This window comes from Actinopolyspora biskrensis (assembly GCF_013408175.1).
GTDB classification, from domain to species: domain Bacteria; phylum Actinomycetota; class Actinomycetes; order Mycobacteriales; family Pseudonocardiaceae; genus Actinopolyspora; species Actinopolyspora biskrensis.
In genome coordinates, this window is sequence record NZ_JACBYW010000003.1 from 115,343 (window position 1) to 173,013 (window position 57,671).

Consider the following 57,671-nt stretch of genomic DNA (forward strand, 5'->3'; position numbering starts at 1 on the left):
CGGGCACCGAGATACCGCCCCAGTCGCCCGTGGAACTTCCCGTCTGCCAGTCGTCCCCCAGCTCGCGGTGGTGCTCCACGTACCGGAACCGCCACTCACCGTCCAGGGACTTCGTCCACCGCGTGGGGCGGTCCGCTTTCGCCGCGGTGTCCTCCCGAGCGCTGCGCAGCGCCTGCTGCGCGTTGTCGTACGGCCGCAGATAGGCGTGATGCGGCTGTTGGTTCTCCCCGACCCGGGCCGGGTCCTCCAAATAGGACTCGACCGTCGCCGGCTCGACGGGTCCGTTCGGTGGCTGCTCCGCCTGTGCCGCGGCGGGCAGCAGCGGAAGGAGTATCGCCACCGCCGCCGCTGGGACCAGCCAGCCGGAAGGACGTAATCGACGCGTCCTGTCCATGTGTCCTCCTGCCCGAAAACACAGTGTGATCTTGTTTTTTCTTGTTTGGAACTGTGTTTTCGAGCAGGATCGTGTAGGGGAACACCCTTTCGATCAAGAGCTACTGTTCGGTAACCTCCAAACAGGGTAGTTCGCCCGAAGTGGACGAACCACGCGCGGATCGGGCGAGCGCTCGGTCGGTCCGGTCGTCGAGCGAACGGCGCAGCCGCTCGTCACCACCCGAACCACCGGCGCCGCCGACCTTCTCAGCCCTCGGCAGTGTGCTCGGCGAAAGTGGGAACGACCTCCCGCAGCGCGTAGCGCATCCCGGGGACCGAACCACTGGAGAAGGCCTTGACCAGCTGCGGATCGTCGATCACCACGAGATTTCCGGCCTCGGCGGCCCGGGTCCGCTGCAACAGCGGGTCCGCGCGCAACCGGCCCGAGTCCCCGTTCACGGCGAACACGACGGTGAGATCGGCGCTGAGCACGTCCAACCGCTCCCGCGAGATGTCCACGTAGAAACCGCCCGAACCGAGCTCGTCTATCTCCGGCTTGTTCCGCATCCCCAGCTCGCGCATGAACCGCACCCGCGAGTCCTCGCCGAGGTAGGCGCCGTACCCGTTCCCGTAGTGGCCCCCGACTCCAACGGTCTTGCCCTTCAGCACCGGGTGGTCGGAGACCGCCCGTTCGAGCTCCCGCTCCGTGTCGGCCAGCAGCCGCTCCCCGCGCTGCTGCTCACCGACAGCGGTGGAGACCATCCGCAACTGCTCCCGCCAGCCGGTGCCGTACGCGACGGTGTCCTTCGGAGGACCGACGGTGGGGGCGATCCCGGACAGCGTGCTGTGGGTCTTCGCGGAACCGGCCGAACGCGTGTTCAGGATCAGATCCGGTTCGAGAGCGGCCACGGCCTCGTAGTTGATCTCGTTCGTACCGACCAGCTCCGGAGATTCGGCGTACTCATCGGACGACCACGGACCCACGCCGTTGCCCCCGAAGTCCAACCAGTCGCTGGCACCCACCGGCTGAACCCCGAGCTCCAGGGCCGCTTCGGCGTCGGACCAGCCGAGCGCCACGACGCGCTCCGGCCGTTCGGGTATGCGCACCTCGCCGAACTCGGTGGAGATGGTGACCGGGAACGCCCCCGAGTCCTCCGCAGCGCCGCCGGAGTCCGGCTCCGATCGGCCGCAGCCGACCAGCACCAGCCCCAGCAGCGCGGCGCCGAGCAACGCGCCGACCCGCCGTGCGTGTTCGTGCATCCTTGCCCTCCCCTGCTGGACCGCCGCGTCCCGTCTCCGCGGGGCACGCCCGGCCACGACGAACTAAGCTAAGCCTAGCCTAACCTAGTCGGCTGTTCCGGGAAGGGCGGCGGGGGCGGACACCGGCGGCACAGCGATTCCGCGAGAAGTCGACACGCACTCGCACCGGCGTCGCGCCCCCTCCGGGAGGCCGGGATCAGACCTCCAGCAGCTCCCACAACTCGTTCGGGAGCTCCTCACCGGCCGCGAACGGCCTGCGCGCGAGCAGTGCCTCGACGGCCGCACCGTCGAGCCCGCCGTCGGCGGTGAGCACCGCCCGCGCGTGTTCCGGAGGCAACCGGTCGAACCAACGTGCCGCCAGATCGCGCATCCCGCTTCCGGCGGCCCGCCCGTACAACCGCAAACGGGCCATACCGCCGTCGGGGAAGACGTCCAACCGCACGTGGGTGACCTCGCTGCGCACCGGAAGTCTGAACCGGTGCCTGGTGTCCGGCTGCAACCGGGTACGTGGCAGCAGCTCGGTCCAGGAACCGGGATCGTCCGGATCGGCCACGCGCGCGTCGCACCCGGACAGCGCGGCCCACCCCGGCGCGTTGCCCTTGAAGTGGCTGGTGTCCAGCTCGGCCCGGTCGACGGTTCCGACGGCGGCGAGGCGCACCGCGACCCAGTCGTTCCCGTCGTCCCTGCGGCGGGAGGTCTCCCACCCCTCGCCCATCACCCGGGCGAGACCGGGAGCGAACAGGTTCGCCGGGGAGGAGAAGAACATGTTGCTGCACCCGGTCACCGTGCCGCCGTTCTCCAGCGCGGCCAGGTCGAACCGGTCCGACGTCCACCTCGGATCGGCGATCGGTTCGCCGTGCACCCGCAGCCGCGCCACACCGCCGTCCGGGTGCATGCACAACCGCACGTGGGTGTAGCGGTGCTCGGGATCGACGTCGAAGACGTTCCTGGTGTGCCCCTCGACCGGGGTGGGTGGCAGGATCTCCTCCCAGCCCGCCTCGTCGAACTCCGCCGGATCGGGGTGACCGTCCGCGGCACGCGCCTGCACCGAGACCTTCGGCGGGTAGTTGCCCTTGAAGAACGAGGTGTCCACCACGAGCCTGCGGATCAGACCGGCCAGCCCCAGCCGGACGACCGCGTGGTCGAATCCCGCCTCCCTGCGCCTGCGGGTCTCCCAGCCGTCGTAGACCTGTCCCTTGTGCCCGAAGCTGTAGGGCTGGAAGACGGGTTCCTCCGGCTTCACGAGGTTCTCCCGCTCGGCGAACAACTCGTCGTTGGCGTGTCCCACCGATCCGCCGAAAGCGCGGGAGGCCAGATCGGGCAGCGCCGAACGGTACGGGTCGTCGACCGCCGCGGAGTCCTGGTGCTGAGTCATACTTCTCCTCGGTTGAGCAACTTGCCCGTTGGGGCGGCCCCGGCTTCCGGGCCGGCGATCGGCGTGCCGCGCAACCAGGTGGATCGCACCACACCGGCCAGCGCACGACCGTGGTAGGCGGTGACCGCGTTGCGGTGGTGCAGCTCGTTCGCGTCGACCACGTAGGCCGAGTCCGGCGCGAACACGCACAGGTCCGCGTCCGCGCCGACGGAGATGGCCCCCTTGTTCCGCAACCCGGACACCCGGGCAGGCCCCGCCGACATCCACGAGACGACCTCGGCCAGCCCGAAACCGCGCGTCCGGGCCTGGGTCCAGACCGCCGAGAGCCCCAGCTGCAGGCTGGAGACCCCGCCCCACGCGACGCCGAAGTCCCCGATGTCGAGCTGTTTGAGCTCCGGGGTGCACGGCGAGTGGTCGCTGACCACGCAGTCGATCGTCCCCTCGGCCAACCCGCGCCAGAGCAGCTCGCGGTTGCCCGCCTCCCGCACCGGCGGACAGCACTTGAACTGGGTCGCCCCGTCCGGGATCTCCTCGGAGACGAAGGACAGGTAGTGCGGGCAGGTCTCCACCGTCACCCGCACCCCGTCGGCCCGCGCCGAGGCGATCATCGGCAACGCGTCGGAGGAGGACAGGTGCAGGATGTGCACCCTGGCTCCCGTGCGCCTGGCCGCTTCCAGCACCTGCGCGATCGCCGTGTTCTCCGCGCCGCGCGGGCGGGATGCCAGGAAGTCGCGGTAGTTCTCGCCGTGCGCGCTGGGCGCGTGCTCGATCGCGGCCGAGTCCTCGGCGTGCACGATCATCAGCGCGTCCAGCTCGGCCACCGTCCGCAACGCCCGTTCCAGCTCGGCCGTGTCCAGCGGCGGGAACTCGTCCACTCCCGAGTGCAGCAGGAAGCACTTGAAGCCGTAGACTCCGCTCTCGTGCAGCCCGCGCAGCTCGTCGAGGTTGCCGTGCACGGCTCCGCCCCAGAATCCGACGTCCACGTGCACGTTGCCGCTCGCGACGCCGCGCTTGGTCTCCAGGGCCCCGGGATCGATCGTGGGCGGCAGGCAGTTCAGCGGCATGTCCACGATCGTGGTGATGCCGCCCTCGGCCGCTGCGCGGGTCGCGGTGGGGAAGCCCTCCCACTCGGAACGTCCGGGGTCGTTGACGTGCACGTGGCTGTCGACCATGCCCGGAAGCAGCACTTCGTCCTCGGCGAGCTCGACCGTGCGGTCGCCCCGCATTGGGGTGTCGAGGGCCTCCACGGCCGCTATGCGACCGTCCCGGACCCCCACGCTGCCGGAACCCTCCCCGTTAGGGCCGATCAACCTCCGCGCGCGGAACACGACATCGAATTCCGGAGCGGAGGCGTTGGCGGATTCGACCACCGCGGCTACCTCCCAACTCGATTTTCAACAAAATGTTGAACCCAGGGGCGGTGTCCGGTCAACCCCCCGCAGTTCACGCGGACCAGCGGGACCAGTGGTGCTCTGCCAGGTGTGCTCGTCCGGTTGTCCGGGGCACCCTTCGGCGCGGCAGCGCCGAAACGACCACCTGAGCGAACCGGGACAACAAAGTCCTACTAGAGCCAGTCCTCGGCCATGTGCTCGCCCAGCCCGCGCAGCAGCGCGGCGGCCCCGCACATCGAGCGCCGGACGTCCGGCTGCACGTGGGACAGCGCGTACACCGCCGAGAACCCGCCCGCGCCCAACTGGCGCGCCGACAGCGAGCACTTGCCCGTCACCGCCACGGCGGGCACCCCGGCCCCGGCCGCGCGCGAGGCCACAGCCGCCGGCACCTTGCCCCGCAGCGTCTGCTCGTCCAACGCCCCCTCACCGGTGACCACCAGCGCGGCCCCGTCGAGGTGCCGGTCGAACCCGGTCAGCTCCAGCACCACGTCGCTGCCGGACCGGAAGCTCGCCGACAGCACCGCCATCGCCCCGAATCCGACGCCGCCCGCCGCTCCCGCGCCGGGGCTGTCCGCGAGCGACTTCCCCGTGGCGCGGTCGATCACCGTCGCGAAGCGTTCCAGTGCCGCGTCGAGCGCACGCACCTCCTCGGGCCCCGCCCCCTTCTGCGGACCGTAGACCTGCGCGGCCCCGCCGTCCCCGCACAACGGGTTGTCCACATCGGAGGCGAGGACGAGGTCTACGTCGGACAGCCTGGGGTCCAGTCCGCTCAGGTCCACTTCGGCCAGGCGGCCGAGCGGCCCCCCGCCCATGGCCAGCGGCTTCCCCGCGTCGTCGAGGAAGCGCGCCCCCAGCGCGGCGAGCATGCCCGCTCCCCCGTCGGTGCAAGCGCTACCGCCGACCCCGAGCACGATCGTGCGCACCCCGCGGTCCAGCGCGGCACCGATCAGCTCCCCGGTGCCGAAGCTCGAAGCGGCCAGCGGATCGAACTCGCCGGGAGTGAGCAGCGCGAGCCCGGAAGCAGCGGCCAGCTCCACCACGGCGGTGTCCTCGTTCACCGCCGCCTCGGCGCGCACACGACTACCGGTCGGCCCGGTCACCCGCACCGGCAATCCCTCGAACATCCCGGTGGCCAGCGCGGCCCGCACCGTGCCGTCCCCGCCGTCGGCGACGGGCACGCACCGCACCTCCGCGTCCGGCACCCTGCCGCGCACCCCCGAAGCGACCGCCTCGGCCACTTCGGGGGCCGTGAGCGAGCCCTTGAACTTGTCCGGCGCGACGAGAACATGACCAGTCACAACACGCTCCGCATCTTCGGCTGGTGAGACAGCGGGTCGGGTGCCCCCCGCCATTAAGCCCGGCACCGCGGCAGGGGGCACCCGCGGGTTGCGCGCCACTGGGGGCGGGCAACCCGGTCGGCGCGTCCCGCGGCAGCGCACGCGGGACGCGGGATGTCACCGGCGATCAGTCGAGGGGTTCCGGCTCCTTCAGGGCGTCGATACGCACCCCGTTGGCGGTGTTGGCCTCCCGTTCGATCATCACCTCGACCAGCACCGGCCTGCTCGTGGCCACGGCCTCCTTGCGGGCCCACTCGATGGTCTCGCCCAGCTCGCCCGGTTCGTACACACGCCGGCCGGAGCACCCGTAGGCCTCCATCACCTTCACGTTGTCCGTGCCGTGCTCGTCGTAGTGCAGGTCGACCTCGGTGTTCATCCCGTAGCCCTGCTCGGCCATCCTGATCAGGCCGAGGTACTCGTTGTTCAGCATGATGATCACGAAGCCGACGTCGTACTGCGCGGCCACGGCCAGCTCCTCGACGAGGAACTGGAAGGAGTAGTCCCCGACCACGGAAACGACCTCGGCCTCCGGACGAGCCGACTTCACCCCGATCGCCGCGGGGACCTCCCAGCCGAGCGGCCCGGCCTGGCCACAGACCTGGTAGTGCCGCGGCCTGTAGGTGCGCTGGAACTGCCCGGACCAGATCTGGTACAGCCCGATGGCGGTGGTGAAGTAGGTGTCCGGCCCGAAGATCTCGTTGATCTCCTTGAACACCCTGGGTGCCTTGATCGGGACGCTGTCGTAGTCGTCCGGCCTGGTGTGGGTCTTCTTCAGCTCGTTGACCCGATCCACCCACGAGTGGTGCCGCGGTTCCGCGCCACGCCGCCTGGCCGCGTCCAGCATGGCGTCCAGGAAGGGGCCGGTGTCGGAGACGATCCCCAGATCGGGCTCGAACACCTTGCCCAGCTGGGTCGGCTCGATGTCGACGTGGATGAACTCGCGTTCACCCCGGTACACATCCAGCGCACCGGTGTGCCGGTCCCCGAAGCGAGCGCCCAGCGCCAGCACGAGATCGGACTCCATGAAGGACTGGTTGCCGTAGCGCTGGCTGGTCTGGATCCCGGTCATGCCCGCCCACAGCTCGTGGTCCTCGGGGAAGGTGCCCTTGCCCATCAGAGTGACCTGGACCGGGATGCCGAGCAGCTCGGCCAGTTCCCGCAGCTCCTCGTGCGCCCGGCCGAACACCACACCCCCGCCGGCCAGGATCAGCGGGCGTTCCGCCGCGCGCAGCATGTCCAGCGCGCGCTCCACACGCGGCTGGTGCGGCTCGACGCGCTGCACCGGCAGCGGCGCGTCTATGCTCGGGTCCCATTCGATCTCCTGCTGCTGGACGTCCAGCGGGAGGTCCACCAGCACCGGCCCCTGCCGTCCCGAACGGGCGACGCGGAAGGCCTCACGGAGGATCCACGGAGCCTGAGCGGCCTCCTTGACCTGCACCGACCACTTGGTCACCGGCCGTGCGACATCGACGATGTCCACGGCCTGGAAGGCCTCCTGGTGCAGCTTGCCGGACACGGCCTGGCCGGTGATGCACAGCATCGGCACCGAATCGGCCTGTGCGGTGTAGAGCCCGGTGATCATGTTCGTTCCGGCCGGGCCCGATGTTCCTATGGCCACACCGACCTTGCCGTTGGTGCGCGCCCAGCCGTCGGCCATGTGGGTCGCGCCCTCCTCGTGGCGCACGGTCAGGTGCTCGATGTCGCGGTGTTCCAGGGCGGCGTACAGCGGCAGGATCGCCGCTCCGGGGCAGCCGAACGCGATGTCCACCCCCTCGGACTCGAGGACATCGACGACGGCCTGCATGACGGGAACCTTGGGCATGTTGGATACGACCTCTTTCGAAGCGGAGCTCCTCCGCGAGGGCGCGCTGTTGCTTCCGCGTGCTCCCGGGTGCGAAGCTCCCGCGGTGACGCTCGGTGCGGGTTGTTTCTCGACAACGCCGGTGCGGTCGGTGACCGCACCGCTCGCCGCGGGCCGCGGCCGGTGGCTGCCTGCCCGGGTGTTCCGGCGGACGGGTGGCCCTGATGCTTGGCGGCGCTGAGCCACCCGCTCCCTGCCGGACTCCCCTCGGGGATCACGTTTCGGTGCCTGTCCCGAGGGATCTGCCGTGTCCTCGGCTCATTCCGTTCCGTTGAGCTTGGCTATCTGCTTGAACAGCCCGGAGTGGTCCAGCGAACCGTCGCCCTGCGCGACGGCGGCCTCCATGAGTTGCGCGACGAGCCCGCTCAGCGGAGCGGAGACCCCGGATTCGCGCGCGGCGCTCTGCACGATCCCGAGATCCTTGTGGTGCAGCTCGATGCGGAACCCCGGTTTGAAGGTGCGTTCGCGCATCCCCTTGTTCTTGGCGTCGAGCACCTTGCTGCCCGCGAGACCACCGCCGAGGACCTGGAAGGCGGACTCGGTGTCCACCCCGTGCTTCTCCAGGAAGACCAGCGCCTCGGCCACCAGGGCGATGTTGCCCGCGACGATCAGCTGGTTGGCCGCCTTGACGGTCTGCCCTGATCCGGCGGGGCCGACGTGCACCACGGTCTTGCCGACGACGTCGAACACCTCTCCGGCCGCGGCGAAGGCCGCGGAATCACCACCGACCATGATGGACAGCGCACCGTCGATGGCGCCCTGCTCACCACCGCTGACCGGGGCGTCGAGCGCGCGCACTCCCTGCCGCTCCGCCTGCTCGGCCACCGCGCGGGAGACCTCGGGGCGGATGGTGCTGCAGTCGATCAGCAGCGCGCCCTCCCGCGCGTTGGCCAGCACCCCGTCCTCGCCGAGCACGGCGCTCTCGACGTCGGGGGAGTCGGGCAGCATCGTCACGATCACGTCGGCGGCGGAGACCGCTTCCGCGATGCTGCCCGCCGCCTTGCCGCCCTCGGCGGCCAACTTCTCGGCCTTGGCACTGCTGCGGTTGTAACCGGTCACCTCGTAACCGGCCTCCACCAGGTTGGCCGCCATCGGGCCGCCCATGATTCCGAGTCCGACGAATCCGACCTTGGTCATCGAAGTTCCCCTCTTCTCGTCGAGGTTTTCCGTTCGCGTTGTCGTGGGTGTTCACCGGGCGGGCCCTCCTGGCCCACCAGGCGAACCGAGCCGAGAAGCCCGGCAGGAACTTCCGGCAGAAGGGCTCCGTCCTCCTAAGCGCTTCAGCCTGAGCAGGACGAGGAGATCCGGTGCGTGAGTCGGATGCATTGCCAGGCCGGGCCGCTCGCCGCGTAGGTGGCTACTCAAGAGCGGCCCGACGCAGCAAGGCGCCGACTCACGTGCCGGCTAACCGACCACCTGAGCAATCCGAGCCGCCGCCCCTTCTCACATCCAGGTGAAGCTGTCGTTGGTGGCCTTGCTCGGCTTGTACTCCAGGGCCACGTGTCCGCGGTAACCGGCTTTCTCCAGTTTCGCGAAGTACCCCGCGAAGTCCACTTCACCGGTTCCCGGCTCGTTCCTGCCCGGAGCGTCCGCGATCTGCACGTGCCCGATCCTGTCCGCGTACCTGTCGATGGCGGCGCTCGGATCGTCACCGTTGGCGATCAGGTGGTAGAGGTCGAACAGCAACCGCAGGTTCTCCACACCGCCGGCCTCGCGCACCCTGTCGATGACGGTCACCGCGTCGGCGGCGGTCTTGAGCGGGTAGCTGGGTGTTCCGCTGACCGGTTCGATCAGCACGGTGCCGTCGATCCTGGCGGCCGCCCGCGCCGCGGCGGTGAGGTTCTCCACGGCGGTCACGTCCTGGTCGGCGGGCAGCATCCCCTCGATGCGGTTGCCGTAGAGGGCGTTGAACGCCGTGCAGCCCAGCCGGGCGCCGATCCCCACGGCCACGTCCACGTTGTCCCGGAACTCCGTGGAGCGCTTCGGGTGCGACAGCACACCGCGGTCTCCGGCGGGCATGTCACCGGCGAAGAAGTTCAACCCCACCAGCGAGACCCCGGCATCGTCGACCGCGCGGACGAATTTGTCCACTTCGCCGTCACCGGGCACAGCCTCGCCGAAGGGCCACCAGAACTCGATCGCGTCGAACCCGGCCGCCTTCGCCGCGGCCGGACGTGAGAACACGTCCAGTTCGGTGAACAGGATCGAGGTGTTGACGGCGTACGGGAACCGATGCATCCGTGCCCCCTAATGTTTTCGCGAAGCGAAATTTTTATTTCGTACAGTGATAGATTAATGAGTATCCGCCACAGGGTCAACACCGGCACGACAGCCACGGGCTACCGTGGCGCCCGAGCACGAGAAATCGAACCGGAAGCGACAGGTGTCCGATGAACCTCAGGGCCGAGTTCACGACGGAACCGTTCGAGGGCGAGGGTGAACCACCCACCCACGCCGCAGTCGCGCGAGACGTGCTGCGCGAATCCGGCCTGGAGCCCGAGTTCGGACCACTGGGCACCGCGATCAGCGGCGAACGCGAAGTGGTGCTGACCGCGCTGTCGAACGTGCTCGAACGGACGCTCGAAGCGGGCGCGGACCGGATCACCATGCAGGTCAGCGTCGACGACACTCCCGAGGACAGTTGAGGTTATCCGCGTGCACCCGCTGACTTCAGCGATTCAGCCCCTGCTCAGCCGCATCGGCGCCACAACAGTCCCCCTGGAGGAGCGCGAGCCCGGTGACGTCCTGCTCTACTGGGAGGGCAGCCCCGCCGTCGCCGTGCGGCTTCCCGGGGAGGAACTCACCAGCGCCCTGGACAGGGTGATCGCCCAGGTGGAGTCCGAGCTCGGCGCGAAGCTGTCCGACCTCTCCCGCGCCGACAAGCAGCGCGCGGTGCGCCTGCTGGAGGAACGCGGCGCCTTCACGCTGCGCAAGTCCGCCGAGTCGGTGGCCAGGGCCCTGGGCGTCAGTCGCTTCACCGTCTACAACTACCTCAACCGCGAGCGCTCCTGACCGGAGGCCGCCGCGCCCCCACGGCTTCCGGCCGGCACTCCCCGCCCCGCGCGTCCGGGTGCGAGCGAAAACGATCCGGAGCACACTGCGGCCGTTGTGCGAGTGCACAGCCGCCGACCCGCAAATTTCAACAAACTGTTGACACCCCTGCGGGGCCGGACTTAGCTTTTCCCATCAACCGCTCCGAGGGAACATTCAGGTGAACCCGAGGAGAACGACCACGCGAACCGTGGGGTTTTGCCAATGTCAGCACCATCTTCCACCGGGACCGGTCCGGGGCTGGCCAAGCTGAACAGTCTTCCTCGTCCGGAGCTGATCAAACAGCTGCTGGCCTGTCTCGACGTCCAGCGTTGGGCCAACGAGATCGCCGACCGGCGCCCCTACCGATCGGACGACGAGCTCTACGAAGTCGCCGACCGCGCCGCGACCGAACTCACCGAGGACGAGATCCACTCGGCGTTGGCCGCCCACCCGCGCATCGGACAGCGCTCCACCGGCAAGGACACCTCGGCGTCCTGGTCCCGCAGGGAACAGGCCGGGGTCGACGCCGACGACACGAAACTGGCCGTGGAGCTCGCCGAGGCCAACGAGGAGTACGAACGCCGCTTCGGGCACGTGTACCTGGTGTGCGCCAGCGGTCGCAGCGGGCCGGAACTGCTGGAGATCCTGCGCTCCCGGCTGGACAACGACCCGACCACCGAGATGCGCGTCGTCGCCGACGAACTGCGCAAGATCGCACGACTACGGCTGGCGAGGGTGATCGAAGCGTGAGCGGAACGAACACGAGCGCCGTCACGACGCACGTCCTCGACTCCTCCAGGGGGCTTCCCGCGGCGGGGATCACCGTCGTCCTGGAACAGGCCTCCGACGGGGGGTGGAGCCGGATCGGCGAGTCCGTGACCAACGACGACGGCCGGGTCAGGCAGCTCGGACCGAGCCGCCTGGACGAGGGGACCTACCGGCTGACCTTCGAGACCGGGGACTACTTCCAACGGCTGAGCGTCGACTCCTTCTACCCGCAGGTGCAGATCACCTTCCGCCTCGCGGATTCGGAGCAGCACTACCACGTGCCGCTGCTGCTGAGCCCGTTCGCATATTCCACATACCGAGGGAGCTGATCAGCTCATGGGCATCGTCATGGGCCCGAACCAGTACGGAAAGTCCGAGTGCCGAATCGTCACCGTCGACAGGGGCAGCAGCAGGCACAGCATCAAGGACCTCAACGTAAGCACCTCGCTGCGCGGCGACTTCGACGACACCCACCACACCGGCGACAACGCCAAGGTGCTTCCGACCGACACCCAGAAGAACACCGTCTACGGGCTCGCGAAGGAACAGCCGGTCGGCGAGATCGAGGACTTCGCCATGCGCCTCGGTCGTCACTTCGTCGACACGCAGCAGCCGGTGACCGGAGCACGCGTGCTCATCGACGAGTACGCCTGGGAGCGCATCCCGGTCGGTGGTGCCGGGCACGACCACTCCTTCGCCCGTTCCAGCGACGAGAAGCGCACCACCGCGGTGACCATCGAGGGATCGGAGACCCACGTCGTCTCCGGCCTCAAGGACCTCGTCGTGCTCAAGTCCACGGGGTCGGAGTTCTGGGGATACCCCAAGGACCGGTTCACCACCCTCGCCGAGACCGACGACCGGATCCTGGCCACGGCCGTGACCGCGCGCTGGCGTTACCTCAGCACCGACGTCGACTGGGCGAAGAGTTTCGAGGCGATCCGTGAGATCATGCTCGAAACGTTCGCCACCACGCACAGCTACGCGCTGCAGCAGAGCCTGTACGAGATGGGCAAGGCCGTGCTGGAAAAGCGTCCCGAGGTCGCGGAAGTACGCATGTCCCTGCCGAACAAGCACCACTTCCTGGTGGATCTCGAACGGTTCGGGATGGAGAACGAGAACGAGGTCTTCTTCGCGGCCGATCGTCCCTACGGCCTCATCGAAGGCACTGTGACCCGCGACGACGTCGACCCGGCCCCCACGGCCTGGTACAGCCTCCCCGAGTTCTGATCCTCCCCGGGGCCGCCGGCACGAGACCCGGCGGCCCCGTTGTTTCCCACCGTTCCCGGCAGTTCTTTTCGGAAACAAAATCTTCGCTCGGCAGCAATACCTGATCCGAGGTCCGGCAGCAGAATTGATTTAGCTACCTCTCATATCTTCTCCGCGCTCAGGAGTCCCCTATGCCCCTGTTCATCAGTAGGCGCAATCGCGGAACGCGAAACGGAAGAACCGATTCCCCCCACCCGGTGGACGAGGTACTACCGCCGGGCAAGCTGTTCGCCTACGGTGTGCAGCACATCGCCGCGATGTACGCGGGCGTGGTAGCACCCCCACTCATCATCGGACAAGCGCTCGGGCTCAGTCCGCTCAACATGACGCTGCTGATCGGCGCCAGCCTGTTGACCGCCGGGCTGGCGACACTGTTGCAGTCGATCGGTGTATGGCGCATCGGCGCCAGGATGCCCTTCGTCAACGGCGTCACCTTCGCGTCCGTGGCTCCGATCCTGGCCATCGTCACACAGCACGACAAACAACAAGCACTGTCCATTGTGTACGGTTCGGTGCTGATAGCCGGTATTCTGGCCTTTCTGGCAGCTCCCTACTTCTCCCGGATCGTGCGGTTCTTCCCGCCGCTGGTCAACGGAACCGTGATCACGCTGATCGGGTTGTCGCTGTTCCCGGTGGCAGCCGACTGGATAGCCGGTCAGGATCCGGAAGCGGCCAACTACGCCTCCCCGCTGCGCATCGGACTCGGCGCGGGGACCTTTCTGCTGGTGCTGGTGCTGAACCGGGTGCTGACAGGCTTCCTGAACCGGATAGCGATACTGATCGGCCTGGTCGTGGGCACACTCGTCGCCTGGCCGCTGGGAATGGTGAACACCAGCACGTTCGAACGCGCCCCGGTCTTCGACGTGCCGATGCCGTTCGAGATGGCCTCTCCGGTCTTCAGCCTCACGGCCACGATCTCCATCTGCATCGTGATGCTCGTGGCCATGATGGAGAGCACCGCCGACATGATCGCGCTGGGCGAGATCGTCGACCGCCCGGTCGGGGAGAAGACCATCGCGGCCGGGTTGCGCGCCGACGGAGCGGGCAGCGCGCTCAGCGCGGTGTTCGGTGGTTTCACCTGCAGCGCGTTCGCGCAGAACGTCGGACTGGTCGCGCTGACCAGGGTCAAGAGCCGTTTCGTCGTGGCCGCGGCAGGCGGAGTGCTGATCCTGATGGGGCTCTTCCCGATCGTGGGGGGAGTGGTCTCGCTGGTGCCCAAGCCCGTGCTGGGCGGTGCCGCGCTGGTGCTGTTCGGCTCGGTGGCGGCCAGCGGCGTGCGCACCCTGGGCAAGGCGAACCTGGGTGATCCGCTGAACGCGCTGGTGGTCGCGGGCGCGTTCGGCGTGGGGATGATCCCGATCATCTCCCCGGAGTTCTACGAGCACTTCCCCGCCGCGCTGCGCACCGTGCTGGACTCCGGCATCAGCACCGGTTGCCTGATCGCGGTGTCCTTGAACCTGCTGTTCAACGGAACCCGGCCGACGGGAGGGGAGCAGGACCAACCTCCCGAGGACGACGCCCCGCCCGCCGCTCGCGAAGCGGTGGACACGGACGACTCCCGGGCGGAGTCCGTGCCCACCCCCCGCCCCAACGACGTGCGCAGCGAAGCCGAACCGACCGGCTACTGAAGTTTCCCGCTCGGTTCGCGTGACGGTGCGGGTTCCCCGAGCCGGGCAGCGGCACCGCGCAGCGAAACCGAGCCGGCAGGAAGGTCTGCACAGCACTCGCGGAGCACTTCCCGCACGGGCCCGGTCGATGACGACCGGGCCCGCTTTCGCGGGCACTCGCCCCTTCGGCCCATTCCGCGAAGTCCGGGCGACCGAGAGCGCTCGACCGAACGTCCGAGAAATCGGACTATTTTCGGACACTCACTTGTCCGTTCCGCTCGATTCCGGGAAAAATCCTCTTCGTCGGCCGTCGAACCGAAAATCGTCCACTTTCGAACATCCACTGGACCGCGCGACTCTCCCGGAAAACCGCTCTCGGCGAGGTAGCCGGTGCCAGTTCGCGGAGTGACACATGTCGGATTCGTCCCGTGAATCAGCGCCACGTTCAACGACCGGCCCGAACAGACGGAGCCTGCTCGGAGCAGCCCTGGGCGGGTGCGCCGGACTGCTGGTCCTCGACCTGAGAACGGCGGCCGCGGCCGCGATGCCGCGGAGCTCGACGATCGCGGACACCGGGGCGTGGGGGGCCAGGGCTCCGAAGGCGACGATCGACGTGCTCGGACACGCCCCGTCCAAGATCGTCGTCCACCACACCGCCACCCCCAACAGCACCGACTACTCCCGGGCGCACGCCTTCGCGCTGGCGCGGTCCGTTCAGGACCACCACATGGACAACAACGGCTGGATCGACACCGGCCAGCACTTCACGATCAGCCGCGGCGGGTACGCGACGGAGGGCAGGCACCGCAGCCTGGCGGCGGTGCGGGACGGCTCGCGGCACGTGGTCGGGGCGCACACCGCCGGGCAGAACCGGCTGGCCGTCGGCATCGAGAACGAGGGCACCTACAACAGCGTCGACCCGAGGGACACGCAGTACACGAGGCTGGTCGAGCTGTGCGCGCGGCTGTGCCGCCGGTACGGCATCGAGCCCCACGAGATCTACGGTCACCGGGACTTCAACGCCACCGACTGCCCCGGCGACCGGCTCCACGCCCTGTTGGGGCAGCTGCGCTCGGACGTGGCGGCCGAGGTCGGCGGGGACCCGACCGGCGTGAGCTGGCCGCTGCTGCGGCCCGATGACGAGGGCGAAGGGGTACGAATCCTGCAGTACCTGCTCAACGAGCACGGCGCGTCCCTGACCGCCGACGGGATCTACGGCCTCGCCACCGAGAGCGCGGTGGGCGACTTCCAGCGCTCCACCGGCGCCATCGTGGACGGTCTGGCGGGCAACCAGACCTGGAACCAGGCCGTCCGCGAGCGCGGCAGCGGCGACCGCGGTCCGGCCGTGCGAGCGGTGCAGCACCGACTCGGCACCACTGTGGACGGGATCTTCGGGCCGAACACCGAAACGGTGGTGCGCTCGTTCCAGTCCGCCAGCGGAATCTCCTCCGACGGAGTCGTGCGGGTCCGCACCTGGCAGGCACTCGTCGGTTGAGCCGCGCCCCCACCACCGCGGTGGGCGCGCTGGCCGGTTTCACCCGAGTAAGGAGGTATTCATGAGAGCGAGACGAAGAGGACGCGGGGCGGTGGGTCTGCTCGGCGCGTTCGCCCTGAGCCTCGGCCTGGTGAGCGGTGCGAGCGTGCTCGCCCCGGCACCCGCCGCCGCGGACTCCTGCTACACCTGGGGACAGACTCTGTCCCAGGGCGACAGCGGTAGCGACGTGCGCGAGCTGCAGGTCCGCGTGGCCGGCTGGGCCGCCTCCGGCGACCCGGTGAACATCGACGGTGCCTACGGTCCGGAAACCGCGAACGCGGTGGAGCGGTTCCAGCGTGGCTACGGCCTGTCGGTGGACGGCGTGGCGGGCCCGGAGACCTACGGTCAGATCTACGACCTGCAGGACGCCGACTGCACCCCGGCGCACTTCGCGTTCTCCGAGTTCACCTCCAACGACGGCAGCGGATTCTCCGGAGGGAACACCAGCACCTCCAACGTGCGCACCAACGTGCTGCGCAACATGTGGAAGCTGGAAGCACTGCGGCACAAGCTGGGCGACCGGCCGCTCTACGTCAGCTCCGGCTTCCGCAGCGTCTCGCACAACGACGACGTGGGCGGCGCGCCGAACAGCAAGCACACCTACGGCACCGGGGTCGACCTGACCGGTGCTCCCTCGCTGTGCGACCTGGCCCGCGAGGCCAGGAGCTCCGGCTTCAACGGCATCATCGGCCCCGGGGCGTCCGGGCACAACGACCACACGCACCTGGACACCCGCTCGGGCCGGTACTGGAACGCGCCGAACTGCTTCTGAGACGCAAGGTTTCCATCGCGGCCTGCGTAGGTGGTTACGTGGCGGAACCTCTCGCGGGCCCTCGCTGTGGGAGGTCCGACACCGGGTAGCCGCGAAAGCACTTCGAGACGGCCGTGTCGCCCGCTGCGGCACGGTCGTCGCTTCGTCGAGCAACCGATAGTGTTCGCTCCGTGAGGAGCACCGCACGGCACGGCTCGCACCTGCCGCACCACCTGGCTCTCGTGTGGGCCTTTCTGTTCGCCGCGCTGAGCGTGTTCTGGGCCTTCGGCGGGGAGACCGGCATCCACCCGCTGGAAACCCCCGATCCGACGCCGCTGTTCACACTGGTCAACCTCGTGGCGGCCGCGCTCAAGGCCGGCCTCGGTGTCGTCGCCTGGCTGGCCACCCGCGAGTGGCGGCGGCGCGCGGTGCGCGGCCTGCTGACGCTGGCGCTCTGGGGTTCCGGGGTGGTGTGCGCGCTGTACGGCGTGTTCGGCCTGGTGGGAAACGGCCTGGTGCTGGCCGGGGTCGTACCGGTCGCGGGTGGGATCAGCCGCTGGTACTGGTACTACGTGCTGCTCTGGGACCCCTACTGGGTGCTGGGCGGCGTGCTGCTGCTCGCTGCGGCGCTCCGTTCCGGCCGGCCGAGCGAGACGGGGGATCCGCGCCCCGGGGGGCGGATGTTCTGAAAGCGCACCCGAGTGCCCGTCGTCCGGGGGCGGAGGGACTCGACTCTCCGTAGAATCCGCGTTCGACCAGCAGCACCGACGATCCGGAGCTCACGCCCGTGCCAACGGAGTCGATCACGGAGCTCACCACCGAACTGCGGACTCTCGATCCCGATGCCGACGACGCCGACCTGGAAGTGCTCCGCGAGGTGGTCGGGCGGGCCAGGGTCGTCTTCCTCGGCGAGAGCGCGCACTTCACCGCCGAGTTCAACCGGATCCGGGACCGGGTGCTGCGGTTCCTGGTGCGGCGGATGGGGTTCTCGGCGCTGGTGCTCGAGTCCGGACTGCCCGAGGGGCTCGCGGTGGGCCGGTGGGTCCGGGGCCGGGCCGGGTGAGCTCGCCGACGTCGCCCGCGACGGCCTCACCTACGAGTTCGGCCGCTGCGTCGAGGTGCACGAGCAGCTGGACTGGATGCGCCGGTGGAACGCCGAGCACGAGCGGCAGGTGGGCTTCTACGGCATGGACGTTCCCGGGTGGTGCGTCTCACCGGGCCCCGGGGTCGCGGCTTGCCTGGAGCGGCTGCCCGCCGAGCCCGGCGACCGCGAACTGCTGCCGGCGGCCGACCTGGGGAGCAGGATCACTCTTCCTCCCGACCCGGCCGCCGCCCCGAGCGTGCCCGCGGGACTGGCGGAGTCGATCACCGAGCTGGTCGGTCGCGCCGATGCCGCGGGAGACACCGTGGCCGGGCAGTGCGCCCGTGGCGCGTCGCGTGTCGTGGGGTTCCTGGAGCACGGGCTCTATCCCGGTGCGGGCCGCAACCTGCGCAACGAGGTGATGGCCGAGAACCTGGAGCTGGTCCTCGAACGCGAGCAGCGCGTCCTGGTGGCGGGGCACAACGTCCACCTGCAACGCGCGCCCTCCTTCGACGGCACCACCACGGTCGGCGGCCTGCTGGCTCCCGCGCTGGGCGAGGACCTGGTCGTCATCGGCGGTACGCACGCCTCCGGGCGCATACCGGACCTCGATCCGGACGCGCCCCCCGGAGGGCGTTACTTCGCGGCGGGAGAGGAACCCCCGCCTCCGACGGAGCACACCCTGGAGGCCGCGCTCGACGCGGCCGGGCACCGGGCTCACCTGGTCGACCTGCGCCGCCTGCCGGAGGAGGCCCTCGCGGGCTCCACCGCCCTCCGGGCGCAGACCCCGCACCACACCGTGCTGCTGGACACCGCACCGCGCGAGGCCTTCGACGCCGTGTGCCACGTGCACGCCGTCCACCCCGCACGGGGGGCCGCGGACGTCCCCTGACATCGCGCCTTCGCCGGTTCCGGACCCGTGCTCGGGGTTCACCGGAGGCGGTGGAGCCCGTCGAGGACGCGGCGCATGAGCACCAGCTCCGGATGCTCGGACTCGCGGTCGGCACCGCTGCCGACGTTCGCCGCGGGAGCCGGTGCTGCCGGTTCCGGCGGTGCGGACGGTGTGCCGGGGCGTGGTGGACCGAGCCCGAACAGGTGCGGACGCCGGTCGGGGTCGTGCGGCGGCCAGCGGATGGACTCGGTGGTGGGCTGTTCGGGGCGGAAGAGCGATTCCGGTTGGAGCGCTGCCAGGCGTCGGGCCGCGCCTCCGCTGCCGCCCGCGTGGCGGGGTCGGTAGCTGACGCGGTTGCCCCAGACGCCGAGCACGACCGCCGTGCCCGCCAACAGCACCACCGTGCTCAGCAGCATCGCGGGGTGCGTGCTCATCCCGGCTCACCCCGCTCGCGCGGTTCGTCCAGGTCCACCGCGGTGGGTGGATGGCCGCCGAAGGCGAGCGTCGCCGCGTAGTCGCGGAGCTCCCGGGCCAGGCGCTCCAGCACCCCGGCGGTCTCGGCGCACCTCTTGGCCGTGGCCCTGCCCGCCGAGATGTCGTAGGAGGCCTGCTCCAGCTCCCACTGCTCGTGTGCCAGCACGATCGCCAGCCTTCCCGCGTGAGTGGTCACGACACCTCACCCCCGCCCCGCAGCGCCGCGTCCAGCACGTCGCGCAGCTCACGCGCCTGCTCCACCGTCCACAGCGTCCGGTGGTAGATCGTCGGCGTCCGGATCCGGATCCGCTCACCCACCCGGGAGACCCGCAGTGCCGACGGACCGGACTCGTCCCGGCAGGGCACCCGCACCCCCGGACCCGACAGGTCGCTGGATCTCGACGACATGTCACTACCTCCTCGTAATGCTGTATCCCTGTATCGCAATCCAGAGTGCTGGATTGGATTACATCCGTGCAATCGCACGTTCGAGTGGTGATCTTTACGGTCGACACCAGCTACGATTGGTTTATGAACCGATCCAAACCGAGCAGCCCGAAAGCGCGCTCTCTGGCCGCTGAACTGCGTAAAGTTCGTCAGGATGCCGATGTCGGCGTCCGCGAACTGGCTCGCAGGATCGGAACATCACACGGCTGGGTAACTAGAACCGAATCCGGTAGTCGTTCGATCAGTGTCGAGGACGTGACCAGCATCCTGGCAGCGTTGGAGATCTCCAGCGGCGAACGCGAACGTCTCGTCGACATGGCGCGTGAGGCGGACCAGCCGGACTGGCTGCGTCCCGGCATCCCCGGAGTCCGGGAAGAGCTGGTGACGCTGATCGAATACGAACGCACGGCTACCCACATGATTCAGGGCGCTCCCCTGCTGCTGCCGGGCATCCTTCAAACAGCCGACTACGCACGGGCGATCATGGCCGGGCTGCCGGTGGGCGAACGTGAGGCCAAGGTCGGAATGCGCGCCGCTCGGCGCGATGTGCTCACCAAAGTGCAAGCACCGATCTTCGAGGCGTTCATCCTGGAACACGTCCTGCGTGACTCGGTGTGCGATCCAACGGCCCATGCCGACCAGCTGCGCCACCTGCTCAAAATGTCCGAGCTGCCGAACGTCTCGATCCGGGTGCTGTCCAGGGACTCGGGCTGGACACCCCTGCACAGCGGTCATTTCATCCGCTTCGAATTCGGCGACGCAGCACCGATCGTGCACCTGGAAACGCTCGGTTCCGGGGTCTTCCTCTCGTCTCCCGGAGCTATCTCCAGCTACACGGAAGCCGTAGGTAGCCTCCGGCAGGCAGCGATGACCGAGCAGGAAACGACCGAGTTCATCGCTTCCCAGATGGAGCGACTGGAGGAGACCACATGACGGCACCTGTCGAAGGATGGCGCAAAGCGAGCTACTCGTCCCGCGAAACGGATTGCGTCGAGATAGGCCGCATCGACGACGGCGCCGCCGTCCGGGACACCAAGAACCGCGCGGCGGGCTACCTCACCACCACCGGCCGGCAGTGGTCGGCGTTCATCGACGCCGTCAAGGCCGAACGCTTCGGCTGAACCTGGCCGGACCACGGCGAACACGAAGAAGGCGCCTCCGGAGAACCACGACAAACTCCGGAGGCGCCGTCCATTTCCGCTGAATCACCGCCCACGCACGGAGCACGGCGATCCGGGAAAACTACACCCGCCCGAGCCGCCGCAGCTCGGACTCGGAAACACCGGTCATCCGGGCGACCTCGTCCGCGTCGGTGGCTCCGTTGTCCAGCGCCCGCACGAACGAGGCGGCCAGCGCCCGCGCGGTGGCGGGCTCGTCCAGCACCGCTCCCTCGGTGGCCGAGACGTAGGCGGCCAGCCGGGCGGCCTCGGACTCGGCCGACTCCCGGAACTCGGCGAACACCGCCGCGTAGCGCGTCACCAGCTGCGCGGGGTGCAGGTCCCAGCCCTGGTAGAAGCCGTGCTCCAGCGAGCGCCGAACCAGCCCGTAGTGGGTCCGCCAGCCGTGCCGCACCTGCTCGGCATCACCCACCGGCAGCACGTTGGTGGACCCGTCGGACAGGAAGATCCCGGTGCCCGCGGCCGAAACCTGCATCACGTGCCTGGCGAAGTCGCAGGCCCGGTGCGCCAGGTGCTGGTGGGCCGCCGTGAGCCCGCAGCCTGCCGTGTAGTCGTAGGTTCCGAAGTGCAGCCCGCTGATCCTGTCGTCGCCCGCACCGATGAACCTCGGCAGCGCCAACCTGCCCTCAGTGTCCACTATGGACTGAGTCGTCTCCACCTGGATCTCGAAGCGCAGCGCGCCCGCGGCGAGCCCGAGGGTGTGCTCCAGCATCTCGAGGATCCCGACGAACGTCTCGACCTGGCGCACGTCGACGACCTTCGGGAAGGTCAGCAGGAACCCCTCCGGCAACCCGCCGTGCCGGGCGAGCAGCTCGGTGAGGAAGACGTCCAGCGTGCGCACCGAGCGGGCGCGCAGCTCGGGGTCGTCGAAGGACTTCACGCGCAGCCCGAAGTTGCCGGGGGCCGTGCCCTGACGCAGCCACTCGGCCACCACCCCGGCGGTGCGCTCGGCGTCGGCGTCCTCCGCCTCGTCACCGGGCGCGCCGTAGCCGTCCTCGAAGTCGATCCGCAGGTCCTCCACCGGCGAGTCGTGGAGCTTGGCCCGCACCCGCGGCAGTATCTCGGCGGCACGCCGCTCGGAGACGTCGACGATCCCGGCGAACTCCGCCGCGCTGGGAGCGTGCTCGTCGAGCGCGGCCAGGGCCCCGTCTCCCCAGTTCCGCAGGGTGTCGGCGTCGACCCTGCCCGCGGGGACGTAGCAGGTGTGCACCGGCTGGCGCGCCGCGGTGGTTCTCCGGAACCTGGCCGCGATCCGCTCGTCCACATCGGTCAGCGGCGCCAGCCGTACGTCCACATCCGCCCGGTTCAACGAGGTCCTGGGCACTTGTCCTCCTTGCAGTATTTCTCGGCTCAGAGAGCCTCGGTTTTCCGTTCGGCGACAGCTCCGGAAGGGCTGAACCCGTGAGCGGCGAAGAACGGAACCTCGGAACGCCCCCGCGGTGGCCGCCCGGAGCACCCGGGGCGGCCACCGTCGTGGTCGTTCAGTCGATCTGCTCGTAGGCGGGCAGCGTCAGGAAGTCGACGAACTCGTCGGCCACCGCCACCCGCTCGAACAGCTCCACCGCCCGATCGAGGTTCTCGGTGGGGAAGCCCTCCTCGGCGCGGAGCTGCTTCTCCGTGTCGGCGAGCACCTGACGCACCAGGTCCTTGGTGACCTGCTGACCGTCGTTGAGCACGATGCCGTTGTGCAGCCACTGCCAGATCTGCGAACGCGAGATCTCGGCGGTGGCGGCGTCCTCCATCATGTTGTGGATGCCCGCGGCTCCGTTCCCGCCGAGCCAGGACACGATGTAGCGCACCCCGACGTCCACGGCCGAGCGCAGCCCCTCGAGGGTCTTGTCACCGGGGGTCTCGGCGGTGTTGAGCAGGTCGTCCGCGGACACGGAGACGTCAGCGCGCTTGCGGTCGAGCTGGTTGGGCTTGTCCCCCAGCACCGCGTCGAACTCCTCCTTGCACACCGACACGGTGTCCGGATGAGCCACCCAGGAACCGTCGAAGCCGTCGTTGGCCTCGCGGCGCTTGTCGTCGTGGATCTTGGTCAGCGCCCGCTCTGTGACCTCGGGGTCGCGCCGGTTCGGGATGAACGCGGCCATGCCGCCGATCGCGAAGGCGCCGCGCTTGTGGCAGGTGCGCACCAGCAGCTCGGTGTAGGCCCGCATGAACGAGGCGGTCATGGTCACGCTGTTGCGGTCGGGCAGCACGAACTCCGACCCCGCGGAGCGGAAGGTCTTGATCACGCTGAACAGGTAGTCCCAGCGCCCCGCGTTGAGCCCGGCACTGTGCTCCCGCAGCTCGTAGAGGATCTCCTCCATCTCGAACGCGGCCGGGATGGTCTCGATGAGCACGGTGGCGCGCACCGAGCCCTGCGGAACACCGAGCTCCTGCTGGGCCTGCACGAACACGTCGTTCCAGAGCCTCGCCTCGAGGTGGCTCTCCATCTTGGGCAGGTAGAAGTACGGCCCGGTGCCGCGGCGCAGCCCCTCCTGCGCGTTGTGGAAGAAGTACAGGCCGAAGTCGACCAGCGCACCGACAACGGGCTCGCCGTCGACGAGGATGTGGCGCTCGTCGAAGTGCCATCCGCGGGGGCGCACCAGCGGAACCGCGTGCTCGACGTCGTCGCGCAGCTTGTACTGCTTGCCGTTCGAGTTCAGCTCGACCTGCTTGCGGATCGCGTCGTACAGGTTGACCTGGCCGGAGACGACGTTGTCCCAGTGCGGGGTGTTGGCGTCCTCCAGGTCGGCCAGCCAGACCTTGGCTCCGGAGTTCAGCGCGTTGACGGCCATCTTGCGGTCGGTCGGACCGGTGATCTCCACGCGGCGGTCCCGCAGCGCGGGCGGCGCCTCGGCGACCTGCCAGTCGGACTCGCGGATGTGGCGGGTCTCCTCGAGGAAGTCGAGCCTGCCGGTGCGGGCGGCCTCGTCACGACGCTGTTGGCGGCGGGCGAGCAGCTCGTCGCGCCGGGCGCCGAAGGACCGCTGCAACCGCGCGACGAAGTCGAGCGCTTCCGGGGTGAGGATCTCGTCGCCGCGCTCCACTGGACCGCCGAGGACCTCAACGCCCTGTGCCGGGGTCGTTCGGGACATGAGTCCACCTCTTTCTGGTGCCGGGTTACAGACGGTGGCTGGTGACACAGCTTGCCGCGCCGACGGCTCCCTCGCACCCCTCGGAACGAGTTCGCTACTGGCTCGCGGTACACCCGTTATGTTTTTTGCATCGTGGAGGTTAGTTTCCACATGTCGTCATAGACAAGATGAGCTGGACCACCCGAAGCACGAAGGAACGTGCGAAACACCGGCCACCGAGGGCTCAGCGGAGCGTCCGCCGAACGGCGGACGGCTACACTGGTTCATCGCCGTACGGTGGGCGGAACCGGCCCACCGACGAGGCCGAGCACCACACGGGAAGAGGAAGACTGGGATGGCGGCTGGACAGGACGCGAACGGCACCGGCACCGATCGCGCCAAACCCACTCAGGGCGGCGTTCAGTCGGTCGAACGCACCTTCGAACTGCTGGAACTCATGGCCGACGCGGGGGGCGAGGTGACCCTCAGCGACCTCGCCGAGGCCTCCGCGCTGCCGTTGCCCACCATTCACCGGATCATGCGCACGCTGGTCCGCGCCGGATACGCGCGCCAGCAGCCCTCCCGCAGGTACGCCCTGGGGCCGAGCCTGATCCGGCTCGGCGAAACGGCCAGCCGCACGCTCGGCTCCTGGGCCCGTCCCTATCTGTCCGAACTGACCGAGGCCACCGGCGAGACGTCCAACATGGCGGTGCTCGACGGGGCCCAGATCGTCTACGTCTCCCAGGTGCCCTCGGGACACTCCATGCGGATGTTCACCGAAGTGGGCAGGCGCGTGGACGCGCACGCCACGGCGGTCGGCAAGGCCGTGATGGCGACCATGCCGGAGGACAGCGCGGTCCAGGTGCTCAACCGCACCGGGATGCACCCGCAGACCGAACGCACCATCACCGACGTCGGGACGATGCGCGAGGAACTCGAACGCATCCGCGAACTCGGCTACGCCCTCGACGACGGCGAGCAGGAGGTCGGGGTGCGCTGCTACGCGGTGGCGATCCCCGACGCGCCCGCTGCCTCGGCGATCTCCATCAGCGGCCCCGAGGCGCGGATGAAGCGGATCGCGGCGGAGGACGTGGTCCCGCTGATGCGCAGGCTGGCCACCGAACTCGGCAACGAGCTCAGCGCGGCGGGGGAGCCGACCTGAGGCCGCGCCTCGGCGCACGCGCGAGCGCACGAGGCTCCGGACAGGCGGCTCAGTCCCGGAGGAACACCCGCGGCAGTTGCCGCTCGGCGTCCAGGAGCTCGGCGCCGAACCGCTGCCCGTCCGCGGCGAAGTCGGGAACGGCGGCGACCTCGCCCGCCTCGTCCGCCGCGGGAAGCGACTTCGCGCCTCCCCCGCGCGATCTCACCGAAGTAGACGTAGGCGGCGTTGGCTTGGCTGTCCAGGCAAGCACGTGGGTGATCCATTCGCGGCTCCTGCCGAGAGCCGCCCCACCCACGTCGACATCCCGTCCGAACGAGCACAGCGCCCCGAGGTCCAACGGACGCCGGGGCGCTGTCGTGCCGGTGCTCCCCACCCGTCATCGGGTGGCGGACGGTACGGCGGTCTCAGGCCTGGCTGACCGGGGTGACCTTCAGCTCGGCACCGTGCACCGGCTCGTCGGGCCAGGCCACCTCGACGTGGTTCCGCTGGACACCGGTGGGCGTGCGGAACGAGACCGAGCCGACCGCGTTGTGCTGGCCGGTCGCGGGCTGGACGAAGTAGGACACTCCCGAGTGATCGGCGTCGATGGTGACCGCCTCGGCCACGGTGTGCTCCGCGGTGGCGAAAATCCCCGTCGCGATCTCACCGTTGGGCTGGTAGAACCTCACGTTGGTGGGGAATCCCTGCATCAGGCAGTGGGTGTCGGCGTCGGCGGCGGTGTAGTGCACCGCGAATGCCTGCTGCCCCGCCCCGCCGTGCGGATCCTTGGTGATGTCGATGGACAGGTCCCCGGCGGTACACGAGGAAACCGGCGCGGCGGCCCGCGAGGAATCCTGCTGGCCCTGCGTCGCGGCCGTGGCACCGAAGGCCGTGCTCACCATAGCCCCTGTTGCCAGCAGGGTAGCGGCGATGCTGGTGGTAATCGTCGAACGTTTCACGGGAAAACTCCCTGTCGCACATCATTGGAACGATCTGTTCGATCGAATTTCACCCCGGAGGACGGGAATTCAAGAAACGTGGTTCATCGTCGGTGAAACAAGTCACACAAAAACAACCCGAACAATAAATCAATTTTGATGACGACGACAGGGGAACCGGGACCCGATTCGTCCCTTTCTGGGAGGACCATTTTTCGGCGCCCCCTGTCGCGCTCCCCCACCAGGGGAACCGCCTCACTCGAAGGCGGGCGGCAGCCGATCCCGCCAACGCCGCCCCTGCGGCAGCAGGGACAGCTCCCGCGTGTCATCCCCCCGGCGGCTCATCCGGACCAGCAGGTGGTCCTCGGCCAGCCGCTCGGCGAAACCACCGCCCCACTCCACCACGACGGCCGCTTCGGTCAGCTCCGTGTCCAGATCCAGATCGTCGAGCTCGGCCAGGGAAGTGAGCCGATAAGCGTCCACGTGAACCAGGGTGGTTCCCCGCCAGTCCGCGGGGTGGTGCTCCCGGGCCAGCACGAAGGTGGGCGAGGTGATCCGCCCCTCCACCCCCATGCCGGTGGCGATCCCACGGACGAGCACCGTCTTGCCCGCCCCGAGCGGGCCGTCCAGCAGCACGAGGTCCCCCGGCACGAGCAACGCCCCGAGCGCGGCACCGAAACGCCCGGTGTCCTCCTCGGTCGCCAGTTCGAACGTCCAGGTCGCAGAATCGGAAGTCAACTGCCGCTCACCTTCTCCGCGGAATCCGCGGCCCGCGTTCTCCGCACCGCGCGCCGCACCAGATCTCCCAAGCGGGCGGTGACCAGCTCCGCCCGTTCGAGAATCACCATATGCCCCGCCCCCTCGACCCGGACCAGCTCGGCCTCGGGCAGCTCGGCGGCTATCGCCTCCGAGTGCGCGAAAGGGATGAGCCGGTCGGAATCGCCGCCGAGCACCAGAACCTCGCAGGACCGCAGCCCGGCCAGCGCGGCCCTGCGGTCGTGCGAACCGAGCGTGTCCAGGAAGTCCGTCACGGTCTCCACCGTGGTCCCCGCGATCATCGAGTCCGTCAGCTCGACCAGCTCCGCGCTCACCTCCCGGTCCCCGAACGCCAGGCCGCGGACCACGCTCCGCGGCATCTGCGCCCCGGTCCGGCGGGCGCGCTCCACGAGACCGGGCTGCCAACCGGCCAGCAACCCCAGGGTCCTGGTGATCGGGTTGTGCTTGGACAGCCACGGCCTGGGCAGCCCGCTCGCCCCCACCTCACCGGCCGAGGTCCCCAGCAACGCCACACCACGGACCCGCTCCCGGAACAGCTCGGGGCGTTGCTCCGCCAGAGCCATGATCGCCATGCCCCCCATGGAATGGCCGACCAGCACGACGGGATCGTCGCTGGTCGTGGCGCGCAACACCGCGTCCAGATCCCTGCCCAGCTGTTCGATGGTGCTGTTGGCCCGTGCGGAACGTCCGGAACGGCCGTGGCTGCGCTGGTCGTAGAGCACGAGCCGCACCCTGGGATCGGTCGATCCGGGCAGCCCCGCACGCTGAAAACGCCAGCAGCGCGAGTCCAGGCTGTACCCGTGCACCAGGACCACGGTCAGCTCGGCCCGTCCTCCGTCCGCGGGCTCCACCTCCCGCACGGACAGCGGAACCCCGTCGTCGGCGGCGACGGTGGACCTGCGGGCGGAATCCGACTCGCCCGGCGTCATCGCACCGGGGACGCTCCCGCCCGGTACCGCTTCCCGCGCGCCCCGGGAGACGAGGCTCACCGCGGTGCCGGTCACCGCGGCGCCGAGCACCCCGGCGGACCAGGCCAACGCCCGCCGAGTCCTCATACCGGATCCTCCGCGACCAGAGTCCTGCTCACCCGGGGGCGGTACATGCCGGTGACTATCTCGTAGTGGATCGTGCCCACCTCACGAGCCCACTCGGCGGCCGTGGGCTCCCCGCTGTCCCCCGGACCGAACAGCACGACCTCGTCGCCCTCCTCGACCTCGTCGTCGTCGCAGCAGACCACGAGCTGGTCCATGCACACCTTGCCGACCACGGGGCGACGCTTCCCCCGCAGCCAGACGGACATGCGCCCGGACAACGAGCGCGGAACCCCGTCGGCGTAGCCCACCGGAACCAGGGCGAGGTTCGTCTCCGCGGGGGCCACCCACATGTGGCCGTAGGAGACCGCTTCCCCCGCCTGGATCCGCTTGGTCAGCACCACAGTGGAACGGAAGGTCATGGCCGGGCGCAGGTCGTGGCTCCCCGCCTGGGGAACGGGATCCAGCCCGTACAGCGCGATACCGGGACGGACCATGTCGAAGTGCAGGTCGGGCCGGGTGAGCAGCGCGGCCGAGTTGGCCAGGTGGCGCAGCGGGCGCAGCCCCGCGTCCACCGCGTGCTGGTGGGCGAGCCGGAACCGCCGGGCCTGCATGTCGATGGACGGATGCCCCGGTTCGTCGGCACAGGCCAGGTGCGACCAGACCGCGAAGACCTCGACCGTCCCGTCGGCTTCCGCCTTCGCCGCCTCCTCGACCAGCTGTCCCCAGTCCTCGGGGAGCGCACCGTTGCGGTGCAGACCGGTGTCCACCTTGAGGTGGATCCGGGCGGGCCTGCCGACCGCGCCGACGGCCTCCACGACCCCGCTCAGCTCCCGCGAGCTGGACACGGAGAGGTCCACGCCCGCGGCCACGGCGGCGGCGATGTCGTCCTCCCGGCGGTAGAGCCAGCACAGCACGGGAGCTTCGACACCGCCCGCGCGCAGCTGCAGCGCCTCGGCTATCGAGGCCACGCCCAACCACTCGGCCCCGGAGCGCAGCGCCGCCGAGGCGACGGCCGGAGCCCCGTGTCCGTAGCCGTCGGACTTGAGGACCGCCATCGTCCGCGCACCGGAACGGCGGGCGCGGTCGGACAGCGTCCCCACGTTGTGCCGGATCGCGGACAGATCGATGCACAAATCGGCACGGTGCGCGGCCTGGTCGTTCATCGCGGCTCATGGTCGCACAGCACCGGTGCGCTGTCGGTTTCTACCTCACCGAAGCGGTCGCGGCGGCACGGACCTCGCGGATCGCCGCCGGCACCGCGGCCAGCAGTGCCGAGGCACCGATCGGTGCCCCCACCGTCCGCTCCGCGCGGCCTTCCTCGTCGCCCCCCACGCGGGGAGCTCGCCCGCCGTGCTCGGCGGATCCGGTGGCGGCGATCTCGGCGGCCCTGGCGTGCACCAGCACGGCACAGCCACAGGCCCGCAACGGCTCCACACCGGCAGCGAGCAGCTTGCCGAGCATCCCGGTGAGCACGTCCCCCGAACCGGCCGTCGCGGGCCAGGCGTGTCCGGAAGGATGCACCAGAACCCGCCCGTCGGGTGCCGCCACGACCGTGGAGTTGCCCTTCAACAGCAGCAGCACGCCGTAGCGCCGGGCGGTCTCGCGCGCGGCCGCCACCCTGTCCTCCGGCCGCTCGCCTGCCAGCCTGGCGAACTCCCCGTCGTGCGGGGTGAGCACCAGGGGGGTTTCCGGGTCCCGCGCGTCCCACAGGGCCGCGTCACGAGCGAGCAGGGTGATCGCGTCCGCGTCGGCGACCACCGGCCTCGCCTCCTCCAGAACCCTGGCCAGCACCTCGCGGCCGTTGCTTCCCGTACCGATCCCCGGCCCGACGGCCCAGGCCTGCACTCGCCCCGTGTCACCGACCGAGCCGGTGGCCACGATCTCGGGCCAGCTCTCCCGCACCGCGTCGGCGGCGGGCCCCGCGTAGCGGACCATGCCGGAAGCCGTCCGCACGGCCCCTCCCGCGGTGAGCATCGCCGCCCCGGGGAAGCTGGCCGAACCGGCGGCCACACCGAGCACGCCCTGGCTGTACTTGTCGTCCTCCGGGGAGGGCACGGGCCACGCGGCACCGGCGTCCTCGGGGTCGAGCACCGTGAAGTCGGGCTCGTCCAGGTAAGGGATCAGCCCGATGTCGACGAGCCGCACCCGGCCGGAGCGCGCCGCCCCCTCCTCGAGCACGTGGCACGGTTTGAGCCCCCCGAAGGTGACCGTCACCTCGGCGGAGACCGCGGGCCCCTCGACCAGCCCCGTGGCCGGATCGACCCCGCTGGGCAGATCCACGGCAACCACCGGGGCCCCGACGTGCCCCACCGCTTCCGCCGCGAGCGGACGCAGCCCCCCGCGCGCGGAAAGGCCCACTACGCCGTCGACGACCACGTCACCGCGGCGCAGCGCCCCGACCGCTTCCGAAGTCAGGCCGGAGCTCCCCTCCGCCGCCAGGGCACGCCCACCTGCCGCCCGCAACGCGCGCAGTCCTTCGCCGTGCGTCCTGTCGGGGGCGAGCAGCACGGCGGTGACCCCGACCCCGCGACCACGCAGCAGCGCCCCGGCCCAGAGCGCGTCACCACCGTTGTTGCCCGCCCCGACGAGCAACGTCACGTGTCGGCCCGCGACACCGCCCGCGCGTTCGCCGAGCAGGCGCCGCACGTGCAGTGCCACCCCGTTCGCGGCGCGCCGCATGACCACCGGTTCCGCCACGGCTTCGAACAACCGCTCCTCCGCGGCCCTGATCCGGTCCGGTGTCCACACTCCGCGCATGGGCTGCTCCTTCCGAGATGACTTCGGGCGAGTTGGCCGCTTGGACGGGCCATCGGACAAGTTGACGGAGTCGCTCTCAGCCACCTGAGCAGTCGGCACCGCCGCGGGTTCCGCTCATCAGAACCCGCTGAGCAAATCGAGTCTCCGGAAGCCCTCCACTCCAACGCAAGCGCTCTGAGCCTACGCAGTCGGCACCGCCGGGGGTTCTCAGTCCCGGGTCTCGCGAGGAAGGCCCGACGTCGTGTAGAGCGCTACCCGATGTCGGGCCTCCCCGCAGCGAGACCCCGACTGAGGTTCCCCCACGGAACCACCCGAGCAAGCCGAACCGCCGACTCTCCAAAAACGGGTCACTCCACGGTCACCGATTTGGCGAGGTTGCGGGGCTTGTCCACGTCGTAACCGCGGTTGCGCGCCACCTCGGCCGCCAGCACCTGCAGCGGAACCGCCGAAACCAGCGGTTGCAGCAGCGTGGGCACGGCGGGCACCTCGATGATCTCGTCGGCGAACGGGCGCACCACGTCGTCGCCCTCCTCGGCGATGACGATGGTGTGCGCGCCACGCGCCTGGATCTCGCGGATGTTGGAGACGAGCTTGGCGTGCAGCTGTGAATTCCCCTTGTTCGAGGGCATGTTCACCACCACGGGGAGACCGTCCTCGATCAGCGCGATCGGTCCGTGCTTGAGCTCGCCCGCCGCGAACCCCTCCGCGTGCATGTAGGCGAGTTCCTTGAGCTTGAGCGCGCCCTCCAGAGCCACCGGGTAGCCCACGTGCCTGCCGAGGAACAGCACCGCCTTCGCCTCGGAGAACCGCTCGGCCAGCTCGCGCGTCTGCTCCACGGTCGACAGGGCGGAACGCACCGCCTCCGGCATGGCCGCCAACTCCTCGAACTCGCGCTCGAGCTCCTCGGGGTACTTGGTGCCCCGGGCCTGGGCCAGCGCCAACCCCACCAGGTAGTTGGCCGCGATCTGGGCGAGGAACGTCTTGGTCGCCGCCACACCGATCTCCGGGCCCGCGTGGGTGTAGAGCACGGCGTCCGACTCGCGCGGAATCTGCGAACCGTTGGTGTTGCTGATGGCGAGCACCCTGGCGTGCTGGGTGCGCGCGTGACGAACCGCCTCGAGGGTGTCGGCCGTCTCCCCCGACTGGGAGATCGCCACGACCAGCGTGTCCCGCCCGAGCACCGGGTCGCGGTAGCGGAACTCGCTGGCCAGTTCGACCTCGACGGGTATCCGGCACCAGTGCTCGATCGCGTACTTGGCGAGCAGCCCCGCGTGGTAGGCGGTTCCGCAGGCCACGACGAACACCTTTCCGATGTCCCTGAGGTCCTGTTCGCTGAGCCGCTGCTCGTCGAGGACCACCCCGTCGGAGAAGTGGCCGCGCAGCGTGTTGGCCAGCGCCTCCGGCTGCTCCTCGATCTCCTTGAGCATGAAGTAGTCGTGGCCGCCCTTCTCCGCCGCGGACAGGTCCCAGTCCACGGTGAAGGGCTTGGTCTCCACTTCCGCGCCGGCGAAGTCGGTGACCCGGTAGCCGTCCCTCGTTATGGCGACCACCTGGTCCTGACCGAGCTCGACCGCGTCCCTGGTGTGCTCGATGAAGGCGGCCACGTCCGAAGCCACGAAGGTCTCACCGTCACCGACCCCCACCACCAGCGGGGAGGAGCGCCGGGCCGCGGCGATCCGCTCGGGTTCGGCGGCGTGCGTGACCACCAGGGTGAACGCACCGGTCAGGCGGTCGGCGATCTTTCCGAGGGTCGCAGGGAGGTCACCGGCGGTCTCTCCCTCCTCGTAGGCTCGCGCGATCAGGTGAGCGACGATCTCACTGTCCGTGTCGCTGCTCAGCTCGAGCCCATCGGCCTCGAGCTCGGTGCGCAACGCCGCGAAGTTCTCGATGATCCCGTTGTGCACCACCGCGACCCGACCCGAACCGTCGCGGTGCGGGTGGGCGTTGCGATCGGTCGGTGCCCCGTGCGTGGCCCAACGCGTGTGCCCCATACCACCGGTGCCCGCGAAGTGTTCGCGCTCGGAGGCGGCGAGCCGTTCTTCCAGGTTCGACAGCGCTCCCGCGGAACGCTCGACCGCCAACGAGCCCGAGCCGTTCAGCAGGGCGATGCCCGCGGAGTCGTAGCCGCGGTACTCCAGTCGCCGCAACCCTTGAATCACCACGTCAAGAGCAGGGCGATGTCCTAGGTAACCCACAATGCCGCACACTCGACTCAGCATAGCCACGAGATGTGGTCTGAACCTGATACGCATCCACCACCCGGGTGACGGACCCCCCGTCCGACCGGTCGCTGGCACGGTGCGCGAGAAACATCCGCTACCGTTGCGAGCCATGGCCCACAACGCCAAGAAGGTGCTGCACGAGCTCGCCCAGCGCGGACCGCACGACGTACTGCACGGGGACCTCGCTCTGGTCGGACTGCCCGGCGTCGTGTGCGCGCCGCGCAGCGGGCGCGGGCTGGCGGCCATCGCGTTCGGGCACGGCTGGCTGCAGCCGCCCCGGCGTTACGTCCGGCTGCTGCGACACCTGGCCTCCTGGGGGTTCGTGGTGGCGGCGCCGGCCACCCACGCGGGACCGTTCGCCTCACACCGGATGTTCGCCGCCGACCTGCGTACCGCGCTCGACGTCTGCGTCGGAGTACGGCTCGGCGAGGGGGAGATCAGCGTCGACGAGCGCAAGCTCGGAGTCGCCGGACACGCGATGGGCGCGGGCTGCGCGGTGCTGGCCGCCGCCGAGGACCCCCGCATCCGCGCGGTGGCCGGTATGGCCCCGGCGGAGACCATGCCCTCCGCGATCGGAGCGGCGCGGCAGGTCTCGGTGCCCGGACTGCAGCTGGCCGCCGCGGGCGACCTGCTCTCCCCGGCTCGGGCCAACGCTGAGCCGATCTCCTCCGCCTGGGGCGGACCGGTGCAGCTGCGGACCCTGCGCAAGGCCGGGCATCTCGGCTTCACGGAAGGCAGGCACTGGAGCGAACTGCTGCTGCACGGCAAGTCGCACCACGGCACGCAACGGCTGTCCCGCGCGCTGCTGACGGCGTTCTTCCTGCGCACACTCGTGGGGGACAAGCGGGGGCAGCCGCTGCTCTCCTCCGATGCCGGGGGAGCGAGCATCGACGAGGAGCACAGCACGGGCGCGCTGGCCGCGGCCTGAAACCGGTGAGCGCGATTCACACGGGGCGCCGGAGCCGCCGGGTTCCCGGTGGGCGGGGAACGGGCCCGCGGACCGGGAACCGACACCTCCCCTGAATCACTGAAGCCAGCTGCGCTGGGAGAAGTCCTCCTCGTCGTCCCAGTCGTCCTCGAAGGAGCGGCGCCGGCGCGGAGGGGCCGGGGCCGCAGGCGGTTCGGCGGGTGGCTGAGCGGCAGACGCGGGAGTCCGTTCGTGCCCCCCGCTCAGGTGGTCCGCGGCATAGTCCTCGTCATCCTCGACCACGCCGATTTGCAGCTCGTTGCTGCTCTTCCCGGAATCCGGCTCCCAGGCCCCTGCTCCCCTGTCCTTCTCCGCATCGGCCACTGCCTGCCGGCTCTGCTCCAGCACCCGCTGCTTCCGATCAGCAGCCTCGCGCTCCAGCTCCCTCCGGGACTGCTCGGCCTCGGACTCCGCGGCGCTGATCTCGTCCCTGCCGTCCGCGAGGCCGTATCCCTGACGGGCGACCAAAGTCTCGACTCCCTCAGCTACCCGTTCGTTGACGAGTGCCATTCAGAACTCACCTCTCCTCGGGATCACCCAGCACCGCGCTGTACTTCCAGTCGGCGGAGGCGTCGATGCCGTCGTCGAACAGATTCCCCTCGGTGCGCCACGGGCTGTCGTTGCTGCGTTCCTCGTCGCCACCCTGTTGCCCAGCACCGCCGCCCATGCCTCCCATGGGCATCATTCCGCCACGTCCGGAACCCTGATCGTTCTGACCCGACCCGCCGGAATCCCCCATGGACGCCAGGCCGGTCGTTCCCTGTGAATCAGTCCGGTCCGCTCTGTCCTCCATGCTCGGCAACCCGGCCGATCCGGACACCTCACCCACCTTGTTGTTCGGGCGGTCGCCCCACACGCTGCCGCCGCTGTCCTCCGCGGAACTGAACAGGTCTCCGGAGAAGGCGGTGAACGTCTGGCGCGGGCCGGAATCGGACTGGGGTCCGGTGAACATGTTGTCCCCGGCCCACTGCGAAGTGGTCCGCGCGGGGGAGTCGAGCGGATCCGCGCCCTGCTGTCCGGGGGGCGTTCCCGGGTTACCCGCGTCCCGGGGGCCGGACGCCGGTTCCGCGTAGGCGTCGCGCCCGACCGTCTCCCCCGCGGAGCTCGGCGCCCCGCTCGGAGCGCCCGACGCCGGGCCGGTGGTGCTCTCCGCACCGCCCGCGACGGACGTAGCCGCGCGTTGCGCGTCGTCCCCGTTCGGCTGCGCAGCACCGCTGCTCGGCCGCGTGCCGCCGTCGCCCGGCTGCGCGGCGCTCTGGCCGGGCGCGGCGGGCCGCTCGGCCGCCGCGCCGGCGGCGACGGAATCGGGCGAATCCCCGGAACCGCTGTCCTGCCCGAAGTCCACGGTCCTGGTCTCGGGGGGCTGAGGGCTGCCGTCGTCCACGGAGAGCTGCAACCGCCCCTCCGGGGTCCGCTCCACCTCGATGGTCCGGTCGCCCTGCTCGATAACCGCGGTTCCGTCCTCGTTCGGACGAACCGTGGTTACCTGGCGAGCACCGTCAGTCCCCGCAGCGGCGGCTGACCTCCCGGGTGCCGCACCGTCCTGGCCGGGTTGATCGGACGTGGCCGCACCACCCGCGCCGGGAACGGCACCGGTTACGTCCGAAGCACCGGGCGTGAGCCGTTCTCCCGCCACGAACTCCCCGTCGGAAGAAGGCTGTGCCGCTTCCCCCGCCTGGGGTCCGGAATCCTGCTGAGCACCCGCGGAGTCGTCGAAAGCGATCTCGTAGGTCTGCGGCTCACCGTCCGGACCGATCAACGTGACTTGGGGGTTTCCCCGGTCGTCGGGCTCCCGAACGGTGATCTTCTCCTCGCCCTCCCCCAGGGTGACCTCGTCCGGGTTCTGCTCGGAGGACTCACCGTTCCCCGGCCCCGGGAGGTCTTCTTTCATCTCCCCGCCGTCGGGCACACCGGGGGGCTGCTGGTCGGCGCCTCCCGCTCCGGGAGGTCCTGCTCCCGCGGTTCCGGCCCCCGCCCCGGCACTACCGGTTCCGCTGCCACTTCCGCTACCGCTGCCATTACCGCTCGAGGTGCCGGACCTGCCGTCCTTCCCGGAGCCGTCACCGCTTTCCTCGAGGACCCCCTTGAAGGGATCATCGCTGATCTCCGCCTCTTGAAGCAGCCGCTGATAGCACTGCTCCACGGTGCGGGTGGTGTTCGAAGTCTGTTGCTCGAACTGCGTCAGCTTCTTCTGGAACTCCGGAACGAAAGAGGAGTCCAGCCACTTCTTGGCATCGTCCATAATGCCCTGGCGAATGCTGTCCACTGCGTTCTTCGCGCCCACCGTATTACCTATGACAGCACCAAAAGGACCTCCCAGCACGGCCCCTACGGCGGCGCCTTTCAGGTTCTCCCACGCACCGGAAAAAATGTCGTCGATACCGACGTCGGCCAGGTCCTCCGGCTTGAGGTCACCACGCGCCTTGCGAATCTCGTCGGCCGTCTCCTCCGGGGTCTTCCCGGAGCACTTGATCTCTTTTCCCACGTCGAGCACGAACTTCGCGTACTCACGAACCGCCTTCTGTATACCGTCCATCGCGGGAGCGATGGCTCCCGCCAGGCTCTCGACCTCGTCGATGACCACGGTTCCGCTGCTCGTGTAGGAGTTCACCTGTCCGGCCGCCGCTTCCGAGGCCTCGCCCTGCCAGGTCTCCCGAACACCGCCGAAGTCCCTCTTCATGCTGCTGCTCTGGTCCAGCAGCGCCGAGTGAACCTTTTCCAGACGGTCGGCGTCCTCACGGAAAGCGGCGAAATCTATACCACGCAGATCGTCGTACCGACGCTTGATCTCGCCTTCGAAATCCGGGCCGTTGCCCGTCCAGTCCTTGAAGTGCGGCAGAAACTTGGAGTAGTACTCCAGCCCGAGACTGCCGTCATCGAGCAACTGATCCGAATTCGGGACCCGCGAACCGCTGTTCAGGCTTTTCTGCGCCTTGTCGAACTTGTCGGAGCGCTCGGATTCCTGTTCCGCCCTTTCCTGTGCACCGGAAAGACCACCGGTCAAGGCGTCGAACGCCCCGTAAGCCGGGTTGATGGCAGTCATGGCACCGTCGGCGATGTGCCCGGCGTTGTCCTTCAGGAAACCACCAACATCCGACGCGACATCGGTGACCGTGTCCCCCACGGAGGAAAGCGCATCCGTGGCCGCGTCTCCGGCGGAGGAAAGCGCGTCCCCCGCCGAGGAAGCCACATCACCAGCGACATCGGTGACCGACGAAGCCACATCACCGGCCACGTCCCCAGCGGAGGAAAGCGCGTCCCCCGCCACGTCCCCGGCAGCGGAAGCCGCGTCCCCCAGGGAACCGGCTGCATCTCCAACGGAGGAAGCCGCGTCCCCCAAGGAACCGGCGGTTTCTCCGAGGGAAGACATCATCTCTTCACCGGAAGAAGCATCCGAACCCCCCGAGCTCCCTCCGCTCTGTCCGTACTGCTGCCCTGTCTGACCACTTTGCTGCCCGGTTTCCGATCTGACACTCGAAGCGCTCCCCGACGAACCCCCGGTCCCGGCTCCGCTCGAGGCACCTGTCGAGTTCTCGTCAGAGCTCGTGCTGCTTGTCCCCGACCTCGCCATTATCAGCTCCGCACCTGCTCGATGGTGTTGGCACCGGACCGGTCACTGTCCTGATACCGCTTACCGGATTCATCAAAATTCTGCGCGAGCCGATCGCCGAGCTCGGCGAAACTCTTTACGTTCGATTCGACCTTTTCGAGCGCTTCCTTGTAGGACGTCCCCTGTTCGTGAAATTTCCTACCGGCTTTGTCAGGAGTTACGTTGCTGGCCGCCACCTCCTTCACCTGCGAACGTATTTCTTCCGCGCTGCCCGAGAATGATTGGGCGATCCGGGATAGATCACTCCCCGACGCAGTGAATCCCATTTTCCTCTCCCTCCCGAAAGAAACTTGCTCCCGCCGAAGCCGCTCGAACCACTGCAAACCGGCTTATTCGTCCGAGTTCGATGATCGCAACCGGGAGACGACTGCCGTGATTTTTCGAACCAGCTCGTTGCAAAAGCAAATACAGGCCTTACCGGCCGGTTCGGCCACACGTTCATGCCGTTGCGCGCACGAAAGCCCTCGAACGTCCCCCCGGCTCAGCACGGCCGGGGCCGGGACACGCTTCGCTCCGGTGGTTCGCCCGCCGGGAGGGCTGCTGCCGCTGCTGGACAGGTTGTCGATACGGCGCCGCCCGAAGTGCGTACCCGAGCTGGTGGTCCCCCCGCGAACCGTGGGGATGGTGCTGCCGGGGACCGTTGCTCAACCGCTCGGTCTTTCGGTTCCCGCGCACCACGAGCGCGAGCACTGTTCCCGAAAGCACCAGCAGGATCAAATCCCAGCCGCTCATTACACACACCCCCTCCGACAACTTCGCGCAGTGCGCAGCATCCTATCGGAGACGGGGGGCGCTGATGATCAGACGAGTACGAGCACGAGGACCGCGCCGATCACCATAACGGCGATCGGGAGGAGCAGCACGTAGAGCAGATCACCGAAGAAGTAGCGCATGACCGAGCGACACCTCCGCCGGAGCGGGGTCAGCGAAAACGACTCGCTTCCCACCGAGGTTTTCTGTTCGCCTCTGACGAGGCGCTCACTTGGCGGGGCTCCCACGGGCTCTCGTCCCGGTTGGCACGTCCTCGGGCAGCCACTCGGGAGCGTCCTCGCGAGAGCACGACGCGGGAGAACCCACGACGCCAACCACGCCGAAGCACCACATCAATCGTCAACACGACAGAAGAGCATCAGTCAAGACTTCGCACGACGCGGCCAGTGCTCAAGCACCCAGGTTCCGCCGTCCTGCGCCAAGGTCGCCGCCTTGGCACCGGCGATGGCGAGAGCGGCCATGACCACGAGACCTACTACCAGCCCGACCGCGAACAATGCGATCAGCATGGTGAAAACGATGGCACCCATGTGTGAAGGGTCTCACACGTTGGGCCACTAAGCGAGAGCTAGCTCACATGTTCATCAGATCGAGCCAACGACTTCGGCCAATTGCTCGGCCGTGGTCCGCGCGCGGTCAGCCGTCGGCGCCTCCACCATCACCCGCACGAGCTGCTCGGTGCCCGAAGGGCGCAACAACACCCGCCCGTGCTCCCCCAGCTCGGCCTCCGCGTTCGCCACGGCCTCCGCGACCGCGGGAGCGTGCACAGCGGTCGTCTTGTCCGTCACCGACACGTTGACCAGGCTCTGCGGCAACCGGGTCATGGTCGCGGCGAGCTCGGCCAGGGAACTGCCCGTGCCGACCATGCGGTCCATCAGGCGCAGCGCCGTGAGCAAGCCGTCCCCCGTGGTCGCGTGCCCGGGGAGCACGATGTGACCGGACTGCTCCCCTCCGAGAGCGAATCCGCCCGCGCGCAGCTCCTCGAGCACGTAACGATCCCCGACCGCCGTGGTGCGCAGCTTGAGCCCGTTCTCACGCATGGACAGGTGCAGCCCGAGATTGCTCATCACCGTGGCCACGACGGTGTCCTCGGCCAGTTCGCCCGCGTCACGCATGGCCAGCGCCAACACGGCCAGTATCCGGTCACCGTCGACCAGCGAACCGGACGCGTCCACCGCCATGCACCGGTCGGCGTCCCCGTCGTGCGCGATTCCCAGGTCGGCGGCGTGCTCGACCACCGCCTCCTGCAACCGCTCGGGGCGGGTGGAACCGACCCCGTCGTTGATGTTCACCCCGTCCGGCTCGGCGTGCAACGCGACGACGTCCGCCCCGGCCCTGCGATAGGCCTCCGGAGCCGCGTTCGAGGCCGCGCCGTGCGCGCAGTCCACCACCACGCGCAGCCCCGCCAGGGAGCGCGGGGTCGCGCTCAGCAGGTGATCGACGTAACGATCCAGCGCGTCGGGCAGTTCGCGGATCCTGCCCACGTGCTCGCCCGTCGGCCGGTCCCGCGTCTCGTCCAGGCGCGCGGCGATCTCGTCCTCGATGGCGTCGGGGAGCTTGTGCCCACCGGCCGCGAACAACTTGATGCCGTTGTCCGGCATCGGATTGTGCGAAGCCGAGATCATGACGCCGAGATCGGCCCCGGTGTCGGCGACCAGCTGCGCCACGGCCGGAGTCGGCAGCACACCGACCCGCCGCACATCCGCCCCCGCCGAGGCGAGCCCCGCCGTCACGGCCGCGTCGAGCATCTCACCGCTCGCCCGGGGATCCCGCCCCACCAGCGCGACGCGCCGTCGGGAGTCGTCCCGCTCGTAAAGAACCCGCGCGGCGGTGCTCGCCAGCGACATCGCCAGCTCGGGGCCGAGATCGGCATTGGCGAGACCACGCACACCGTCGGTGCCGAACAGACGGGACAACCGTTTCCTCCTGCTGAATCACGGCGCGCCCACGCGGCCGGTTACCTCCGGACCAAATACTGCGGGAGCAGCCTCTCGCCCGACGGGCGGAAACTGCTCCCACAGAGTTCCTCGTCTTCCGGGGAGCCGCAACACGGTGCGACCGGCCGGAAGGACGGGCCCGCAACCACGGCGGGCCCGGAAAGGTCACCGCTTGCTGTACTGCGGGGACTTCCTGGCCTTCTTGAGGCTGTACTTCTTACGTTCCTTGGCCCTGGGATCGCGGGTGAGCATGCCCGCCTTCTTCAGCGTGGGGCGGTCGTCCGGCTGGTAGGCAACCAGGGCGCGGGCGATAGCCATACGCAGCGCACCGGCCTGACCGGAAGGCCCGCCGCCGGTGAGGTTGGCGAAGACGTCGAAGCCCTCCGTGCGCTCCAACAGCTCCAGCGGCTCACGGGCGATGTTCTGGTGCACCCGGTTCGGCATGTACTCGTCCATCGACTTGCCGTTGAGGACGAACCGACCGGTGCCGGGAACCAGCCGAACCCGCACGATCGCCGTCTTGCGCCGCCCGACGGTCTGGATCGGCCTGCCGGACGGAATCGGTGCCATCTCCTGAGGGAAGGCCTCAGGGGCCGGCTCGTCCGCCGGGACCTCTGAATCGAGGACCTCGGGAGCCGGGGCTTCGTCGGTCTCTGGAGTGCTCACGTGCTCTTCCTCGTATCCCTCGGTCACTTCTTGGCCCTCGTTTCGATCTCGAAGGGCTGCGGCTGCTGCGAGTGGTGCGGGTGGTCCGGCCCGGCGTACACCCTGAGCTTCTTGCCCATCGCGCGGCCGAGCTTGCCCTTGGGCAGCATGCCCTTGATCGTCCTCTCCAGCAGACGCTCGGGCTTGTTGTCGAGCATCTCGCCGAAGGAGTGTTTCTTCAGGCCGCCGGGATAACCACTGTGCCGGTAGACGAAGGCTTGATCGCGCTTCTTCCCGGTGAGGGCGACCTTGTCGGCATTGACGATGACGACGAAGTCGCCGGTGTCCATGTGCGGAGCGTAGGTCGGCTTGTGCTTGCCACGCAGCAGCGTGGCGGCCTGGGTGGCCAGCCGGCCGAGCACCACGTTCTCGGCGTCGATCACATGCCAGGCGTGGGTCACCTCGCCGGCCTTCGGGCTGTACGTGCGCACGGGTCTACCTCGTCGTCGTTCGCGTTGGAATCTCGGTGCGGCAGTCGTGTCCCGTCGCCCATTACGTCGGGGCGGATCGCGATCCGATTCCCCCCGTGGGAACCAAGCACATCCCACGAGCGACCGAGACCGCGACCTCCGGCGGGTCACCCCCGGGGCATACCGCGTCAGTCGGTCATCGAATCATCTCGCGGTCGTGCACACCCACCGCACAACAACGGATGAGAGTACTCGGTGGCTGACGAACGGGTCAAAACGGGTCCCCTCAAAGCCCCACGAGAGACTCTCGCTGCCGACGGTACCGCTTGGACCTGCCTTCAGCACCGGACTCATGGTATCGGACGGTGTCACCGGACGAGACGTGCCCCCTGGATCCCGTTGCGGTCCAGGGGGCACGCGAGGCTCCGGGGAGCTCACAGAGCTCTCCCGGCCGAGTTGTCGGTGGTCGGGGCCTTTCCCTCGGCGCGGCAGCGCCGAAACGACGCTTGCCGGACCGAGTGACCGCGGGCTCTCCCGTGGTTCTCCCGCGAGGACGGCCCCGAGGTCGTGCAGGACGCTACCCGATGCCGGGGCACCCCCGGCGAGGGCCCGCGAGGGGTTCCGCCACGGAACCACCCACGAGAACCCGAACGGAAAGCATCAGCGTCAGTCAGCCGCCGAACTTCGCGGCGTTGGCCCGCTCCCCGGCCTGGTAGGAATCGTTGGCCGCGTTGACGGCCATCCCCATCTTGGCCGCGATCTCGCGCATGTTCTGCGCGGACTCGTTCCACTTGCGCTGGGCCTCGAAGTACTGCTCCTTGGCCTCACCGTCCCAGGTCTCGATCAGCGGCTTGAGCATCTGCTCCAGCTCGTCCAACTCGGACTGGATCTTGGTCGCGGCCTGGTTCAAACTCTCCGCGCCCGCGCTGAGCTGGCCAAAGTCAACCTTGATTTCAGGCATGGTCGCACCTTCTCCTCTACGTGATTAACCCGACGGATGAGAAACCTCTGACGAGGTGGAAGAGGAGCACCGCTCAGCCGTTGAGCATGCCCTCGATCTTGGAGACCTCGGCGGCCTGCTCCTCGTCGCGCTGGGCGTAGTCCTGCCCGGAGGTCTTGATGTTGTCGCTGATTTCCTGCAGCTGCGTGGTGATGGTGCTCGCGTTCTCGCGGAACTGGTCCATCAGCTTCTGGAAGGTCCGGCTCGCGTTGCCGTGCCAGGAGGCGATAACCGGGTCGATCTCGCTCTGCAGCTTGTTCACGGCCTGGTCGACGTTGTTGCGGACCTCCTCGACCTGAGCCGCGGACTTCTGCATCAGCTCCGCGTCGGTCCCGAATCCACCGCCCATGTGGGTAACCCCCTTCAATCCGTGGTCAAAAGATCGATCGAACTTCCGACGCAAACATTGCCAGACGCGGTTCCACCGTGTCCCGGTTTTCGTCCGATCACGTTGCTCATGTAAACGCCTCGGCACCGCTCGGGGCGCGGAACCGCGCGTTCCCACCCACCGGCGTCCGGTGTGAACGGTGCCTCACCGCACGGTTACGGTGCGCACGACCTGTGCGCAGGCACTCCGAACACGTTCCCCGCGCGACGGTCCGTACTGGCACCCGACGCTGATCCGGGTGCTCCCGCGATGCAACAGGTACCAGTCCACGACGGACCCACCGACGCGTTCCTCGTAGTGAACGACCCGTTCCCCCGCGAATTCGCCGTCCGGTTCGAAGCCGGACAACTCGTCACCCCCGGCGACACGCTCGTCGAAGCTCCTCCGCAGTTCACGCACCGAGCGCCTGCGGTTCGCCTCGACATCGTAGTCCAGCTCGCCCGCGCGAACCGAAACCAGCCTGCCCGGGTCCGGGCCGGCTCCCGGCGGCCGGAGGCGCGTCTCCCACAGCTCGGGAGCTCCCCCGCCCTGGTGCCACTCCTCCGGGTACTCGAACTCGTACCCGTAGCGCGCCACTCTGCCGCTCGGTGCCTCGCTCTCCCGGTCCGTGGACGAGCGCTCCGCACCGCCCCCGAAGGCGCCGCTCCCGAAGCGGGGGAGGAACACCCAGCCCAGGGTGACCGTGACCCCGAGCAGCAGCACCAGCGCGGAACCGCCGATCCACCGGGCGAGCCTCCCGCGTCGTCCGGCACCGGTTCCGACGGACACTCTCGTGGTCGGGTCGTTCGCCCCGGCGAGGCTCGCCCTCCCCTCGCCGGGAGCGCTCCAGGTACCCGGAAGGGTCCGGGAGGCTGGGGGCGTCGGACCCGCTCGGTGCGGCCCGAAGCCCGCGTGCACCGCACGAGCCGCGGATCCGTGCGCTCGCCCGCCGTGCGCCGGTGGCGCGGGACCGCTCCGCGGCCCCTTCGGCTCTCCGCCCGGGGTCCGCGACGCCCTGGTCCGCCCGTGACCGGGGTCCGCGCGTACCGCGCGCAGCGCGCCCCGGGCGACCACGGTCTCCGGTTGGTCCAAAGTGGTCGGTACTGTCCCGGTCCGCTCGTGGATCAACCGCGCCACCATCGGCACCCTGCTCGAACCGCCGACGAGGAAGACCCCGGCCCGTTCGCCCTCGGTCACCCCGCCTTCCCGGAGCACCTCCCGCACCAGCTCGGCGACATCGCCGAGGGAGTCGACGATCAGCGACTCCAGGTCCGAGCGGGTGACATGAGCGTCGGAGAACGGCGGAGGCAACGGCACATCGGTGTAGCTGTGCCTGGACAGCGTTTCCTTCGCTCCACGAACGTCCTGACGCAGCACCCTCCTGCGCCGACGATCGGCCATGTCCCGCCCCTCGACGAGCTGCCGCCAGGCCTCCGGGTCGGACGACTCCACGACGCCGCCGATGTGCTCGAGCAGCGCCTGGTCGATGTCCGCCCCGCCGAAGTCCGGTTCGCCACGGGTCGCCAGCACCCGGAAGGCGTCCCCGGACCTGCGTACCAGGCTGGCGTCCACCGTCCCCCCGCCGAGGTCGAGCACGGCCAGCGCCGCTCCGTCGGGCAGTCCGTAGCCGGCGGAGTGGAACACCGCGGCCCCGACGGGTTCGGGAACCAGCACGACCTCGGACGCCATACCACCAGCGGCCCTGCGCAGCCGGTCGGTCCGCACAGCGCCCCAGTCCGCGGGATGGGTCAGCACCAGCAGGTCCACCCCGGCACCGCCCGCGTAGCGACGTGCCTCGTCCACGACCCGGGTCAGCACGGCTCGAACGGCATCACCGACGGTGAGGACGGTTTCACCGAGCAGCAGCTCGCCCTCGTCGATCCGCCGTTTCGGGTGCGGCTCGAAGCGGGCCGGATCCACAGCGGCCTGCCGTTCCGCCTCCTGCCCCACGAACAGCGTGCCGTCCTCCGCGGCGAACACGGCGGAGGAGACCAGCGGTTGCCCGTCGATGACCACGACATGCGGTTCGCCTCCGCCGAGGGAGGCGACGGTGCAGGTGCTCGAGGTGCCGAAGTCCACAGCGACGTGCAGGGTCACGCGCAACTCCTTCTACCGTCGCCCGTCCGGTGCCGACAGCACCGCCACGTACCGAAGTGCCCACCCGCACGGCACTCTACAGAGATCGTCGGTTCGGGTTGACGGGCCGAGTCGTGTGCTCCGGCGCCCCGGTGGGAACGGCCAGCGGGGCCCGCCGGGTGCGCGGTCACCCGGCGGGCCCGGACCGGAAGCTCCTTCAGTCCGGCTCGATGTAGGCGGTCTGAATGAGCTGCGGGCCGCCCTTGAGACTGCGGCTGACCAGGGTGCCCCTGCCGGGAGGGAGCTGGCGGGACTTGATGTTGCCCACGAGCTGCCCGTCGTCCTTGTTCGCGCTCATCGCCAGCCCGGGCGCCGAGGCCTCCCGCATCTTGCCCAGGACCGGCTCGAACAGCGCCCTGCTCGCACCACCGGAGTTGCGGGCGAGAACCACGTGCAACCCGACATCACTGGCCTGGGGGACGAACTCGGCCAGCTGCTGCATGGGGTTGTTGCCCTGCGGAGCGACCAGGTCGTAGTCGTCGGCGACCACGAACAGCTCCGGACCCGACCACCAGGAGCGGTTCTTCAGCTGCTCCTGGGTGACGTCCGGACCGGGCAGACGCTTCTTCAACGCGTTGCACACGTCGTTGACGTTGCTGCGCAGCTGGTCGGCCGAGACCGCGTACTCGAGCAGGTGCCCCGAGTCGAGGAAGCCGAGCATGGTGCGCCGGTAGTCCACCAGCAGGATCAGCGCCTCCTGCGGGGTGTAGCGGGTGGCGATACCGCGCACGATGGTGCGCAACAGCGCCGTCTTGCCCGCTTCCCGCTCCGCGAACGCGTAGAAGTGCGGTTCCGCGTCGAAGTCGAGGTAGACCGGGTGCAGGCCGTCCTCGTTGATGCCGATCGGAACCAGCCGCGACTTGGGCTGCTGTTCCGGGGCGGGCAGCTGGTCGTAGGCGAGCAGGTCGGGCAGCAACCGGACCTTGGGGGCCGGTTTGCCCTGCCAGGAGCTGCGCACCCTGTTGACCAGGTCGGCCACGCCGTCGGAGAGGTCCTCGTTGTAGGCCTGCCAGCCGACGCGGTCCCCGAGGTTCTCACTGTCCACCCGGGGCACCGCCGTCAGGAAGTGCAGCTTGCTCGGGTGCAGCCCGCGACCGGGCCTGCCCGAGGGCACGTTGACGGCGACCTTCCGGTCCACCTCGGACTCGCTCGGGTCGCCGAGCCGGAGCTCGAAGCGGGTCCCGATCAGGTCCTTGAGCGCGGGGCGGATCTCGGCCCACCTGTTGGCGGAGACGAACACGTGCACCCCGAACGTCAGGCCCTGCGAGGCCAGGTCCAGCACCTCTTGTTCCAGGTTCTCGAAGTCGTTCCGGAAGGCGCCCCAACCGTCGATCACCAGGAAGACGTCCCCGTGGGCGTCGTCGGTGATCTTGCCCTGGCGCTTGCGGTTGCGGAAGTCGGCCATCGAGTCGATACCGAGCTGCTGGAAGCGCACCTCGCGCTCGGAGACCAGCTGCTTGAGCTCGGCGACGGTCCGCCGCACCACGTCCTGGTCCCGGCGGCCGCCGAAGCCACCGACGTGCGGCAGGTTCTGCAACGCGGCCATCGAACCGCCACCCAGGTCGATGCAGTAGAACTGCGCCTCCTGCGGGGTGTGCGTGAGCGCCATCGAGGCGATCAACGTGCGCAGCAGGTTGGACTTGCCCGACTGCGGACCGCCCACGACGGCACCGTGCCCGTTGGCGCCTCCGAGGTCGACGATCATGTGGTCCTGGCGCTGCTGGTAGGGCATGTCGATGATGCCGACCGGAACCTGCAGCTTGCCGTTGCCCGCGTTGCCAACGGGGGTGTAGCCACGCTCCTCCGTGGCCGACAGCGGAGGAAGCACGCTGTCCAGTGTGGGCGGCGCGTCCAGGGGCGGCAGCCACACCTGGTGCGCGGGCGGGCCCTGCCCCTGCATCTTGTTGATCACCAGCTGGAAGTCGGTGTCCGGGAGCCCGTCACCGTCGTTGTCGACGCCGGCCTCGCCCTCCGGCTCCGGTTCCGGTTCCACCGGCTGCTCCGGCTCGGCCGGAGGTTCGATGTAGTCCGGCACGAAGAACCGCGGACGCTTCTCACCGGTGACCGGGGAAGCCGCCACCGTGCGGCGCCTGCCACCTCCCTGGTGCATGTGCCCCGAGACGTAGGCGGCACGGAACCGGTCCATGCCACCCGGATGCTTCAGATAACCGTGCCCACCGGTGGCGGGCAGGTCGCCCGCGTCGGGAACACCGATGGCGGCCCTGGACTCCGAGGCGTTGAAGGTCTTCAGACCGATCCGGTAGGAAAGGTGCGACTCCAGACCGCGCAGCTTGCCCTCCTCCAGGCGCTGCGAGGCGAGCAGCAGGTGCACCTGCAGCGAACGACCGAGCCGGCCGATCATGTTGAACAGCTCGGAGAACTCAGGCTTGGTCGTCAACAGCTCGGAGAACTCGTCGATCACCACGAACAGGGCGGGCATGGGAGCCAGGTCGGATCCGGCCTGCCGAGCCTCCTCGTAGTCCCAGACGTTTTTCACCTTCGCCTTGTTCAGCTCCTCCTGCCGCCGGTTCATCTCCCCGGCGAGAGCGTCCTGCATGCGGTCGACCTGGGTCAGGTCGTCGGCGAGGTTGGTGATGGTGGCCGAGACGTGCGGAGCCGCCTCGAAACCGTTGAACGTGGCACCGCCCTTGAAGTCGACCAGCACGAAGTTCAGCGCGGTCGACGAGTGGGTGGCCATCAGTCCGAGCACGATCGTGCGGAGGAACTCCGACTTGCCGGAACCCGTCGCCCCGATGCACAGCCCGTGGGGGCCCATGCCGCCCGAAGCGGTCTCCTTGATGTCCAGGGAAACCACCTGTCCGTCCTCACCCGGACCTATGGCCACCTTGTAGCGCTCGGGAATCGGGCGCGGACGCCAGGCCTCGTTGAGGTCGAAGGACATCGGGTCCCCGCTCAGCCCCAGCTGCTCGATGTAGTTCAGCGGGGTGGTGAGCGGTTCCTGCCCACCGCTCTCCGTCTCCGTCTGGGTGCGGGCGACCATGCGGTACGGCGAGAGCTGCCGCGCCAGCGCTGTCGCCTCCTCCTTGCTCATCGAGTCGGGAACGCCGAACCACTCGACGTTGTTGCCGCTGCGCGCACCGACCCTGTCCTGCTCCACGACCATGCGCATACCGCGCTTGGTCGTGACAGCACCGAGCACATCGGACAGGTCTATGAGGGTCACACCGGTCATCCCGCCCTCCAGCATGATCTGCTCCTCGCGGCTGATCTCCGCGTCGTCGAGCACGATCACGATGTGCGGGCCGTCCGGCGGCGCGTTGTTCCTGTTGAACCGCGGCCTGCCCTCGAGCTGGTCGGCGAGCATGCCCTCGACGGCCCGCAGGGAACCGGCCATCAACCGCTGCTGACCTATCCCGTCGGTCAGATCCGGGTGCTGCGAGTGCGGCAACCACTTGATCCAGTCCCACTCCGCGCGGGAGCGGCCACCGCTGGCCACGGCGATGACCACGTCGTCGGGAGTGTGGAAAGTGGCCAGCTGGGCGATCAACGCGCGCGTCAGCCCGCGGGCCAGCTCCCTGTCCCCCTGCAGGCCGATGGCGGCGAAACCACGTAAGGAGGTCGCGACGGGCAGCTCCGAGACCAGCGAGTGGGCCCGGACGAAACGACGCAGCGCGAGCGTGGTGATCGGCTCCAACTCGTCGACGGGACCTGTCTGCGGCGGAACCAGCCGCGTCTCCAACCTCTGCGAACCCAGTCCCACGCGGATCTGGCAGAAATCACCGTCCCCGGTGCGGCGCTCCCACATCCGACGACTCGTCGCGATGGACCACAGCGTGGACGGATCGGGATGCACCCAGGTGCGGGCCAGCCGCTGCTCGTCCGCGGCCTGCCTGGCCCTCTCCCTCATCTGGCCGAGGTACCGCAGGTAGTCCTTGCGGTCCTCGTTCATCTCCGCCTTGCTCTGGCCGCCTCCCTGATTGCCACCGGCCATCATGCCCACCGTGGAAACCAGCATCATCATCGGCATCATCATCATCATCGGGTTGCTTTTGGCCCGCTGAAGCATGAAGACCATCATTCCGAGAGATGCCACGATCATGATGGCCGGAAGGAGTTTCTGCACGATGTTTCCCGGAACCGCCCTCGGAATCTCCGGCGGCGGTTCGAGATGCACCTCTCCGCCCGGCGGCTTGGGAGCGGCCATGCGTGGCGGTCGCTTGAACTGCAGCGTGCTCACCGGACGCGGCACCCTTCCATGTTGTCGGCGATCTGACGTCAACTGCGCAAGCAGCATTCTGTAACCGGCCGTGTTTCCAGCCCCGCCGGGGTGGAGGTTCGCGGCACAGCCGCAGGACAGCCACACACGGGGAACCGTGCCGGACCCGAGTGGACGAGTTCGACCAAACCCACCCCGCGAAGCGGCCGTTGCAGCCATACTAGAAGGGTCGCGCGGCAGGATGGGGCGATTTCGCGGAAATCGACCCCGGTTGGTTGGATCGGACCGAACGCGCACAAACACGTATCGACCGAACGGAACGAAAACGAGGGAGTAGGGGGCCCAAGTGGCGACCGGGACCACGGTGTTCAGCCGCGTGACGGTGGTGGCGCCGAAGACTCGCATCGACCTCGCGCTACCCGCTGACGTCTCGGTGGCGGACCTGCTACCGATGCTGCTGGACATGGCTCACGAAGCCACTCCGGACGGCGGGGCGCGACACGGCGGCTGGTGTCTGGCCAAGTTGGGAGACGCGCCGCTGGACACCAGTCAGACCCTGGCCGCGCTCGGCATCGTCGACGGCGACATGCTGCAGCTGCGGCGCAAATCGGACGATCCGCCACCACCGTTGTACGACGACGTCGTCGACGCACTGGCCGAGGCCGAGCCCGGGAGCTACCGCCCCTGGACGAAGGAGACCGCGGCCAGAACCGGCCACGCCGCCGGGGCGATCGCCATGATCGCCTCCGCCGTGGCCCTCGGAATGGCGGCGATCCCGGAGGGGGTCATCTTCCACGTCATCGCCGCGGTCACGGGGCTGGCCGTGGCCGTCTTCGCCACCGGCATCGGTGCCATAGTCACCAGGGCCTACGGGGCGGCGACGACCGGAACCGTCATCGCGGCGGCAGGCGGGCTGCCGATGGCGTTCGTGGCGGGACTGAACATCGTGCCCGGTGGGGAGGTACGCCCCAAACTACTGCTCGCCAGCGCACTGGTGCTCATATTCTCGGCAGTGTCGATCATGGTGATCGGCGCGGGGATCATCACCTTCATCGCCGTGGCGACGCTGGCGTTCTTCGCCGTCATCGGGTTCGTGGTCGCCACCCTGGTGCCGGTCGCGACGCTGCCCGGGGTAGCGGCCGGGGCCTCCGCGGTCGGACTCGCGGGGATCTCCCTGCTCCCCCGCATAACCATCCAGCTCGCCAAGCTCCCGCTGCCGCACGTCCCGGGCAGCTCCGAGGACCTCAAGGAGGACGGCGGCTTCCCCGACTACTACGAGATCCAACGCCAGTCCGGGCTCGCGCACAAGTACATGACCGGGCTGATCGTCGGTTGTGGAGCCACCGCCGCTCTCGGCGGAGTGTTCGCCGCGGCGGCCCCCAACGTCTGGGGCGGGCTGCTCGCGATCGTCGTGGCCGCCGTGCTGATGCTGCGGGGCCGCAACTACGCGAACGGGAGCCAGGCGATCGCGCTGCTGCTCAACGGGCTGCTCGCGGCGGTCGGTGTGACCATCGGGTTGCTGCTGCCGACCACGACCACCTCCGAGCAGAAGCTGACCTGGGTCTTCTGGCCGCTGCTGCTGCTCGGCGTGGCCGCGCTCGTGTTCGGCGTCGTCTTCCCGAACAGGCGTTTCTCCCCGGTGCAGCGCCGCAGCGTGGACATACTCGAAGCGGTGCTGATCGCACTCGTGCTGCCCCTCGCACTGGGGGTCATGGACGTGTACATGGCGATCCGCGACCTCAACATCAGCCTCTTCTGACGTGGTCGTTCGAACAGCCGTGTTCCCGTTCGAACGGTTTCCCGACACCGGCGGCAGCACGTTCTTCGCTCGGATCCGTGGGCACGTACGGGGGCGTGCCCACGGCGAGTGGGCCGATCGACCCGTCGCCGTAAGCTTTCGACCACCCCCCGGAGGGGACAAGTGATGCGCTCAACGACATTCGCGCGTCGTGACGGCCTGCGGCGCACACTGGCGATGTCGGCCGCACTCGGCACGTTCCTGCTGTGCGGCGCGGTACCGCCGGCCGCGGCCCAGGACGCGGGCAGCACCGAGACGGGCGACCAGCCCTTCGCACCGCCACCGCTGAACCCGGAGATGACAGCCAGGAGCGGGCTGCAGGTCGACGGAAGCTTCCAGCAGCAACAGGCCTGCATGCAGGCCGGCGAATCCGGGGCCACGATCGAGGAACAGCCCTGGAGCCAGCGACTGCTGGGCTTCCAACGCGCCCACGAACAGGGGCTGCTGGGAACGGGCCAGACGGTCGCGGTGATCGACACGGGAGTGAACGAGCACCCGCGCCTCAAGCCCGGGCTGGAACCGGGCGGTTCGAAGCTCGAGGGCGGGGCGCTGAAGGACTGCGACGGTCACGGCACGATCGTCGCCGGGATCATCTCCGCCGAACGCTCCGACGAGACCGGATTCGTCGGAATCGCCCCGGAAAGCACCGTCCTGTCCCTGAGGCAGTCCTCCGCGCTGTACAAGAAGCAGGACGACGGAAACACCCCCGGAACCACCGAGACGATGGCTCGGGCCATCAACCACGCGGTGGACAACGGCGCCAGCGTGATAAACATCTCGCAGTCCTCCTGCCAGTCGCTGGCCCGGGCGAGCAACCCGGCCGACAGGGGCAATCAGAAACTGCACAACGCGGTGAGGTACGCCTACGAGCGGGACGTGGTCGTCGTGGCCGCCGCGGGCAACACGGGCGGACAGTGCCAGAAGAACGCCCCCGGCAGTCCCAGCACGGCCGTGCTGCCGGCGTGGTTCGACAAGTACGTGCTGACCGTGGCCTCGGTGAACGAACACGGCGCTCCGTCCGAGTTCACCGTCCCCGGCCCGTGGGTGGACGTGTCCGCACCCGGTGAGGACCTGGTCTCGCTCGATCCGGGCGCCGGCGCCAGCGGGCTGGTGAACCGGGTGTCGCACGGCTCGGACAGCGAGCCGCAGCCGATCCAGGGAACGAGCTTCGCCGCACCGTACGTGTCCGGCCTGGCGGCGCTGGTCAAGGAAAAGGACCCGAGCCTGACCGCGGAACAGGTCATGCGGCGCATCACCGAAACGGCTCAACGCACCGGAAGCGACAACGACATCGTCGGACACGGGTTGATCAACCCGATGGCCGCCATCAACAACGTCATCCCGGCCGAGCACAACGCCGCCGCCCCGCCGACGCAGCAGCGGCACCTTCAGGCCCACGTCTTCCCCGAACGCAACTGGGCCGCCATCGCGGTGGCGCTGGGAGGAGCCGTCGGCGGTCTCGCGACGGTCCTGTTCACGGCCTTCCTCGTCAACGCGGTGCGCAGGGTGCGCGCCCGCAACGCCGGAACCACCTCGGAGTGAGGGCTCCGGCGGAACTCCGCTTTTCCGCGGGTGGTCGCGTCGGGCGCGACCACCCGCCGGCACCGGGGAACGGGTTCACCCCCGAGCACTGACCCGCGCGGCGCCGGTCGAGTGCTCACGCGGCACCGTCCCGGGGGGACCCGCTGTCGCTCACCCCGGCGGCGTGGACGTGCGGGCCCCGCGCGAGTGGCGCGGGACCCGCACCTCACTCAGCTTCCCGCGGAGACCGAATCCCCCGCCGCGGACTCCGAGTCGTCCTCCGGAGGCCGGTTCACCCCCGCCTCGGAATCCATCGGAATGGAGTCGTAGACGAGACTGGCCTGCGCAGGATCCAGGAAGTCCCCGGAAGGCAGGGAACCGAGCACCGAAGCGGGAGCGGACTTGATGTCGCCGGAGCCGTTTATGACGCCGAGCCCCTTCGCCGTGGCGACGTCCTTGATCCCGTACGTCACCCCGCGGTCGGAGACCAGGTAGATCGGCCCGCCCTCGGAGGTGTCCGGGCCCGTCGTCCCGCGCACCACGGCCGCCTTGCCCGGAGGCATGTAGAAGTAGTCCACCCTCGGCCCCTCGCCGTCGTACTGGGCCAGTTTGACCGGCGCCTTCGGCGCGGGAGATCCCGAACCGACGGTCACGGTGACCTGCTGCTCACCGGAGCGGTCGTTCCAGCTCAGGCAGGAGCTCTCCGCATCGGAGAACGGAACCGGCTCCGGCACCCCCTTCGGGAAGTGCCGAACACCGAGCTCGTCGCCCTCGGCCGCGTCGTCCACCTCGGTCAGCATCCCCGTGGCGTTGGGGATGTCCTCCGAGGAGTACCGGGCCGCGTGCAGCACAGCGGCAGCACCGCGCGTGATCCGCTGCTTACCGCTGTCGAGCAGCACGAAGTACTCGTGCTCGTGCTCGTTCTGTCCGGGGACGCTCCGGGAAACCACGTCACCGAGCTGGTACGTCCCGCTCCGGTAGTCCGGGCTCCCCTCCGGAAGCTCCGGCACCTCCAGGGAATCGACCTCGGGGATCGCATTGAGCATGTTCGTGCTGATCGCCCTCGGCTCCACACCGTTCAGGCCGAACATCTCCATCACGGCCGGGCCCGCGTCGGTGACGTTCGCCCTGACCACGCGAGTCCCCGAGCTGTTCCGCGAGTCGTCGCGGTAAACCAGGTAGCGCTGCTCCGAACTGTCGTCCTCCACGTACAGCGCCTGGTCGACACCGAGCTCCTCCCCCCGATCGGCGACACCGCCCACGACAGTGGTCTCCACAGTGGCCGCGGCCTGCATCTTCGAAGGACTCAGCGCCTTGTTCAGCTCGGCCACGTCACAGATGGCCCAGGCCGGGGAGACGGTCTCGTCCGGAGAGGGGAGGAGGTTCGGTGCGTTGGGAATTCCCGTTTTCGGACCACGGGGCAACTCGGCCAACGCGGCCTCCTTGACCTTCGTCGGCTCGATCGACTGTCCTTGACCACCTCCATTGGCCATGACCAGCAACTTGGCCGAAGCCATGTTCAGCATCGGAATCAACCGCTTGTCGGTCCGGTCATCCGAAGTGACGACGTAAACGCTGCCGCTCCCCTTCGCGATGACCACCGAACCCGGTTTGGGAACGGTTCCCTGACCACTGAACAGTCCCCAGACCAGGAAGCCGATCATTCCGATACAGGCGAGGATCGCGCCCGCGATCGTCGCTCGTTTGTGCGAGCCCAACGGATCGTGCAACATCACCGCGTCCTTGCGGGCGAGCGCGGACTCCATGCGGCGTATGACGAACTTGTAAGCCTGGACTTGCGATTTCGTCGTGGGTGTTGATGCCATTCTTCGCCTAAAGCTCTCCCGTCCGAGGTACCGTTCAGCAGGGTAGCCGGGAAAGGGTGCCGCGTGGGTACGGTTCGACCGACTCAGCGCAGTATTCTCTTCGATCGGTTACCGGTACCTACACTCGCCCGCACCCACAGTGGGCAGACGCATCTACCTGCGAGGGGGAGAGACCCAACGGATGTCCGTGACCACACAGCATCCGGCCCAGCCGAAAGCGTCAGGATCATCAGGCGCCGGGCCCACGAAGACACCGCGGGCACGAGTCCGGGCACGGCGACGCACCAGCGGAGCAAGCCTCGGCGCGCTACCCGTGTCGAACCTAGTTGTCATGGAAATCGGCCTGGCGGCCGGTCTCGTCATCATCGCCGTCAACCAGACGCTGTGGCCGGTCGCTGCCGGAGTCGCCGGATTCATGCTGATTCTCGCGCTGCTGCGCAGGCGCGGCCGCTGGTTCACCCAGTTGTTCGGGCTGGTGCTCGACTACAACTTCCGCAACCACACCAGCGCCGTGCAACCCGTCACCCCCGGCCTGACCGAAGGTGGCGACGAGAACGGCGACGGAGTGATCGGTCCCGAGGAGAACCACCGCGTATCCCTGCTGCGCCTGGTCGTTCCCGACCTGGTCGTCGCGCACGGTCAGGACCACGACCGCAATCACGTGGGAATGGCGTTCAACGACGGGAAATGGACCGCCGTGCTCATGGTGGAGCCGACACCGTCGCTGGTGAACGAGATCGGCAAGGACCCGAACCTGCCGCTGGGAACGTTGACACCGTGTCTGGAGGACCGCGGTGTGGTTCTCGACGCGATACAGGTGATCTGGCACTGCTACCCGGGAAGTGCGGCGCTGCCTTCGAACTCACCGGCGCTGAACTCCTATCTGGAGGTCCTCGGACCGCTTCCCGCGGCCGCGCGCCGCACCACCTGGGTGGCGGTCCGCCTCGACCCGAAGCGCTGCGCCAAGGCGGTCGGTGAGCGCGGTGGCGGCATCGTCGGCGCCCACCGCGCGCTCATCGGGGCGCTGTCCCGTGTGCGCAGCGCGCTGGAGCAGGAGTCCGTGCCGACCCGGCCGCTGGATCCGGACGAGTTGCTGCAGGCGGGGATCGCCTCGGCCGAACTTCAATCGGTGCTCGGCTCCCAGCGTTCCGTCGGTCTCAAGGAGCGCTGGGACGGTGTCACCGCGGGCGGAGTCGGGCACTCCAGCTACGCGATAACCGGCTGGCCTTCCCAGATGAGCCACAGCCTCAACGCCCTGACCGGGGTCCGGGCGCTCTCCTCCACCGTCTCGATCTCCATCTCCCCCACCGGCGAGGAGGACGAGGTCGGCATGCGTGGTCTCGTCCGCGTGAGCGCCCGCACCCCGGCCGAACTCGACGCGGCCGACGAGAGGCTGCGAACGATAAGCAACAGACTCGGAGTGACCTTGACCCCGCTGCGTGGAGTACAGCTGGCAGGCTTCACCGCTACTCTCCCGTTCGGGGGTGCGGTATGAGCCGTAGCAGGACCATCGACACACCGGACGATCTGCGCGACGCGGTACCGGAGTTCCTCGTACCTCCCGAGACCCTCGACACGGTGAGCCCTTCCGGGGACCGCGGCGGGATGATCATCGGTTCCGGCCCCCAGGGTGAACCGATATCCACCTCGATCCTGCGGCCACAGCCGACTCGCATGGTCACGGTGGGCGGGCTGTACCTGGCCCGTCAGATCGCGCTGCGCGCGATGGCGACGGGTGCCTGGGTGATCGTGGCGACCGGTCGTCCCGAACCCTGGAAGATCCTGGAGCAGGCCGCGGGGGAAACCCCCGACGGGCAGCCGGTCCCGCTCGTGCAGATCAGGCGTCTGACACCGTTCGACCTCCCCCGCTCCAGCGAGGACGCCCCGCTGCTCGTCATCCACGACGGCGGCGCGGTCCCGCAGGAGCTCTTCCCCCCGCGGTCGGCCTGGCAGACCACCATGTACGTGCTGCCCTACCTGCACCCGCAGGTGGGGAACGGTACCGCGGCGAACACGGCCGATCTCGTGCTGCTGCAGCGCCTTCCCGCCAACCAGGCACAGCTGGCCGGACGGATCTGGCACCTGCATCCGCCGCAGATCCAGCAGTTGACCACGCTCAAGGACGACGGGGTCATCGCGCTCGGCAACATGGTCTGGAATCCCATCCAGCTGGTCACGAACAAACGCGAGCAGGAGATCCTCGGGCCCATACGCCGCGGGGACTGACCCCACTCCCTACAGTTTTGCCTAAAATTGGGACTTTTCCACAGGGACCCAATTTTAGGCAAAACTGGGTGACCGCTCGTGGAGCTTCGTACGCACCCGCTGAACCAGCTCCCGGGGGCGGCGCGTCAGCTCCTCAGCGGTGACCACCATCACGTACCACCCGTTCGCCCGCAGCGCGGCCAGTCTGCGCTGGTCCCGGTGGAACTGCCCCGGCTCCCCGTGCCACGCCCCGTCGTACTCGACGGCGAGCCTGGCCTCCTCGAACCCCAGATCCACTCGCACGGTCCGCCCGTCCGCGTCGACGACCTTCAGTTGCGGGGTCGGACGTATCCCGGCGAGCACGAGGAACACGCGCAGCACCGACTCGGGAACGGACTCCGCACGAGCGTCCAGCAACCGCACGGCCCTCCTCGCCCGTACGACGCCGTCGTCGCTGCGCCCTTCCAAGTACGCGGCCAACGCGCTCGGGGTGAGCTCTCCGGCCCGGAGCACCGCGTCGCAGCAGGCAACACCGGTAGCCACGGAGTTCCGCGCGAGCATGTCGAAGCAGGCGCGCTCGATGCGGGCCACGTGGACTCCCGCCCACTCGACCTTCTCGAACTCGTAACACCGGACGTTCCAGCTCCGGATGCCGTGGGCGCGCTTGCAACCGCTCACGATCACTTCCACCGGATCGCTCGCACGTGCCAGGGGAACCCCGTACAACGTGGCCGCGGAACGGCCGGTTATGACAGCCCGTGCGGGTAGTCGCAGCGCAGCGGCCGAACACCGCAGAAGATGCGTGGGAGGAGTCGTCGACGTCCTGTAAACACCGTGCAGGACCCGCCGGTAGTGCGTGGCCTTGAGGTCGGAGTCGGTCAGTCCGCTCCGCAGCGCCTGCACGCGGGTGAACAAACCACTGAACTCGGGTTCGGCGATCTTCCGTTGCATGAGACCAACATGCTTCGGACGAAGCTACCGGGGCACTACCCGACCGACGATTCTGCGGAAGAACGACGTGGCTGTGGACAACTTCCAATTATAGGCAAAATTGGAAACAGTTCAGAGGGAGCGGCGCACCCGCGTCGTCCGCGCGCGCTCCGCGAGCTCCTCGTCCGGCGGGTACTCCACCTCGGCCAGCGTCAAACCGTGCGCCGGCGCCACGGCACTGGTGCGCGTCTCGGCACGAAGCAGCTCGCCCGGCCACTCCTGAGCGCGCCTGCCGTCACCGGCCATCAGCACCGAACCGACCAGACTCCGCACCATCGAATGGCAGAAGGCGTCGGCGCTGACTCGCGCTTCCAAGGAATACCGCCCGACACGCTCCCACTCGAAGGACTGCAGTTGTCGGATCGTGGTGGCGCCCTCGCGCTTCTTGCAGAAAGCCGCGAAATCGTGCAGGCCGAGCAGCTCGGACGACGCCCTGTTCAAACGGTCCACGTCCAAGGGCCTGTTCCAGGCGAGCGTGTCCCGTCTGCGCAACGGATCGACGCCCCACGGGGCGTCGGAAACCCGGTAGAGATAACGCCGCCGCACAGCGGCGAAACGCGCGTCGAACCCCTCCGCCGCCACACGGGCCCGCAACACCCGCACGTCCGGGGGAAGAATGCGGTTCCAGCGCCCGCACAACCGCTCCAGATCCGGAACGCCGTGCTCGTCGAGCGACAGCCTTCCGGCCTCCTC

General features: G+C 69.0%; 52 protein-coding genes and 1 pseudogene (2 of these 53 running past the window's edge). 19 read left to right on the plus strand and 34 right to left on the minus strand.

Going from position 1 to position 57,671, the window contains the following annotated elements; genetic code table 11:
- The 8 genes from FHR84_RS08855 to FHR84_RS08890 form a co-directional block, all read right to left on the minus strand.
- Nucleotides 1-394, minus strand: partial view of a glycoside hydrolase family 2 TIM barrel-domain containing protein gene (locus tag FHR84_RS08855; RefSeq protein ID WP_179535013.1) — the 5' portion only. The gene continues 3,434 nt to the left of window position 1, outside the view; 394 of the gene's 3,828 nt are visible here — the first part of the coding sequence; it begins with the start codon at nt 392-394; its stop codon lies off the left edge, out of view.
- Nucleotides 395-639: 245 nt separating this feature from the next.
- Nucleotides 640-1,632: an iron-siderophore ABC transporter substrate-binding protein gene (locus tag FHR84_RS08860; RefSeq protein ID WP_179535014.1), complete on the minus strand. Its 993-nt coding sequence runs from the start codon at nt 1,630-1,632 to the stop codon at nt 640-642.
- Between the two features lie 196 nt (nt 1,633-1,828).
- Nucleotides 1,829-3,007, minus strand: coding sequence for an allantoicase (gene alc, locus FHR84_RS08865; protein WP_179535015.1), 1,179 nt, complete (start codon nt 3,005-3,007; stop codon nt 1,829-1,831).
- Nucleotides 3,004-4,377, minus strand: coding sequence for an allantoinase AllB (allB, locus tag FHR84_RS08870; RefSeq protein WP_179535016.1), 1,374 nt, complete (start codon nt 4,375-4,377; stop codon nt 3,004-3,006). Before allB ends, alc begins: the two co-directional genes overlap by 4 nt.
- A 194-nt stretch (nt 4,378-4,571) precedes the next feature.
- Nucleotides 4,572-5,696 carry a glycerate kinase gene (locus FHR84_RS08875; protein ID WP_179535017.1) on the minus strand — a complete coding sequence of 375 codons (1,125 nt, stop codon included), beginning with the start codon at nt 5,694-5,696 and terminating at the stop codon, nt 4,572-4,574.
- Nucleotides 5,697-5,862: 166 nt separating this feature from the next.
- Nucleotides 5,863-7,557 (minus strand): glyoxylate carboligase, encoded by a 1,695-nt coding sequence (gene gcl / locus FHR84_RS08880; RefSeq protein WP_179535018.1) that lies wholly within the window; start codon nt 7,555-7,557, stop codon nt 5,863-5,865.
- A 297-nt stretch (nt 7,558-7,854) separates the two neighbouring features.
- Nucleotides 7,855-8,733 carry a 2-hydroxy-3-oxopropionate reductase gene (locus FHR84_RS08885; protein ID WP_179535019.1) on the minus strand — a complete coding sequence of 293 codons (879 nt, stop codon included), beginning with the start codon at nt 8,731-8,733 and terminating at the stop codon, nt 7,855-7,857.
- 306 nt (nt 8,734-9,039) lie between these two features.
- A complete protein-coding gene (locus FHR84_RS08890; RefSeq protein WP_179535020.1) occupies nt 9,040-9,834 on the minus strand; it encodes a hydroxypyruvate isomerase family protein in 795 nt (264 codons plus the stop codon).
- Between the two features lie 152 nt (nt 9,835-9,986).
- Between FHR84_RS08890 and FHR84_RS08895 the strand changes: the two genes are divergently transcribed.
- From FHR84_RS08895 to FHR84_RS08940, 11 genes and pseudogenes are all read left to right on the plus strand, one after another.
- Nucleotides 9,987-10,241 carry a thiamine-binding protein gene (locus FHR84_RS08895; RefSeq protein ID WP_179535021.1) on the plus strand — a complete coding sequence of 85 codons (255 nt, stop codon included), beginning with the start codon at nt 9,987-9,989 and terminating at the stop codon, nt 10,239-10,241.
- A gap of 10 nt (nt 10,242-10,251) precedes the next feature.
- Nucleotides 10,252-10,608: a helix-turn-helix domain-containing protein gene (locus FHR84_RS08900; protein ID WP_179535022.1), complete on the plus strand. Its 357-nt coding sequence runs from the start codon at nt 10,252-10,254 to the stop codon at nt 10,606-10,608.
- A gap of 243 nt (nt 10,609-10,851) precedes the next feature.
- Entirely contained in the window at nt 10,852-11,379 is a 528-nt protein-coding gene (gene uraD, locus FHR84_RS08905) for a 2-oxo-4-hydroxy-4-carboxy-5-ureidoimidazoline decarboxylase (RefSeq protein ID WP_142078148.1), read from the plus strand.
- Entirely contained in the window at nt 11,376-11,726 is a 351-nt protein-coding gene (gene uraH, locus FHR84_RS08910; RefSeq protein ID WP_179535023.1) for a hydroxyisourate hydrolase, read from the plus strand. The genes uraD and uraH overlap by 4 nt, the downstream gene beginning before the upstream one ends.
- Before the next feature lie 7 nt (nt 11,727-11,733).
- Entirely contained in the window at nt 11,734-12,624 is an 891-nt protein-coding gene (gene pucL / locus FHR84_RS08915) for a factor-independent urate hydroxylase (protein WP_179535024.1), read from the plus strand.
- A gap of 170 nt (nt 12,625-12,794) precedes the next feature.
- On the plus strand, nt 12,795-14,291 hold the full coding sequence (locus FHR84_RS08920) for a nucleobase:cation symporter-2 family protein (RefSeq protein WP_179535025.1): 1,497 nt from the start codon (nt 12,795-12,797) through the stop codon (nt 14,289-14,291).
- Nucleotides 14,292-14,682: 391 nt separating this feature from the next.
- On the plus strand, nt 14,683-15,765 hold the full coding sequence (locus FHR84_RS08925) for a peptidoglycan recognition protein family protein (protein WP_179535026.1): 1,083 nt from the start codon (nt 14,683-14,685) through the stop codon (nt 15,763-15,765).
- A gap of 61 nt (nt 15,766-15,826) precedes the next feature.
- Nucleotides 15,827-16,576 (plus strand): M15 family metallopeptidase, encoded by a 750-nt coding sequence (locus tag FHR84_RS08930; protein WP_179535027.1) that lies wholly within the window; start codon nt 15,827-15,829, stop codon nt 16,574-16,576.
- Between the two features lie 170 nt (nt 16,577-16,746).
- Nucleotides 16,747-17,244, plus strand: a complete 498-nt coding sequence (locus tag FHR84_RS08935; RefSeq protein ID WP_179535028.1) for a DUF3995 domain-containing protein — start codon at nt 16,747-16,749, stop codon at nt 17,242-17,244.
- A 98-nt stretch (nt 17,245-17,342) separates the two neighbouring features.
- Nucleotides 17,343-17,618 carry a hypothetical protein gene (locus FHR84_RS23220; protein WP_343075236.1) on the plus strand — a complete coding sequence of 92 codons (276 nt, stop codon included), beginning with the start codon at nt 17,343-17,345 and terminating at the stop codon, nt 17,616-17,618.
- Nucleotides 17,619-17,622: 4 nt separating this feature from the next.
- Nucleotides 17,623-18,528 (plus strand): annotated as a pseudogene (locus FHR84_RS08940) (erythromycin esterase family protein); the annotation flags it as partial.
- A 38-nt stretch (nt 18,529-18,566) separates the two neighbouring features.
- On the opposite strand, the gene FHR84_RS08945 reads toward FHR84_RS08940, so the two are convergent.
- Genes FHR84_RS08945 through FHR84_RS08955 form a run of 3 tightly spaced genes read right to left on the minus strand, consistent with a single transcriptional unit; the run spans nt 18,567 to nt 19,410 of the window.
- Entirely contained in the window at nt 18,567-18,962 is a 396-nt protein-coding gene (locus FHR84_RS08945; RefSeq protein WP_179535029.1) for a hypothetical protein, read from the minus strand.
- Nucleotides 18,959-19,198 (minus strand): hypothetical protein, encoded by a 240-nt coding sequence (locus FHR84_RS08950; protein ID WP_179535030.1) that lies wholly within the window; start codon nt 19,196-19,198, stop codon nt 18,959-18,961. Before FHR84_RS08950 ends, FHR84_RS08945 begins: the two co-directional genes overlap by 4 nt.
- The gene (locus FHR84_RS08955) at nt 19,195-19,410 is read right to left on the minus strand and encodes a hypothetical protein (RefSeq protein ID WP_218862594.1); all 216 of its coding nucleotides are present in this window, start codon (nt 19,408-19,410) and stop codon (nt 19,195-19,197) included. Before FHR84_RS08955 ends, FHR84_RS08950 begins: the two co-directional genes overlap by 4 nt.
- Nucleotides 19,411-19,533: 123 nt before the next feature.
- Here FHR84_RS08955 and FHR84_RS08960 point away from each other — a divergent pair, with 123 nt between their 5' ends.
- A complete protein-coding gene (locus FHR84_RS08960; RefSeq protein WP_179535031.1) occupies nt 19,534-20,382 on the plus strand; it encodes a helix-turn-helix domain-containing protein in 849 nt (282 codons plus the stop codon).
- A complete protein-coding gene (locus FHR84_RS08965; protein WP_179535032.1) occupies nt 20,379-20,570 on the plus strand; it encodes a DUF397 domain-containing protein in 192 nt (63 codons plus the stop codon). Before FHR84_RS08960 ends, FHR84_RS08965 begins: the two co-directional genes overlap by 4 nt.
- A gap of 121 nt (nt 20,571-20,691) precedes the next feature.
- Here the strand turns inward: FHR84_RS08965 and FHR84_RS08970 are convergent, their stop codons facing one another.
- Nucleotides 20,692-21,951 carry a DUF6986 family protein gene (locus FHR84_RS08970; protein ID WP_179535033.1) on the minus strand — a complete coding sequence of 420 codons (1,260 nt, stop codon included), beginning with the start codon at nt 21,949-21,951 and terminating at the stop codon, nt 20,692-20,694.
- 157 nt (nt 21,952-22,108) lie between these two features.
- Entirely contained in the window at nt 22,109-23,710 is a 1,602-nt protein-coding gene (gene aceB, locus FHR84_RS08975; protein WP_179535034.1) for a malate synthase A, read from the minus strand.
- A gap of 334 nt (nt 23,711-24,044) precedes the next feature.
- Between aceB and FHR84_RS08980 the strand changes: the two genes are divergently transcribed.
- On the plus strand, nt 24,045-24,851 hold the full coding sequence (locus FHR84_RS08980; RefSeq protein WP_179535035.1) for an IclR family transcriptional regulator: 807 nt from the start codon (nt 24,045-24,047) through the stop codon (nt 24,849-24,851).
- 49 nt (nt 24,852-24,900) lie between these two features.
- On the opposite strand, the gene FHR84_RS08985 is transcribed toward FHR84_RS08980, so the two are convergent.
- From FHR84_RS08985 to glmS, 7 genes are all read right to left on the minus strand, one after another.
- Entirely contained in the window at nt 24,901-25,056 is a 156-nt protein-coding gene (locus FHR84_RS08985) for a hypothetical protein (protein ID WP_179535036.1), read from the minus strand.
- 199 nt (nt 25,057-25,255) lie between these two features.
- Nucleotides 25,256-25,789 carry a hypothetical protein gene (locus FHR84_RS08990; RefSeq protein WP_179535037.1) on the minus strand — a complete coding sequence of 178 codons (534 nt, stop codon included), beginning with the start codon at nt 25,787-25,789 and terminating at the stop codon, nt 25,256-25,258.
- Between the two features lie 234 nt (nt 25,790-26,023).
- On the minus strand, nt 26,024-26,506 hold the full coding sequence (gene tsaE / locus FHR84_RS08995) for a tRNA (adenosine(37)-N6)-threonylcarbamoyltransferase complex ATPase subunit type 1 TsaE (RefSeq protein WP_179535038.1): 483 nt from the start codon (nt 26,504-26,506) through the stop codon (nt 26,024-26,026).
- Complete coding sequence (locus FHR84_RS09000; protein ID WP_179535039.1) at nt 26,503-27,600, minus strand: alpha/beta fold hydrolase; 1,098 nt, start codon at nt 27,598-27,600, stop codon at nt 26,503-26,505. The genes tsaE and FHR84_RS09000 overlap by 4 nt, the downstream gene beginning before the upstream one ends.
- Nucleotides 27,597-28,742, minus strand: a complete 1,146-nt coding sequence (gene alr / locus FHR84_RS09005) for an alanine racemase (protein WP_179535040.1) — start codon at nt 28,740-28,742, stop codon at nt 27,597-27,599. Before alr ends, FHR84_RS09000 begins: the two co-directional genes overlap by 4 nt.
- Before the next feature lie 40 nt (nt 28,743-28,782).
- Nucleotides 28,783-30,336 (minus strand): NAD(P)H-hydrate dehydratase, encoded by a 1,554-nt coding sequence (locus FHR84_RS09010; protein ID WP_179535041.1) that lies wholly within the window; start codon nt 30,334-30,336, stop codon nt 28,783-28,785.
- A 347-nt stretch (nt 30,337-30,683) separates the two neighbouring features.
- Entirely contained in the window at nt 30,684-32,543 is a 1,860-nt protein-coding gene (gene glmS, locus FHR84_RS09015) for a glutamine--fructose-6-phosphate transaminase (isomerizing) (protein ID WP_179535042.1), read from the minus strand.
- A gap of 124 nt (nt 32,544-32,667) precedes the next feature.
- Between glmS and FHR84_RS09020 the strand changes: the two genes are divergently transcribed.
- On the plus strand, nt 32,668-33,486 hold the full coding sequence (locus tag FHR84_RS09020; protein WP_179535043.1) for a dienelactone hydrolase family protein: 819 nt from the start codon (nt 32,668-32,670) through the stop codon (nt 33,484-33,486).
- A 96-nt stretch (nt 33,487-33,582) separates the two neighbouring features.
- On the opposite strand, the gene FHR84_RS09025 is transcribed toward FHR84_RS09020, so the two are convergent.
- From FHR84_RS09025 to eccCa, 11 genes are all read right to left on the minus strand, one after another.
- Nucleotides 33,583-34,035, minus strand: a complete 453-nt coding sequence (locus tag FHR84_RS09025; protein ID WP_179535044.1) for a hypothetical protein — start codon at nt 34,033-34,035, stop codon at nt 33,583-33,585.
- 7 nt (nt 34,036-34,042) lie between these two features.
- A complete protein-coding gene (locus FHR84_RS09030; protein ID WP_246300406.1) occupies nt 34,043-36,895 on the minus strand; it encodes a hypothetical protein in 2,853 nt (950 codons plus the stop codon).
- A 203-nt stretch (nt 36,896-37,098) separates the two neighbouring features.
- Entirely contained in the window at nt 37,099-37,401 is a 303-nt protein-coding gene (locus tag FHR84_RS09035) for a type VII secretion target (RefSeq protein ID WP_246300407.1), read from the minus strand.
- Between the two features lie 867 nt (nt 37,402-38,268).
- Nucleotides 38,269-38,436, minus strand: a complete 168-nt coding sequence (locus tag FHR84_RS09040) for a hypothetical protein (protein WP_179535046.1) — start codon at nt 38,434-38,436, stop codon at nt 38,269-38,271.
- A 54-nt stretch (nt 38,437-38,490) separates the two neighbouring features.
- Nucleotides 38,491-39,822: a phosphoglucosamine mutase gene (gene glmM, locus FHR84_RS09045; RefSeq protein ID WP_179535047.1), complete on the minus strand. Its 1,332-nt coding sequence runs from the start codon at nt 39,820-39,822 to the stop codon at nt 38,491-38,493.
- Nucleotides 39,823-40,008: 186 nt separating this feature from the next.
- Complete coding sequence (rpsI, locus tag FHR84_RS09050) at nt 40,009-40,536, minus strand: 30S ribosomal protein S9 (protein ID WP_017976766.1); 528 nt, start codon at nt 40,534-40,536, stop codon at nt 40,009-40,011.
- Nucleotides 40,533-40,979 carry a 50S ribosomal protein L13 gene (gene rplM, locus FHR84_RS09055; RefSeq protein WP_179535048.1) on the minus strand — a complete coding sequence of 149 codons (447 nt, stop codon included), beginning with the start codon at nt 40,977-40,979 and terminating at the stop codon, nt 40,533-40,535. Before rplM ends, rpsI begins: the two co-directional genes overlap by 4 nt.
- Before the next feature lie 649 nt (nt 40,980-41,628).
- On the minus strand, nt 41,629-41,919 hold the full coding sequence (locus tag FHR84_RS09060) for a WXG100 family type VII secretion target (protein ID WP_179535049.1): 291 nt from the start codon (nt 41,917-41,919) through the stop codon (nt 41,629-41,631).
- A gap of 73 nt (nt 41,920-41,992) precedes the next feature.
- Nucleotides 41,993-42,307 carry a WXG100 family type VII secretion target gene (locus FHR84_RS09065; RefSeq protein ID WP_179535050.1) on the minus strand — a complete coding sequence of 105 codons (315 nt, stop codon included), beginning with the start codon at nt 42,305-42,307 and terminating at the stop codon, nt 41,993-41,995.
- A gap of 183 nt (nt 42,308-42,490) precedes the next feature.
- A complete protein-coding gene (locus tag FHR84_RS09070; protein WP_179535051.1) occupies nt 42,491-44,422 on the minus strand; it encodes a type VII secretion-associated protein in 1,932 nt (643 codons plus the stop codon).
- Nucleotides 44,423-44,618: 196 nt separating this feature from the next.
- Nucleotides 44,619-48,659: a type VII secretion protein EccCa gene (gene eccCa / locus FHR84_RS09075; RefSeq protein ID WP_179535052.1), complete on the minus strand. Its 4,041-nt coding sequence runs from the start codon at nt 48,657-48,659 to the stop codon at nt 44,619-44,621.
- A 325-nt stretch (nt 48,660-48,984) separates the two neighbouring features.
- Between eccCa and eccD the strand changes: the two genes are divergently transcribed.
- A complete protein-coding gene (gene eccD, locus FHR84_RS09080) occupies nt 48,985-50,397 on the plus strand; it encodes a type VII secretion integral membrane protein EccD (protein WP_179535053.1) in 1,413 nt (470 codons plus the stop codon).
- Between the two features lie 165 nt (nt 50,398-50,562).
- Complete coding sequence (mycP, locus tag FHR84_RS09085; RefSeq protein ID WP_179535054.1) at nt 50,563-51,978, plus strand: type VII secretion-associated serine protease mycosin; 1,416 nt, start codon at nt 50,563-50,565, stop codon at nt 51,976-51,978.
- A gap of 209 nt (nt 51,979-52,187) precedes the next feature.
- Here mycP and eccB read toward each other — a convergent pair whose 3' ends face one another.
- Nucleotides 52,188-53,783: a type VII secretion protein EccB gene (gene eccB / locus FHR84_RS09090; protein ID WP_179535055.1), complete on the minus strand. Its 1,596-nt coding sequence runs from the start codon at nt 53,781-53,783 to the stop codon at nt 52,188-52,190.
- 313 nt (nt 53,784-54,096) lie between these two features.
- Between eccB and eccE the strand changes: the two genes are divergently transcribed.
- Nucleotides 54,097-55,278, plus strand: a complete 1,182-nt coding sequence (eccE, locus tag FHR84_RS09095; protein ID WP_026152741.1) for a type VII secretion protein EccE — start codon at nt 54,097-54,099, stop codon at nt 55,276-55,278.
- Nucleotides 55,275-56,009, plus strand: a complete 735-nt coding sequence (locus FHR84_RS09100; protein WP_179535056.1) for a hypothetical protein — start codon at nt 55,275-55,277, stop codon at nt 56,007-56,009. The genes eccE and FHR84_RS09100 overlap by 4 nt, the downstream gene beginning before the upstream one ends.
- A gap of 54 nt (nt 56,010-56,063) precedes the next feature.
- On the opposite strand, the gene FHR84_RS09105 is transcribed toward FHR84_RS09100, so the two are convergent.
- Both FHR84_RS09105 and FHR84_RS09110 read right to left on the minus strand, forming a co-directional pair.
- Nucleotides 56,064-56,939, minus strand: coding sequence for an endonuclease domain-containing protein (locus FHR84_RS09105; protein ID WP_179535057.1), 876 nt, complete (start codon nt 56,937-56,939; stop codon nt 56,064-56,066).
- A 111-nt stretch (nt 56,940-57,050) separates the two neighbouring features.
- Nucleotides 57,051-57,671, minus strand: partial view of a tRNA pseudouridine synthase A gene (locus FHR84_RS09110; RefSeq protein ID WP_179535058.1) — the 3' portion only. It continues 258 nt past the right edge of the window; the window shows 621 of its 879 coding nt (coding positions 259-879); its start codon lies off the right edge, out of view; the stop codon is at nt 57,051-57,053.

Coding starts and splice junctions, on each gene's coding strand:
- FHR84_RS08860 (WP_179535014.1), bottom strand. CDS start 1,632: ATGCACGAACACGCACGGCGGGTCGGCGCGTTGCTCGGCGCCGCGCTG.
- alc (WP_179535015.1), bottom strand. CDS start 3,007: ATGACTCAGCACCAGGACTCCGCGGCGGTCGACGACCCGTACCGTTCG.
- gcl (WP_179535018.1), bottom strand. CDS start 7,557: ATGCCCAAGGTTCCCGTCATGCAGGCCGTCGTCGATGTCCTCGAGTCC.
- FHR84_RS08885 (WP_179535019.1), bottom strand. CDS start 8,733: ATGACCAAGGTCGGATTCGTCGGACTCGGAATCATGGGCGGCCCGATG.
- FHR84_RS08890 (WP_179535020.1), bottom strand. CDS start 9,834: ATGCATCGGTTCCCGTACGCCGTCAACACCTCGATCCTGTTCACCGAA.
- FHR84_RS08895 (WP_179535021.1), top strand. CDS start 9,987: ATGAACCTCAGGGCCGAGTTCACGACGGAACCGTTCGAGGGCGAGGGT.
- uraD (WP_142078148.1), top strand. CDS start 10,852: ATGTCAGCACCATCTTCCACCGGGACCGGTCCGGGGCTGGCCAAGCTG.
- pucL (WP_179535024.1), top strand. CDS start 11,734: ATGGGCATCGTCATGGGCCCGAACCAGTACGGAAAGTCCGAGTGCCGA.
- FHR84_RS08920 (WP_179535025.1), top strand. CDS start 12,795: ATGCCCCTGTTCATCAGTAGGCGCAATCGCGGAACGCGAAACGGAAGA.
- FHR84_RS08925 (WP_179535026.1), top strand. CDS start 14,683: ATGTCGGATTCGTCCCGTGAATCAGCGCCACGTTCAACGACCGGCCCG.
- FHR84_RS08930 (WP_179535027.1), top strand. CDS start 15,827: ATGAGAGCGAGACGAAGAGGACGCGGGGCGGTGGGTCTGCTCGGCGCG.
- FHR84_RS08945 (WP_179535029.1), bottom strand. CDS start 18,962: ATGAGCACGCACCCCGCGATGCTGCTGAGCACGGTGGTGCTGTTGGCG.
- FHR84_RS08955 (WP_218862594.1), bottom strand. CDS start 19,410: ATGTCGTCGAGATCCAGCGACCTGTCGGGTCCGGGGGTGCGGGTGCCC.
- FHR84_RS08960 (WP_179535031.1), top strand. CDS start 19,534: ATGAACCGATCCAAACCGAGCAGCCCGAAAGCGCGCTCTCTGGCCGCT.
- FHR84_RS08965 (WP_179535032.1), top strand. CDS start 20,379: ATGACGGCACCTGTCGAAGGATGGCGCAAAGCGAGCTACTCGTCCCGC.
- aceB (WP_179535034.1), bottom strand. CDS start 23,710: ATGTCCCGAACGACCCCGGCACAGGGCGTTGAGGTCCTCGGCGGTCCA.
- FHR84_RS08980 (WP_179535035.1), top strand. CDS start 24,045: ATGGCGGCTGGACAGGACGCGAACGGCACCGGCACCGATCGCGCCAAA.
- FHR84_RS09000 (WP_179535039.1), bottom strand. CDS start 27,600: ATGAGGACTCGGCGGGCGTTGGCCTGGTCCGCCGGGGTGCTCGGCGCC.
- alr (WP_179535040.1), bottom strand. CDS start 28,742: ATGAACGACCAGGCCGCGCACCGTGCCGATTTGTGCATCGATCTGTCC.
- FHR84_RS09010 (WP_179535041.1), bottom strand. CDS start 30,336: ATGCGCGGAGTGTGGACACCGGACCGGATCAGGGCCGCGGAGGAGCGG.
- FHR84_RS09020 (WP_179535043.1), top strand. CDS start 32,668: ATGGCCCACAACGCCAAGAAGGTGCTGCACGAGCTCGCCCAGCGCGGA.
- FHR84_RS09025 (WP_179535044.1), bottom strand. CDS start 34,035: ATGGCACTCGTCAACGAACGGGTAGCTGAGGGAGTCGAGACTTTGGTC.
- FHR84_RS09030 (WP_246300406.1), bottom strand. CDS start 36,895: ATGTCTTCCCTCGGAGAAACCGCCGGTTCCTTGGGGGACGCGGCTTCC.
- FHR84_RS09035 (WP_246300407.1), bottom strand. CDS start 37,401: ATGGGATTCACTGCGTCGGGGAGTGATCTATCCCGGATCGCCCAATCA.
- FHR84_RS09040 (WP_179535046.1), bottom strand. CDS start 38,436: ATGGGTGCCATCGTTTTCACCATGCTGATCGCATTGTTCGCGGTCGGG.
- FHR84_RS09060 (WP_179535049.1), bottom strand. CDS start 41,919: ATGCCTGAAATCAAGGTTGACTTTGGCCAGCTCAGCGCGGGCGCGGAG.
- FHR84_RS09065 (WP_179535050.1), bottom strand. CDS start 42,307: ATGGGCGGTGGATTCGGGACCGACGCGGAGCTGATGCAGAAGTCCGCG.
- mycP (WP_179535054.1), top strand. CDS start 50,563: ATGCGCTCAACGACATTCGCGCGTCGTGACGGCCTGCGGCGCACACTG.
- eccB (WP_179535055.1), bottom strand. CDS start 53,783: ATGGCATCAACACCCACGACGAAATCGCAAGTCCAGGCTTACAAGTTC.
- FHR84_RS09100 (WP_179535056.1), top strand. CDS start 55,275: ATGAGCCGTAGCAGGACCATCGACACACCGGACGATCTGCGCGACGCG.
- FHR84_RS09105 (WP_179535057.1), bottom strand. CDS start 56,939: ATGCAACGGAAGATCGCCGAACCCGAGTTCAGTGGTTTGTTCACCCGC.